This window comes from Myxococcales bacterium (assembly GCA_022563535.1).
Classification (GTDB): Bacteria; Myxococcota_A; UBA9160; order UBA9160; family UBA4427; genus DUBZ01.
This window is the reverse complement of record JADFNE010000035.1, coordinates 1-46,247: the sequence shown is the minus strand read 5'-3', so window position 1 is coordinate 46,247 and position 46,247 is coordinate 1. Positions and strand designations below refer to the sequence as shown.

The 46,247-nt window shown below is 60.1% G+C and carries 43 protein-coding genes; 12 read left to right on the top strand and 31 right to left on the bottom strand.

All coding sequences use genetic code 11. From position 1 onward, the window contains the following. Positions 1-2: 2 nt before the first annotated feature. The 4 genes from IH881_12255 (at position 3) to IH881_12240 (ending at position 2,529) form a co-directional block, all read left to right on the top strand. Positions 3-308, top strand: coding sequence for a hypothetical protein (locus IH881_12255; protein ID MCH7868462.1), 306 nt, complete (start codon positions 3-5; stop codon positions 306-308). A 157-nt stretch (positions 309-465) separates the two neighbouring features. Then, on the top strand, positions 466-999 hold the full coding sequence (locus tag IH881_12250) for a hypothetical protein (GenBank protein ID MCH7868461.1): 534 nt from the start codon (positions 466-468) through the stop codon (positions 997-999). A 108-nt stretch (positions 1,000-1,107) separates the two neighbouring features. Then, entirely contained in the window at positions 1,108-1,956 is an 849-nt protein-coding gene (locus IH881_12245) for a hypothetical protein (GenBank protein ID MCH7868460.1), read from the top strand. Positions 1,957-2,169: 213 nt separating this feature from the next. Beyond that, complete coding sequence (locus tag IH881_12240) at positions 2,170-2,529, top strand: hypothetical protein (GenBank protein MCH7868459.1); 360 nt, start codon at positions 2,170-2,172, stop codon at positions 2,527-2,529. Positions 2,530-2,907: 378 nt separating this feature from the next. On the opposite strand, the gene IH881_12235 is transcribed toward IH881_12240, so the two are convergent. From IH881_12235 to IH881_12155, 17 genes are all read right to left on the bottom strand, one after another. After that, positions 2,908-4,143, bottom strand: coding sequence for a CoA transferase (locus tag IH881_12235; protein ID MCH7868458.1), 1,236 nt, complete (start codon positions 4,141-4,143; stop codon positions 2,908-2,910). A 61-nt stretch (positions 4,144-4,204) separates the two neighbouring features. Beyond that, positions 4,205-5,584 carry a TldD/PmbA family protein gene (locus IH881_12230; protein ID MCH7868457.1) on the bottom strand — a complete coding sequence of 460 codons (1,380 nt, stop codon included), beginning with the start codon at positions 5,582-5,584 and terminating at the stop codon, positions 4,205-4,207. Further along, complete coding sequence (gene tldD, locus IH881_12225; GenBank protein ID MCH7868456.1) at positions 5,581-7,080, bottom strand: metalloprotease TldD; 1,500 nt, start codon at positions 7,078-7,080, stop codon at positions 5,581-5,583. Before tldD ends, IH881_12230 begins: the two co-directional genes overlap by 4 nt. Positions 7,081-7,118: 38 nt before the next feature. Then, complete coding sequence (locus IH881_12220) at positions 7,119-7,886, bottom strand: HAD-IA family hydrolase (protein MCH7868455.1); 768 nt, start codon at positions 7,884-7,886, stop codon at positions 7,119-7,121. Continuing rightward, the gene (locus tag IH881_12215) at positions 7,883-8,848 is read right to left on the bottom strand and encodes a metalloregulator ArsR/SmtB family transcription factor (protein ID MCH7868454.1); all 966 of its coding nucleotides are present in this window, start codon (positions 8,846-8,848) and stop codon (positions 7,883-7,885) included. Before IH881_12215 ends, IH881_12220 begins: the two co-directional genes overlap by 4 nt. A 97-nt stretch (positions 8,849-8,945) precedes the next feature. Further along, the gene (gspN, locus tag IH881_12210) at positions 8,946-9,809 is read right to left on the bottom strand and encodes a type II secretion system protein GspN (protein ID MCH7868453.1); all 864 of its coding nucleotides are present in this window, start codon (positions 9,807-9,809) and stop codon (positions 8,946-8,948) included. Positions 9,810-9,841: 32 nt separating this feature from the next. Next, complete coding sequence (gene pilO, locus IH881_12205) at positions 9,842-10,393, bottom strand: type 4a pilus biogenesis protein PilO (protein MCH7868452.1); 552 nt, start codon at positions 10,391-10,393, stop codon at positions 9,842-9,844. After that, positions 10,390-11,958, bottom strand: a complete 1,569-nt coding sequence (gene pilM / locus IH881_12200; GenBank protein MCH7868451.1) for a pilus assembly protein PilM — start codon at positions 11,956-11,958, stop codon at positions 10,390-10,392. Before pilM ends, pilO begins: the two co-directional genes overlap by 4 nt. 16 nt (positions 11,959-11,974) lie before the next feature. Then, a complete protein-coding gene (locus IH881_12195; GenBank protein ID MCH7868450.1) occupies positions 11,975-13,237 on the bottom strand; it encodes a general secretion pathway protein GspK in 1,263 nt (420 codons plus the stop codon). Further along, positions 13,234-14,292 (bottom strand): prepilin-type N-terminal cleavage/methylation domain-containing protein, encoded by a 1,059-nt coding sequence (locus IH881_12190; protein ID MCH7868449.1) that lies wholly within the window; start codon positions 14,290-14,292, stop codon positions 13,234-13,236. The genes IH881_12195 and IH881_12190 overlap by 4 nt, the downstream gene beginning before the upstream one ends. Continuing rightward, positions 14,289-14,876, bottom strand: a complete 588-nt coding sequence (locus IH881_12185) for a prepilin-type N-terminal cleavage/methylation domain-containing protein (GenBank protein MCH7868448.1) — start codon at positions 14,874-14,876, stop codon at positions 14,289-14,291. Before IH881_12185 ends, IH881_12190 begins: the two co-directional genes overlap by 4 nt. Continuing rightward, entirely contained in the window at positions 14,869-15,414 is a 546-nt protein-coding gene (locus IH881_12180) for a hypothetical protein (protein MCH7868447.1), read from the bottom strand. Before IH881_12180 ends, IH881_12185 begins: the two co-directional genes overlap by 8 nt. A gap of 122 nt (positions 15,415-15,536) precedes the next feature. Further along, positions 15,537-16,025: a type II secretion system major pseudopilin GspG gene (gene gspG, locus IH881_12175; protein ID MCH7868446.1), complete on the bottom strand. Its 489-nt coding sequence runs from the start codon at positions 16,023-16,025 to the stop codon at positions 15,537-15,539. Between the two features lie 74 nt (positions 16,026-16,099). Beyond that, on the bottom strand, positions 16,100-17,335 hold the full coding sequence (gene gspF, locus IH881_12170; protein MCH7868445.1) for a type II secretion system inner membrane protein GspF: 1,236 nt from the start codon (positions 17,333-17,335) through the stop codon (positions 16,100-16,102). Between the two features lie 104 nt (positions 17,336-17,439). After that, positions 17,440-19,167 carry a type II secretion system ATPase GspE gene (gene gspE, locus IH881_12165; GenBank protein ID MCH7868444.1) on the bottom strand — a complete coding sequence of 576 codons (1,728 nt, stop codon included), beginning with the start codon at positions 19,165-19,167 and terminating at the stop codon, positions 17,440-17,442. Continuing rightward, positions 19,164-21,659 carry a type II secretion system secretin GspD gene (gspD, locus tag IH881_12160; GenBank protein ID MCH7868443.1) on the bottom strand — a complete coding sequence of 832 codons (2,496 nt, stop codon included), beginning with the start codon at positions 21,657-21,659 and terminating at the stop codon, positions 19,164-19,166. The genes gspE and gspD overlap by 4 nt, the downstream gene beginning before the upstream one ends. Before the next feature lie 79 nt (positions 21,660-21,738). Beyond that, positions 21,739-22,665 carry a hypothetical protein gene (locus IH881_12155; protein MCH7868442.1) on the bottom strand — a complete coding sequence of 309 codons (927 nt, stop codon included), beginning with the start codon at positions 22,663-22,665 and terminating at the stop codon, positions 21,739-21,741. Between the two features lie 598 nt (positions 22,666-23,263). On the opposite strand from IH881_12155, the gene dnaK reads away from it, so the two are divergent. The 6 genes from dnaK to IH881_12125 all read left to right on the top strand — a co-directional run bounded on the left by dnaK (position 23,264) and on the right by IH881_12125 (position 30,981). Beyond that, positions 23,264-25,174 carry a molecular chaperone DnaK gene (gene dnaK / locus IH881_12150; protein MCH7868441.1) on the top strand — a complete coding sequence of 637 codons (1,911 nt, stop codon included), beginning with the start codon at positions 23,264-23,266 and terminating at the stop codon, positions 25,172-25,174. A gap of 98 nt (positions 25,175-25,272) precedes the next feature. Continuing rightward, positions 25,273-27,732 (top strand): endopeptidase La, encoded by a 2,460-nt coding sequence (lon, locus tag IH881_12145; GenBank protein MCH7868440.1) that lies wholly within the window; start codon positions 25,273-25,275, stop codon positions 27,730-27,732. Continuing rightward, on the top strand, positions 27,698-28,588 hold the full coding sequence (locus tag IH881_12140) for an OmpA family protein (protein MCH7868439.1): 891 nt from the start codon (positions 27,698-27,700) through the stop codon (positions 28,586-28,588). Before lon ends, IH881_12140 begins: the two co-directional genes overlap by 35 nt. Then, the gene (locus IH881_12135; GenBank protein ID MCH7868438.1) at positions 28,585-29,931 is read left to right on the top strand and encodes a DUF4147 domain-containing protein; all 1,347 of its coding nucleotides are present in this window, start codon (positions 28,585-28,587) and stop codon (positions 29,929-29,931) included. Before IH881_12140 ends, IH881_12135 begins: the two co-directional genes overlap by 4 nt. A 100-nt stretch (positions 29,932-30,031) precedes the next feature. After that, the gene (locus tag IH881_12130; GenBank protein MCH7868437.1) at positions 30,032-30,436 is read left to right on the top strand and encodes a hypothetical protein; all 405 of its coding nucleotides are present in this window, start codon (positions 30,032-30,034) and stop codon (positions 30,434-30,436) included. 56 nt (positions 30,437-30,492) lie between these two features. Continuing rightward, positions 30,493-30,981 (top strand): flavin reductase, encoded by a 489-nt coding sequence (locus IH881_12125; protein MCH7868436.1) that lies wholly within the window; start codon positions 30,493-30,495, stop codon positions 30,979-30,981. Positions 30,982-31,006: 25 nt separating this feature from the next. On the opposite strand, the gene IH881_12120 is transcribed toward IH881_12125, so the two are convergent. The 3 genes from IH881_12120 to IH881_12110 all read right to left on the bottom strand — a co-directional run bounded on the left by IH881_12120 (position 31,007) and on the right by IH881_12110 (position 33,306). Continuing rightward, on the bottom strand, positions 31,007-31,498 hold the full coding sequence (locus IH881_12120) for a YfiR family protein (protein MCH7868435.1): 492 nt from the start codon (positions 31,496-31,498) through the stop codon (positions 31,007-31,009). Positions 31,499-31,561: 63 nt separating this feature from the next. Next, on the bottom strand, positions 31,562-32,632 hold the full coding sequence (locus IH881_12115) for a transporter (protein MCH7868434.1): 1,071 nt from the start codon (positions 32,630-32,632) through the stop codon (positions 31,562-31,564). Positions 32,633-32,796: 164 nt separating this feature from the next. After that, positions 32,797-33,306 (bottom strand): HDOD domain-containing protein, encoded by a 510-nt coding sequence (locus tag IH881_12110; GenBank protein MCH7868433.1) that lies wholly within the window; start codon positions 33,304-33,306, stop codon positions 32,797-32,799. Between the two features lie 681 nt (positions 33,307-33,987). Between IH881_12110 and IH881_12105 the strand changes: the two genes are divergently transcribed. Then, entirely contained in the window at positions 33,988-34,692 is a 705-nt protein-coding gene (locus IH881_12105) for a hypothetical protein (protein ID MCH7868432.1), read from the top strand. Between the two features lie 100 nt (positions 34,693-34,792). Here IH881_12105 and IH881_12100 read toward each other — a convergent pair whose 3' ends face one another. From IH881_12100 to IH881_12050, 11 genes are all read right to left on the bottom strand, one after another. Continuing rightward, complete coding sequence (locus IH881_12100; protein ID MCH7868431.1) at positions 34,793-35,029, bottom strand: hypothetical protein; 237 nt, start codon at positions 35,027-35,029, stop codon at positions 34,793-34,795. A gap of 382 nt (positions 35,030-35,411) precedes the next feature. Beyond that, positions 35,412-35,714, bottom strand: coding sequence for a hypothetical protein (locus IH881_12095; GenBank protein ID MCH7868430.1), 303 nt, complete (start codon positions 35,712-35,714; stop codon positions 35,412-35,414). Positions 35,715-36,582: 868 nt separating this feature from the next. Next, the gene (locus IH881_12090; GenBank protein ID MCH7868429.1) at positions 36,583-37,326 is read right to left on the bottom strand and encodes a hypothetical protein; all 744 of its coding nucleotides are present in this window, start codon (positions 37,324-37,326) and stop codon (positions 36,583-36,585) included. Positions 37,327-37,370: 44 nt separating this feature from the next. Next, positions 37,371-39,581: a polysaccharide biosynthesis tyrosine autokinase gene (locus tag IH881_12085; GenBank protein MCH7868428.1), complete on the bottom strand. Its 2,211-nt coding sequence runs from the start codon at positions 39,579-39,581 to the stop codon at positions 37,371-37,373. Between the two features lie 63 nt (positions 39,582-39,644). Then, positions 39,645-40,910 carry an outer membrane beta-barrel protein gene (locus IH881_12080; GenBank protein MCH7868427.1) on the bottom strand — a complete coding sequence of 422 codons (1,266 nt, stop codon included), beginning with the start codon at positions 40,908-40,910 and terminating at the stop codon, positions 39,645-39,647. 124 nt (positions 40,911-41,034) lie between these two features. Further along, positions 41,035-41,577, bottom strand: a complete 543-nt coding sequence (locus tag IH881_12075; GenBank protein MCH7868426.1) for a hypothetical protein — start codon at positions 41,575-41,577, stop codon at positions 41,035-41,037. A 152-nt stretch (positions 41,578-41,729) separates the two neighbouring features. Then, the gene (locus IH881_12070) at positions 41,730-42,413 is read right to left on the bottom strand and encodes a polysaccharide export protein (GenBank protein ID MCH7868425.1); all 684 of its coding nucleotides are present in this window, start codon (positions 42,411-42,413) and stop codon (positions 41,730-41,732) included. A gap of 125 nt (positions 42,414-42,538) precedes the next feature. Continuing rightward, a complete protein-coding gene (locus tag IH881_12065; GenBank protein ID MCH7868424.1) occupies positions 42,539-43,210 on the bottom strand; it encodes a NeuD/PglB/VioB family sugar acetyltransferase in 672 nt (223 codons plus the stop codon). A gap of 76 nt (positions 43,211-43,286) precedes the next feature. Next, complete coding sequence (locus IH881_12060) at positions 43,287-44,414, bottom strand: aminotransferase class I/II-fold pyridoxal phosphate-dependent enzyme (protein ID MCH7868423.1); 1,128 nt, start codon at positions 44,412-44,414, stop codon at positions 43,287-43,289. A gap of 116 nt (positions 44,415-44,530) precedes the next feature. After that, positions 44,531-45,121 carry a sugar transferase gene (locus IH881_12055; GenBank protein MCH7868422.1) on the bottom strand — a complete coding sequence of 197 codons (591 nt, stop codon included), beginning with the start codon at positions 45,119-45,121 and terminating at the stop codon, positions 44,531-44,533. Further along, the gene (locus tag IH881_12050; protein ID MCH7868421.1) at positions 45,121-45,624 is read right to left on the bottom strand and encodes an NAD-dependent epimerase/dehydratase family protein; all 504 of its coding nucleotides are present in this window, start codon (positions 45,622-45,624) and stop codon (positions 45,121-45,123) included. The genes IH881_12055 and IH881_12050 overlap by 1 nt, the downstream gene beginning before the upstream one ends. Before the next feature lie 56 nt (positions 45,625-45,680). Here IH881_12050 and IH881_12045 point away from each other — a divergent pair. Beyond that, positions 45,681-46,247: PQQ-binding-like beta-propeller repeat protein (locus IH881_12045; protein ID MCH7868420.1), on the top strand; the 567-nt coding region annotated here is incomplete at its 3' end.

Sequence of the window (46,247 nt, the reverse complement as noted above, 5' to 3'; positions counted from 1 at the left end):
ATATCGGACAGATTCCACAGCTGTCCCCGGGGGCCGTGGTCGAGACGCGCGGCTTGCTGGACGCGACCGGCTACCGGCCGCTGGCCAGTCCCATGCCCAGGCAGATCGAGGCCATCGTGGCACCGCACGTGGCCCGCCAGGAGCTGCTGGTAGAGGCGGGAGTGGAAGGCGACTACAACAAGGCGGTGGCGGCCCTGACCAGCGATCCGCTGGTGGGACGGGCGGACGCGGCCCGGGACATGTTGCAGGAGATGGTCGAGGGAACGAGAGCGTGGCTGCCGGATTCAATAAATAGCGCTCGGAGGTAAGCCCGCCGAGTTTTCGACAGAAACGTGAGGATGTCACCCATGAAATACGGAAAGACGGAAGTGGTCCTCTGCGAGGACTACGAAGATCTGGGCGTGAAAGCTGCAGCCGAGGTGGCGGCCAGGATGGGGGCAATGCTGGCGGCACAGGATGAATTGCGTGTCGTCTTTGCCGCCGGAGAGAGCCAGGGATCGTTTTGCCGCGCCCTGGCGGCAGGAGGGCATCGACTGGGGGCGCGTCACCTGCTTCAACATCGACGATTTCTGGGACAGGCGCCTGCCCAGGGAATTCACCTGCGGTTATCAGACCGAACGCGATCTCTATGCGCAGGTGCCCTGCAAAGCCTACCACCTCGTCGACTACAAGGCCGCCGATCCCGAGGCGGAAGCGCGGCGCTTTGAAGCACTGGTGCGGGAGGGACCTATCGACGTGGTGTGCCAGGGGATCGGCACCTCGGGGCACCTGGCGCTCAACGAGCCCGGCGATACCGACTTTGGCGCGGAGCGCTGGGTGCGCCGGGTCGAATTGGTCGCTGCGCAGGCGGATGCTGCGCAGTGGAGCGTCGCTCAGTTCGGTCCAGTTCAACAACAGGTCGATGACGACGACGGGTTTGCTCGATACATCGCGCACGGCGGCGACGGCCAGGGCTTGAATCTCCGGATAACGGACCTTTGCTTTGCGGCCATCGTCTAGTCGAAAATACAAAACCTCGTTGGTCAGTCGGGTGGGGACGGCGGCGACGGGTTGAATGCCGTCGAATCGCGGCAGCGATGACAGATCCGGCTGAGCCACGAGCTCCCGTTGTTCAACACCGTGCTCAACACCAGGAACGTTATCCGTCACTTCATCAGGAAAGAGAATTTCGGGCTCGAGCATGATCTCGGGTTCGCATGCAATTTCTGTATCGAGTTCAAGTTCTGGCGTGGGAAGCTCTGGCAGGGTGGCTTCCGCTGGATCGAGTTCGCGAACCAAGGCGACAATGCGGGTTCGTTTGGTTTCGTGCAGGTCGGGAAGCTCGAGCACGCGCCGCGCCGCAAGCAGGGCGGTGAAGGGATCCAATGTCTCGGCCAGATCGAGGAGCTTCAGCGCGAGTTCGATGCTCAGCTCGCCCGTCGGTGCATCGACACAGTGTCGCAGCGCAGTTACAGCGAACTCTATTCGCTGGCTCGCGAGCAAGATCGGAACAATGAGCACCAGATCGTCAGGAGACAGCCGCTGGTTCGGCATCTCTTTGACCAGTTCGCACCAAAAATCGACGGCATCCAGGAAGTCGCCCCGGTGAATCAGACGTTGAATCTGGAGTACCACGACGGGGGCGGCGGCTTCGGTCTTTCCGCTGGAGAGGGCGAGGTTCCACAGCAAGCGGGTTACCTCGGGATCGCCGGGGGTGCGTTTGGCCTCGGCGCATACCAGCCCGTAAGCGCGGTCGACGTCGCCAATGTCTCGCGCGACGAGGGCTTTGTCGACGCCGGATCGCTCACGGCCCGAACGAATCTCGCTGTAGAGTTCGGGGCCGAGATAGGCGGGTTCGAAATCAAACCTGCGCAACGCCATCCCCGCCAACAGTCCGAAGCCGAGCCCACCGGCCACAGCCGAGATCGAAAGATCGTTGCGCACGCCGATCGCGTCGAGCCAGAGCGTGAGAGCTAGATTGATCACAAGCCAATAAATGGGGAGCGCGATCGCCGAAAGTGCGAAAGGAACCAACCGCAGACCGTAACCGTCACCGTCGCCATTGCGAGGAGCCAGTGCGACCACGCGCACCGGCTGCATCCGGTGCCGCAGAGAAAAAATCGCCAGCAGTGCGGCGGTCGGACCCGCTGCTCCGATCAGGGACATCGGCGAGTTGGGTTCGAGCAGCAGATGAGTCGCCGTGGAGACGATGCAGGCAAACAGCGTAAACAGCGCAAACCCCAGTTTCCCGAAGCGGTCCTCGGCACTCGCTCCGAGAAAGAACCAAAGCGGCGCAATGGCCAAGAAATGGATCCACCCCGCATAGAGAAAGAGGTGGGTCGCGGCGGTCAGGGCGGTCGGGCTAGCCGGAGTAAAGCCGTAGACCCGCAACGCATGATTCGGCGCAAGTGGGTTGGCCGAGTCTGGCACGGGGCGCGCGGCAAGCGCGAGTCCGTCGAGGGTCGCCTGTTCCAAACCTCGTTGGGTCTCGTCGTCGGGCATCCCGCGCCGCCCGAGTTCCTGGATCACCGCAATCGCGACACTCGCTGAGCCTGGGTCGAAGTGCACGCGCGCCGTTTCGATGGTCTGATGGTCTGCATTGAGATAACCGTGGGCCTGCCAATAGCGGAAGGCGGCCTGGAGCGCGGCCTTGGGGTCGCGCTCTTCGAAGGACAGGGGTGCCGGGATCGCCAGCAGTACCCAGAAGCTGACGAGCACCAGGCCAGCACTCAGCCAGGGCAAGCGCGTCGCTCGGAATTCGACTTGAGAGCTGGGGAAGACCATGGCCCGGAATCTGGATCCCTTGCGGCCGCATCCGGACGCTGGGGCGCGCCCATGGCGGTAGTGACTTCAAATCTTTGGGGGGATCGATTAGGCGAAGTGTAGCACCACAGCGCGGCGTCCGTTGATCCGAGTTGGCCAACCCTGCTAGATCACTCCGGCGGCGTGCAGTTCTCGACGTTGCTCGGCGTCAATTCCCAACTCCTCGAGAATCTCGTCGTTGTCCGCACCCAACTCCGGTGCGGGGGTACGCACGCGGGTTGGGGTACGCGAAAACTTGGCCGCCGGGCCCGTGATCGGCACAGCCTCCGCATCCCCGGCTCCGGCGGGCAGCCGTTGCAGCATGTCCCGAGCCATCACATGAGCATTACCCGCTGCCTCGGCGTAGGTGCGGACGGCTGCGGCCGGAATGCCGACAGCGTTGAAGCGGCGGAGTACCTCGGCGACGGTGTATTGACAGATCCAGTCTCCCAAGATCTGGTCGACTTGTTTGCGCCGGGCAATACGTTCGGGGGCGGTTGCAAAGTCCGGATGATCCGCCAACTCAGGCCGCTCGATGAGTGCGGCCAGGGTCTTCCAATGGCTGTCGAGCAAGACCCCCGCCATCACCGATCCGTCACGGCAGCGAAAGGCGCGGGCTGGGGCGGCGATGCGAAATTCGTTGCCGAGCCGCGGCAGTTCTACCCCCATCGCGCCGAGGGTCAAGTAACCGGTCGATTGAAACAGCAGGCTGTCGAGCAACGCCACGTCGATGTGCTGGCCCTCGCCCGTGGCTTCGCGGTGACGCAGGGCGGCGAGAGCGGCAAGGGCGGCGTGAAGACCGGCCAGGTCGTCGGCCAGGAAGGTCGGCGCTTTGACCGGTTCGCCCTCCGGATCCCCGTTCAAGGAAAGAAAACCGCTTTCCGCCTGGGCCATCGGATCGTATCCGACCCGCTCGGCGTCGGGCCCAAATTGTCCGTAGCCGCTGATCGAGACATAGACAATGTCTGGCTTTTGCTTTCGTACTTCTTCGAAGCCTACACCCCAGCGCGACATGGTCCCGGGCTTGAAGTTTTCGATCACGATGTCCGACGTGCACGCCAGCTGCAAGAAGATCTCGCGTCCGCGTGAAAAGCTCAGATCGAGACTCAGGCTTCGCTTGTTGCGATTGACCGTGGCGTGCATGAACGACTGCGGGGGGTCGGTCCCGGGCAGGAAGGGCGGCAAGCGTCGCGAAATTTCGCCCTGGGGAAGCTCGACTTTGGTGACCTCGGCGCCGAAATCTGCGAGCACGCAGCCGCACATCGGTCCCGCCCAGGTGGTGGTTGCCTCGAGCACCCGAACGCCAGCCAGTGGGCCCGGCAGATCGTGACGCGCATCCCGATAAAAGTCAGACTTCTGCATTCATCTCAGGTTGCTACTCGGATGGGTTCGTAGCGTTTTTCTCGAAACTCGATGGCCAGATCTATTCGCCCGCCACAGTCATTGATGCGATTCGCAGTGGGGGTGCGGCGACGGACCCCAACCAGAGTAGATCTTTGCCGATGGCGTCGATCTCCTTGAGCATTTTGCCGAAGTGACCCGCGATGGTGATTTCTTCAACAGGATACGCAATCTCCCCGTTCTCGATCCATAGGCCAGCGGCCCCCTGCGAGTAGTCCCCGGTGACGGGATTGAAGCCCATGCCCATCAGTTCGGTGACGAGTAGCCCGCGATCGGTGCGCGCAATGATCTCCTCGAGGGTTTCGGTTCCGGGTTCGAGCCAGAGGTTTGTCGTGCTGACTCCGGGAGGTCCCCCCGCACCACGGGATGCATTGCCGGTCGAGGGAAAGCCGAGCTTGCGGCCCGAGTAGCTGTCGAGCAGAAACGTTTCGAGCTTGCCATCCTTGATGATCGTGTTGCGGCGCGTCGGCAGGCCTTCGCCATCAAAGGGCTTGCTGCCGAGGCCACCTTGCAGGCGGCCGTCGTCGATGATCGTGACCGACGGCGCGGCGATGATTTTGCCGAGTTTCTTGGCGAGGAACGAAGACTCGCGGTAGACCGCGTAGCCGCTGACCAATGAGGCGAGTTGTCGCACCAGTCCCGCTGCCTGCATGCTCTCGAAGATGACCGGGACCTCGGTTGTGGGGATGCGGCGGGCATTGAGACGCCGCAGCGCTCGTTCAGCCGCAACCCGACCTACCGAAGCCGGCGACTGGAGGTCCGCCAGCGTACGGGACGCCGTCATCCAATGGTCGCGTCGCATGTTCTCTCCGCTGCCGGCAATCGGTTCACTGAAAAGCGAATGCGAGGCGCGTTCGTATTCGCCGAGGAAGCCGGCCGTGTTTCCGTACGCCACGGTCGAAAAGTCGGATCCGACCTGGCTGCCCTCGGAATTGGTAATGCGCGGATCGAAGGACATCGCCGCCTCTTCGGCACTGCGCGCGTCATCAATGCGCGCATCGGCGCTGGTACTCTTGTCGTCTGGATCCAGCAGCGCCAAGTCGGGCCAGTCGGTAGCGAACCCGTCTTCGGGCAAGCCGGCCGACGGGTCAGGCTCCGTCGCGCGTGCCAGGGCCACGGCATCTTGCGCCATTTGTTTGATTGCTTCGGGCGCAAGATCGCTGGTCGAAGTGACGGCCGAACTGACACCGCCATCTCTCGTCATCAATACGCGTATACTGAGGACCTGCTCCTGGGCTTGCTTGACGAAGTCGACGACGTCGCCGCGAACCCGGGCCTCGAGCGAGCGGCCGCGAACCAGAACAATGTCAGCAGCATCTGCGCCAGCACTCGTGACCACGCCCAGTGCTTGCTCCACCAGCGCCGATCCACTCCGGACCGCAATTTCGCTTGCGCTACTCATGCCCCGGTTCCCCCCACGGTAATTGCGTCGAGGCGAATTGTGGGCAGACCCACGCCTACCGGAACGCTTTGGCCGTCTTTGCCGCAAGTTCCGACACCGCGATCCAGTTCGAGATCGCTTCCGATGCGGCTCACTCGGGTCAGGACGTCCGGGCCGTTCCCGATCAAGGTGGCGCCCTTTACCGGGGCGCCCACTTGTCCGTTCTCGATCTTGTAGGCCTCGCTCACGCTGAAGACGAATTTTCCGCTGGTGATGTCGACCTGTCCGCCGCCGAAGGAAACGGCGTAGAGGCCGTTTTGCACGGACTTCAATACATCTCGAGGGTCTTCCTGGCCGGCCAACATGAAGGTGTTGGTCATGCGCGGCATCGGGAGATCGGCGTAGCTCTCACGACGACCGTTGCCGCTGGGTTCGCTGCCCAACAGTCGCGCGTTCAAGCGATCGGTCAGGTACCCCACCAGGATCCCGTCCTCGATCAGGACATTGCGCTTCGAGGGTGTTCCCTCGTCATCGACGTTGATCGAGCCGCGTCGGTTGGGAAGGGTGCCGTCGTCGACCACCGTGACGCCCTCGTTCGCGACCCGCTTCCCCATCATTTCGGAGAACGCCGATGTGCCCTTGCGGTTGAAGTCGCCCTCGAGTCCGTGTCCGATGGCCTCGTGAAGCAAGATGCCGGGCCAGCCCGGGCCGAGCACCACGTCCATGGTGCCGGCGGGACAATCGACGGCCGAGAGGTTGAGCAGCGCGACCCGCGCCGCTTCGTCTACCAGATGTTTCCACGACGCTGTGTCGGTGAGTTGTTCGAATGGATAGCGACCGCCCATCCCCTGGTAACCAACTTCGTGGAGACCTTTCTCCGCGTCTTCGACGATCAACTGAATGTTGAGTCGCACCAGCGGTTGCACGTCCCCGACCAAACGTCCGTCACTGGTGGCGATCAAGATGCTGCGTTGTTGGGTAATGACGCTTGCGCTGACTTGTTTGATGCGCGGATCGAGACTCCGCGCGTAGATATCCATCTGCGAGATCAGGTCGATCTTTTCTTCTATTGCGACGTCGGTGGGAGACTCCGTCATGGGATAGAGATTGCGGCCAGCCGCGCCGCTCGTTCCAACCGCTACCGCATCGTGTTGGCCGCTACTCTGAGAAATGGATCTCGCGGTATTGGCGGCCAGTCTCATACTTTCTGGATTGATCTCATCCGAGTGCGCATAGCCCTGTCGCTCACCACACAGTGCCCGGATGCCAACGCCTTGCTCGAGGTGTCGGCTGCCACTTTTGACGATGCCCTCCTCGAGCACAACGGAGTCCTGGGAAGTGTATTCGAAGTAGATGTCGGCGTAGTCGACCTCGCGTTCGAGAGTGGCGTCGAGAATGCCTGCGAGCAGCTGCTCGTCGAGTTCGAACCGATCCTGGAAGAAGGCCAACGCGGTATCGGGTGATGTGTTCTGCGCTTCGCTGGCATTGGTCGAGGAGTCGTTCAGGTCGTCGGGCATGGAGCATCCTTTCGCTGTCCGCGTGTCCGCGCGCGAGGCTAGCGCGATTCTCCTGGGGCCGAGTCCGGTTCATCGCCAATCGCGCGCCCGGGTCCGGCTTTCATTTGTTCGACGTGGTCGATGAACTCGGCAAAGGCTTCGAATGCATCGGGATCCAGGCACTGCATGCCGACGCGCGCGCCGGCAGCGCGATCTTTTTCGGCGTCGTCGCCGACGTAGACGACCGCTGCGGCGGGGAGTTCCAGGGCCTTTAGTGCGGCCTCGAAAATGCGCGCGTCGGGCTTCTGTGCGCGGCACATGGCCGGGATCATCACGATGTCGAGAAACTCATCAATTTCAAGTGCTTGCAGAATAACTCGGAGGCGTTGGTCGAAGTTTGAAACGACTCCGGTGCGGAACCCCCGGCGCTTGAGTTCGGACAGAACATGGCGGGCTCCCGGGCGCAGTGCCCAGGCGTCCGCGGTCACGTAGTAGGCGTAGAGTTCCGAGAAGAACGTCGCGAAGTCGTCGAACTCGACTTTGTCGTCAGCCGCGAGAAAACTGCTTTGCACCACCGCGCGCCACCACTCTTGTTCCAGATCTTCAATCTCGCAAGCTTCGCAATCGGGGAAGACGCGCGGGGGAGCGGCGGCGAGAATCCGCGCAAAGGCATCGTCGAGACGCTGGGTTGACAGGTCGACGCCGTGAGGGGCCGCGCGTCGCGCGTAGACCGCGCCGATCCTTTCCCGGGTCTCGAACAGGGTTCCAGTGGCGTCGAACAGCACACCTTGGATCCGGTCGGACTTCGCCCCGGAGCCGGGGCTCATTCGGCGCTTCGCCGCGCCGTTGCGATGAACGTAGAGGGAAGGTCGCGGCCCTTGGCCGCCGGAGCTTCGACGTGAATGCGAATGTCGACCATTTCGGCCTCGTCGATCCAGCGGCGAATCTTTTTGACCTCGAAGCCCAGGGCCTGGACCCCGAGTTCGTCACGCATCCACTCGAGTTCGTGCTGAACGAAATCGACTACCACGATCGAGCCGCCCGGACGCACGATTCGGCACATCTCGATCAGGGCCTCTTCCGGTCGAGCGAGATACTGCAACACCATGTGGGCAAAGGCCGCGTCGACTTCGCCGTCTTCAAGGGGCAGCGCGTGAGCGTCACCCGTGCGAAATTCCACGAGGCCCTCCGCCACCCTGTCGTCGGCGGCGAGATTTTTGCGTGCGGCGTCGAGCATCCGATTGGAGCCGTCGATGCCGATGACCTGAATGCCTTGCCGAGCCAACTCGATGGCCAGAATGCCGGTGCCCGTTCCGATGTCCGCCACCTTCTGATTTGGATCGATCAGTCGGTTGATCGCGTGGGCGCGCACGAGATCGTCGTTGAATACTTTGCGCAGGGCGTCCCACTCCGGGCCGACGATGTCGAAGAATCCCCGGGATGTCTCGCCTCTGGCGGCGACGACCCGCGCCATGGCTGCATCGTCTCGTTCGGCTGTCGAATCGCCCTTGAGATTCTCGCGCACGAGTTTCCATGCATCCCGCCACCAGGGATCGGTGGGTGGACTCATGCGATACGAGACAAAGGTGCGATCGCGGCGGTCGCTGACCAGGCCGGCTTCGCGCAGGATCGCGAGATGCCGGGAAACCCGGGACTGCGCCATCCCGAGGACCTCCATCAATTCCTGCACGACCAACTGTTCATTTTCGAGTAGGCGCAAAATACGAATGCGCGTGGGGTCGGAGAGGGTTTTGAAGACTTTTTGCAGTTCGTCCGCGGATGCAGGCATCGAGCCGAACTCTAGCAGGTTGCGGAAAGAGCTCCGGACCGAGCCAGCACCAGGCTGGTCTGTCGAAAGGGGGAGGGCCAGGATTGTCGGGGGACGATCACATTTCGGGTTGACTGATGCTGCCGCCGATATGGAGTTTTGCCCTGCCATCGCGTTTGACCGAGACACCCAGCAGCTCGATCATGCTCCGCATCTGGGGGGCCACGTCCTTGAATTCGATGTCGAGATCGAGGGCGCGGTCGCCGATCGCCTCGCCGTGTCCGACCGTTCCGCTGGCGCTGAAATTGAGCACTGGCCCGAGCAGATCGAACGCTTCGACGCTGAGAAATTGCTCGCCGCCAAAGACGAACAGGCCGTGGATGGTTTCGAACGGAACCTCGATGGGCATGCCGGGGTGGCTGATCGAGCCGTCCTTCAAGTCGAAGCTGAGCCCGCCCTGGGCCACGTCGTCGGTTGTCTCGATGTTGCCCTCGGCGTCGAGCGTGCCGGTGATCTCGACTGGCAGCAGCTCATCCAAAAAACTCAGCTCGCCGATCCTGGCTCCGGCGATCGAACCCGACCCACTCGCATCTGCGTCCATGCGAATGGTTCCTCGGGCGTGGCCGAATGAAGAATCGACCTCGAAGAAAACTGTGGGAGTGGCAAAAAACCAGCTGGTCGACCAGCCGGCGCCGAAGCGTGCGAAATCTAAATCGTAGACGTCGCCGATTGGCGTTTCGACGCGGACATCTTCGAAGCGAAAACCAATGCCGTCGAGCCCGAAGGTCAGGCCAGAGTTCGCCGCCTCGATCTCCACTCCCAGCGCCTGGCCGGCGCCAGCGGTGATTCGGTTCGTCAAGTGGTGATAGGGGAAGTCCAAGAGAATGAAAAAGGTCGTGAGCAGAAATGCTGCGATCGGGATGCCAAACTTGGCCAAGGACTTGGGCAGCGGAGCGATGAGAATCGATTCGGTTTTGGCCATGTTGCTCGCGGTCACTTCCTGAATAATGCGGGCTAGAGGGTGTCGAAGGTCGAAACGTGGAAGCTGACGTCGAGCAGGTCGCTCTTGTCTGTGCGGTTCTTGATGCGCAGACTCTTCACGGTGAGCAACCGGTCTGAGGACTCGATCGCGTGAAGGTACTTGACGGTGTCCCGCAGGCTAACGCGCTTGAGTTTGACCTCTACCCGAGTTTCTCTGAATTTTGCGTCGTCCTGGGCCTTGCGTTCTTCCATGGAGTCGACCCGGATGGATGACGAGGATGCGAGGGACTCCAGCAAGGTCAATAGATTCCGCTTTTCGTGGTTGGCGAGGATTCGCTCTTCCACTTTTGTCAGGCTGGCGTTTACGGCGTCGTACTGATGTCGTAGCCGATTCATGACCAACAACTGCTGCTCAGCGGCTTCGACTCGGTTCTCGATACTGCTAGACAGCGCGACGAGCGGCTGGACAATGCCAACGACCAGAATCGCAGAGACGAGACAACCCCCGGCAATCCCACAGAGGATTCGTTCCCTGGCCGAAAGGCCGGTCCAGGCATCACTGAGCCAAGCGAGGAATTTGTTCATGACGACTCACCGTCCGAAACCAATTTGAGGGTGAGGTTGAAACGCTTGCTGCTCCCGCCTCGCGTGGACTTGACCTTGTCAACCTCAGCGCTGGCAAATGGGGCTGACTTGGCGAGCAGGCTCTTGAGCCGGTCGGCGGTCTCGTACGATTCCCCCAGCACCTTTATCTTGACGACCCGACGATTGATGTTGATGTCCTCGAACTGCACCTTGACGTCGGCAGGGATGCGCCTCGAAAGTTCGGCGAGCAGATCTACGGCAGAAAGATCGGTGCTGTAAATGCCCAAGAAGTCCGAGCGATCCTGAGCCTCTCGCAGTGCCTGGCTCAGGGCCGGCACGGGGTTCTTGACCGGGCCACCGGGCATGACTTCGGCATAGAGTTGTTGGGCGCGGAGTTCGAGCGAGTGGGCTCGGCTGGACTCGAGTGCGAGCGAAGTGCCGAAGGAGATCGTCGCCAGGGCTGCCGCGATGGCCGCAAGAATTGCGGTGGGTCGCAGGTCCTGGGAAAGAATCTGGAGGAAGTTGGTGCGGTAGGCGAACTCATCTTGACGGAAGTTCAACTGGGTCAAAGCGAGGGAACTCGCGCGCAACGCCAGGGCGATAGACGGGGCAAACAGCACTGGATCGCCGTTCGCAATCATCTCGGCCTGTTCGTCGTCTTCGGGCTCGCTGAGTGGGTAGGCACCGATGCCGATCTGATCGTAAATCAGATCGGCGATTCCAATCAGTTTGGAGGTGCCGCCCATCATCGTGATTTCCGTGATCCCCGCAGGTTCCGCCTCGGACACGGTGTGGCCGCGATTGGATTCGAGGAAGCGAACAATCTCGCGGCAGATCCGCGAGAGCACGGCTGCCGCCTCGGGTACTGGAGGGAGGCCGACGCCTTCGGCGCACTTGATCTGTTCCGCTTCTTCGAGCGAGCAACCCCGGGCTTCGGCCAGCGCCCGCGTAAATGCGAGGCCTCCGAGTGGAATGGTGCAGGCATTGATCGCACGGTCGTCGACCATCAGGCACATGGTGGTTTTGGTGTGTCCCAGGTCCAGCAACAGGCGATTGCCCGAGAGGTCGAACAAGCCCGCCAGATTGCCGAGCACCAGGCCCTCGGCTTCGAGGATCCGCGGTTCGATTCCAGCCGCCTGAAACAGGGAGAGGTGACTCGAAACGTTGTCGCGATGGGTCAGCGCAGCGAGGACATCGCTCTTTCCCGCGTCGCCGCCGATTGGCGTCCAGTCGATGACCACGTCGTCCAATTCGAAGGGGATTTCGCCCTCGACGGCAAAGGGCACTGCCGCGGCGAGTTTCTTTTTTTCGCGAAATGGAAACTCGAGTCTGCGGAGCGAGATTTGCTCTCCGGAGATTGCCGAGACCACATGCTCGGTTTCGAGATGATGGAATTGCACGAAGTGCTGCAGGTCTTGGGATAGTTCGTCCGTGTTTGTGTAGTCGGCTCGGGGATGCAGGCGCATCTGGCCGCCCTGCAGTCCGCGCATGGACTGATGCAGTTCAACGGCCTTGATCGAATGAGAGCCGACGTCCAGGCCCAGGATGCTCTTCATCAATGGCATCGGTGTTCTCGTAACCTCATTGCATTCGCCAGTATAGTAGAAACGGCATGTCTTTCCCGGTCTGGGTCATGTTGATCACCGCTTCGACGTTGCGCTCGATGTCGTCATAAGTCACCTGGCTGAGAACAGTGTACACCCAGGATCTGGCTGGCAAGCTGGTAGGCGGAAAGATGTCACCAACGATGCCGACGTCTGCCAATGTGATACATCGGTCGGGATCGACCTCCGCATCATCACAGAAATACGAACCTTCATCTCGCGCTGCCAGGATGCCGACCACGTCGTCCTTGCTCAACAGACGACGGCTTCCCCCGCCCCCATGCCAGATACTTCCGAGAACGTGGCCTGGTGCGGTATTGACGTTGACCCCCTCGGCGGCGAATAGCGGGTAGACCGTCAAGTACTGTTCCAACCTTTTCACCAGCTTGTAATCGAAACCCTCGACCAAGCCGAGTTCTAGAACGCTGAGCAACGGCCGATTGGCCGGCAAATAGGGCGGGTACTGCTGCTGGTAGTAGACGTCTTCGTCACCCCCGCCAATGCGATCGTGGTCGTGATCCATGTAGTCGATCAGATTGCGCGCGAGTTCCCGCTTGTCATATTCCTTATCGGCCGCAGTGCCATCCATTTCCTCGATCACACGATCGAGAAAATCCACCAGAAATTCTTCGGCGTCGGGGATGGGCTTACCCTCCTGGTCTCCGAGCACCGAGGGTTTCCCCAGCGCATTCCCCTCGCTGGGGTTCGATTGCTTGTTGTCACCGACGTCCGTGTCCGCATCATCGAGCCCTTCGAAAATCATTGAACGGAGCTCGGAAGGGAGTTCGTCGAGTAGCATTGCCTTGTCGAGTTCGTCGACGCCGTGGGCCTTCTCGGCCGAGGCGTAGCGAACCAGAGAATTGAGATTGAGACGCGCCCGATTGTCGAAGATGCTGATCCGCAGAATTGCACCTTCCGGGGTGAGCAATTCATACTGGCCCAGGCGGGCGGTTAGATCGTACTCGGTGTTCCCCATGACCTCGGCGCCCTCGACGCGTCGGCTCCCCGCGTCGATTTTGCGCTGAAGTTGTTCGTGCAGTACGGCTCGCGCAATCTGAACACCCGATCTCGCGAGTGCCTCGGCCACCGCAACTTTGTCGCGATTGCGGACGATCTTGGTGTCGATTACCGCGCGCTTCACAAACGTCGCGACCGAGGCCGCCAGGACCAGGGACAGAATCAGCACGAGAGGCAACACCACTCCTCGTTGCTGCTTGGCCTGGCGATGCTGCGTACTCATGATGCCGCTCGTCGATCGGATCCGAAGACGTCACGTCGTACGCCGCCGAAAACCTGAATGGGTGCTGGGTTGTAGTTCAGGTGGAAACTTTCGGAGGGCGATAGCGGGTCGAACGCTGGATTTTTGTCCTCGATCTTGCGCTTCTTCTTGCCGTTCTTTTTGCCCTCGATCTTGCCCTCGTCAGCGGCGTCATCCGGTGTTTCTTCGGTGTTTGCGGTTTTCGTCTCGGCTTCGAGAAAGGACCAGTCGAGGGGTCGCAACGGAATGATGACGAGCTTCGAATACGTTTTCCGATTCGAGCCGCGCTCATCATCGGTCTCGAGGTCGTCATCTTCAAAGGCTTCGTCATCTTCGTAGTTGCCATCCGGTTCGAAGTCGTCGGGATCGAATTCGGGGTCGGTCTCCCTGGAGGTGAGCATTGAAATTTCGATCCAGACGGCCATCGGCAGCACATTGTTGCGTTGGTTTCGCGAGGAATCCCAAGCGGGGACCTCCAAGCCGTTGCGATCGATCATACTGACGGTGAAGGACGCGATGTTCTCTCCGATGACGTCGGCATGCGGATTGTCTTCGGCGGGAAAGCTCGGGTCGTACTGCATGGGCATGTGGGTTTCGCGCCAGCGCATGAGCTTGTATCCCGGCCGGTCTGTCTCTTCAGCCAGGTAGTAGGCCACAACCGCAAGATCCGAAGCGTGTCCATCCAAGCGCTGGGGCTTGTAATTGCGGGTGATGAATTTGATTTTGTCGGACTTGCCTTCGGAGACGAAATCTCGACCGGTCAAAAAGATCCAAGGATTGACCCCGGGCTTGACCTTCGCACTGGGGGCGATGAAATAAGTGGAGGCGAGGTCACGCGAAATGCGGTCCAGCAGGGCGACCGCCTGGCGTTGGGTGCGCAGTCGCTCGCGCGCGGACTCCATCGCGGAGCCCAGGTTGATTTGAAAACCAACGGCGATCGTGATCACGATTGCGGACAGCAGCACTGCGGCCATGACCTCGATCAACGTGAAGCCGGGGCGGTTTCTTTTTGCGCGACAGGGATTCGATTCTTTCACGGGCCATCCCCCGGGCTCTCACTCGGATCGCCGGAATTGGCATTTTTCTGTTCGCCTTGATTCAGCTGAGTTTCCATCCAAGCCCGTTGGTCGTAGATATAGGCCGTGCGGGAAACGGTGATCTCCTTCGCACCCTCCTGCCATTGGACGCTGATGTGGACTTCTCGCAGATAGCCAAGCAGCCAGTTCGAATCGCGAAACTCTGAAAATGGGCCATTCGCCTCTGCGGCGAGGAATTCCAGCAGATCTTTGGATTCAACGTCACTGCTGCTGCCCGCAAATTCTTCAGCAAGGTCGAGAATCTCCACGACGATAGTGAACGGCTCCTCCTCCAGTTCATCAAAGCCAACGTAGATGGGTTGGCCGATCTCGGCCATGAGCTCAATGTCCGCCAGCAGGCTATCGGCGAGCAGAGAAGCGTCGGAGCGTCGCGTGCTCTCGCCGATCAAGCGCAGGCCATCAATCGAGCTGGTGGCCAGCATCGTGTACGAAATGCCCAGAATTGCGATGGCCCCCAGCACTTCCATCAACGTAAAGCCGATCTGCTGATGGTGCGTAGCTAGGCGTGTGTGCGAATCATTCACGGCCGTCCTCGTGGCGAATTCGAACCGCGTCGAGAATGGGGAGGATGTCGAGGGTGGCCGCGAAACCGTCGGGATCGGAAATCACGATCTGGGCCTCGTCGGTGCTTCCATCGGAGTCAAATACGATTCCGACCAGCCCCTCGTTGAGCCAACCCTCGGAGGTGTCGATCCCGTCGAAGTAAAATGGATTCGAGAGGCTGCTGGCATTTCCGAATCTGTTTGGAATGGGCTCGTAGTCGAACCCGGTGTCCGGGGGCCGCAGTACGTTTTCGATGTTTCCCTCCCACAAGGCACGCTGCCGCACGGCAAGACTGTCGGAGTCGTCGCTACCGGTCACGCGAACCCACCATTCGACGCGGTAGGAACCGTTGTCGATGTCGATCAACAACCGGTGCGTTTTGCCGGTCATGATCGCACGCTGACGTGCGAGTTCGAGATGAGAGGCAACATTCAATGCTTCGTCATGGCGGCTGGAGCCCCCCGATAGCCGCAGACCCGGCAAGATCATGGCAGACATGAAGCCGATGATCAGTATCACGGCCAGCATCTCGATCAGAGTAAAACCGTAATCCGAATGAATCGGACGGCCGATTTGCCGGGGTGCAGAGCCGGGTACATGGCTGTGCAATGAATTCATGGAGCGGTGCCGCTGCATCGCGATCAAGGCTCGCCGGAGATTTCAGCTTCCCAGTTGACGATGTCGTCCTCGTTTCCAGACACGCGGTCGGGGCCGGCCGAGGAGATGTCGAAGCTGTACTGATTTTTGCTGCCCGGATTCACGTAGACGTACTGGACGTTCCAGGGGTCGAGCAATGCATCCTTCTTCTTGAGGTAGCCGCCTCGGGGATAGTCCCTGGCTCCCGGAGGTTTACTGATGAGACCGTCGAGGGTCGGCGGGTACTTCGAATTGTCCATGTAATAAAACTCGAGGGCGCTTTCGAGCTGGGTGATTTTGGCTTTGGCGGTCGTCCGTTTCGCCTTTTCGAGCTGGTTCAATACGCCGACTCCTACGAGCCCCATCAACATGCCCATGATGATGACTACGGCCATGATCTCGATCAGCGTAAAGCCGAGGCGCCAGGGTGGGGCGCTCCGAGTATTCGACGCCGGGAAGCCGAGATGCAAGGAGGCGTTGGTTGTGTTTGGCATGGTTTGTTCCTTTTCCAGGGTGTTGCTGCCGCGCTGGTCGGATCATCGATCCGTCAATACATCCAGTTCATCGATCAGTTCATGGAATTCGTGATTTCGAGCAGCGGCATCAGGGTAGCGAGGATGATGACGAGGACGACTCCCACCATCAACAAGAGCATGAGAGGCTCGAGCAGTGATGTGAGCTTCGTGATTGAGTTTTCAACTTGCTCGTCGTAATTCTCGGCAACACGGTTCAGCATGGCGCCGACCTCGCTGCCTCGTTCGCCAACTTCGATCATGGTGATGACCATGGGCGGAAACTGGCCGCTCGCCTTGAGCGGCGCGGCCAGGCTCGCACCCTCGAGCACACTCGTGCGGGCGCTGCGAATGGCGTCGCGGATTACGACGTTCTGAGCCACGTGCTGAGAGATTTCGAGGGCCTGCACGATTCCGACTCCGCTGGACAGCAAGGTCGAGAGGGTGCGGCTGAACCGCGCGATCGATACGGTGCGGACGATGCGCCCGATCACGGGCAAACGCAGATTGAATTGGTCGAAGATGGCGCGGCCACGATCGGTTGCGATCGCGGAACGAAGCAAAATGACGCCGATCGCAATCGCGATCAGAACCGCCCACCACCACGAACGCGCGAAATTGGAAATTCCGATGATCCATACCGTGTAGATCGGCAGGTCTTGGTCCAGGGAGAGCAGCAAGCCCGTAATTTGCGGCAGGACCACCGTCACGAGAGCGGTTACGACAAGACCGGCAAATACCAGCATGAAGGCCGGGTAGGCCAGAATCGAAGAGACCTTGTTGGTCAGCTTCACCTGGTTCTCGAGGTAATCGGCGATGCGTTCGAGCACGATTGCCAGCGCTCCGCCGGCTTCACCTGCCCGCACCATGCTGACGTAGAGCGTGTCGAACTGTCCAGTCGACTGCAGGGCGTCGCAGAGGGACGCACCTTCGTTGACGCGATCGCGAACCTTGCCGAGCAAAGCGCGCATGCCAGAGTGCTCGCACTGGGCAACCAGAGCAGACAGTGCTTCGACCAATGGGATGCCGGCGGACACCAGCGTGGCGAGCTGGCGGGTGGAGAGCGCTCGCTCGAGGGCGGGGATTCGGTTCAGGAAACTCAGATCGATTCTAAAGCGTTCGCTATTCGCGCGGGGGGCGAGGTCCTCCGATTCGCTGGACTGCGAAATCTCGGTGAGAAAAATCCCCTGGGCTCGCATTCGCGCCCGGGCGTCCGGCAGGCTCTCGGCGTTGAGCGAACCCTTGGTCGCCTTGCCCGCTCCAGTCATTCCCTTGTAGTTGTAAATTGGCACGGGGCCAAGCGCTCCAGTTCCTGCGTCTAAGACAGTTGCGACCGACTACATACTCACGACGCGTCCGGTTCGAGACCGAACCGGCGATTCAGGAGGATCGGCGGCTAAATCTGTACGATCGTTTCCTCTTCCTCGGTGGCGCGCATCACCTCCGCGACCGACGAGATTCCCCGCAAGGCCTTGCGCGCACCATCCTGCCGCAGCGTCCCCATTCCCTTGGCCACCGCTGCCTTCTTGATGGTCTTTGAATCCACGTTTGTAGAGACCATTCCGCGAATTTCGTCGTCCACCAGCATGATCTCGAAGATTCCAACCCGGCCGTGGTATCCGGTCTGGTTGCAGGCCGCGCATCCCACAGCTCGATACAGCGTGATGGCTCCTTGCCCCGGCCGCACACCGAGTTCGCGAAGTTCGTTGTCGGGTGCGGTGTAGGACTCGCGACAGTGTGGACAGAGGACGCGGACCAGACGCTGGGCCAGAACTGCGACGAGCGACGATCCAACCAAAAAGGGTTCGATCCCCATGTCGACGAGACGAGTAATCGCGCTGGGGGCGTCGTTGGTGTGCAAGGTCGAAAGAACCAGATGGCCGGTAAGGGAAGCCTGGATCGCGATGTCTGCGGTTTCTTTGTCGCGGATCTCGCCGACGAGAACCACGTTGGGATCCTGACGCAAGATCGAACGAAGTCCCCTTGCGAAGGTCAGATTGATTTTTGGATTGACCTCGATCTGGCCGACGCCCGGCTGTTGGATTTCGACCGGGTCTTCGATCGTGATGATGTTGATGCCGGTGGTATTGATGCTCGCGATTGCCGCGTGCAGGGTCGTGGTCTTGCCACTTCCGGTCGGGCCCGTCACGAGGAAAATGCCGTTCGGCCGTTTCATGATCCGCGCGAGGACTTCGAGTTGAGATTTCGAGAAACCCACTTTTTCGAGGTCGACGAGTTCCTGACTGTCCGGGAGAAGTCGCAGCACCAGTCGCTCCCCGTACTGAACTGGGATCGTCGAAAGCCGAACATCGTAGTCGCGGCCTGCAATCTTCAGACGGATGCGGCCGTCCTGGGGCAGTCGCTTCTCGGCGATATCGAGGGAACCCATGATCTTGATGCGTGACGCGATGCTGGCTTGTAGCGAGCGCGGAAGGGGTTTCATCGGTTCGTAGAGGACGTCGTCGATGCGGAAGCGCACGCGGATTTCTCTCTCGAACGGTTCGATGTGGATATCGCTTGCTCGCTCTTTGACCGCGTGGTGCAACATCGAGTTGACCAGACGGATGATCGGAGCGTCGTCGGTGGCGTCGAGCAGATCCCGGGGCTCTCCGCTGATCTCCATCGCGAGTTCGTCGAGATCGTCGGTGGCTTCTTCTGCCAGTTGATCGGTGGCGGTTACGCCGCGGTCGAACACGCTGTTGATGGCGGCGAGGATGAGGCGATCGCTGGCCAGTTCGAGTTGAATCTCTGCGCCGTCAAAGAGAATGCGCAGATCGTCCAGTGGCGACATCGCCAGTGGGTCCGAGGCGACGACGTTGACGATTCCGAGGTCGCGGTTTCCACCGATCGGCAATAAGCGATGCTGCTTCGCATAGCCGATCGGGATTCGCAGCGCGTACTCGTCGTCGATGTCTTCGAGCGAGAGTTCCGCGCGAAGGGGCAGGTCGAGTTGGCGGGCCAGGGCCGCAAGGACTTCGTCTGCGTTCAGCATCCCTTCTTCGACGAGAATGTCCGAAAGCCGCTGGTGACTGTCGACTTGTCGCAGTCGCGCCCGCTCGAGTTCTTGCGGTTCGAGACGCGTGGTTCGCAACAGGATCTCGCCGAGTTCAAGAGTCTCGCTCATGGCGCTCCCTCGCTGTCCGGAGCGAGGCTGTCGTAGGACTCGATGCGCTCCGGTTCGGCGACGACCATGTAGGGATCGAGGTGCATGCTTCGGTGAAGGATCGTCAGGGCCGATTCGGCTTCATGCAGCGTTCCGAACGGGCCTACCTGGAGTTCGAGTACGACTCCGTCAACGCCCGAACTAGAGACAAGCTTCGCTTCGTACCCCAGGTCGAGGATCTCCGTCAACTTCGGGGCTGCACGATCATGCTGGCTCACCACGGCGTGAATCATGTACCGCGGACCTCGCAGTTCGTCGGCGCGCCGCTGCAGTTCAGCGGCCCGGGCTTGGCGTTGCTCCTGCTCGATCTCTTCGAGCCGCTCGAACGGGTAGCGCAGCGTGTGGTCGAGCAGGTGCTCTTCAACCTGACTGCGCGGAACGATGTGGTCACTGCCCTCGATGACATCTTGCGCCATGCGCTCGATCTCTTCGGTGACATTGATTGCGTGAGTAAAGTCGCCTCGCCGGTAGATGGACTCGGATTCCAGGTCGGCGGGGTTGCGAATGATATGCACCGTCAACATGATGATCAGATTGGTCCGCCGGACCTTTTCGGTGGTGGATTTGAACAACCATCCCAACACGGGAATGTCGCCGAGAAACGGAACCTTGTTGACCTGCGATCCGGAGACCTCGCCGATCAACCCGCCGATGACGACGGTGTCTCCATCCGCGATCACGACGGTGTTTTGAACACGTCGATTGCTCAGGGCGACGCCTACATCGGTAGTGCCGTCTTCAGTATTACCCGCGACCGTTGCTGAGAGCGCGTCATTCACTTCGGTGATTTCTTGGAAAATCTGCAGACGGAGTGTGTTGCCATCGCTGATTTGTGGCGTGACGCGCAAGGTCACGCCGATGTCGCGACGTTCGATGTTCACCGAACTCGACAGGCCGCTGATGTTGGAGCCCGCTGCAGAAGAGACGCGGCTCGTGATGATGGGGATGTTGTCACCAATGATGATTTCGGCCTCCTCGTTATCGGAGGTCAGGATATGAGGGGATGACAGAATCTTTATGCGATTGGCTTTGGCTGCGGCCTGCATGCTCGCTCTGAACGATTTGCCTTTGCTCTCAGTGCCATCCTCGTTGGTCGTGATCGTCGACTTGAGGAGCAATGCCAGCGGGTTGGCAAGCGTTGAAATCGCGTCCTGGCCCGAAAACTCCACATCAATGTCGCTGTTGAGAATTCGGTAACCGAAATTGAATCCGAGTTCGAAATCGTCGGTGATGTCGACCTCCATGATCAAGGCTTCCACCAGAACCTGGGGCCGAGGGATGTCGAGTTTCTCGATCACCTGGATGAGTGTCTCGTAGGCTTCCTTGCTCGCCTGGATGACCAACGAATTGGTGGCCGGATCGGCGCTGAGTCGGATTTGCCCTTCTGCCAGGGGAGTGACAACCGAACGCAACGCCTGGGGTGCGGCGCCGGCCTTCCCGGTTCGTCCGCCGCCGCTTCTCCCGCCGCCGCTCCCGGACACCAGGTCGTTCAGGGTCTTGGCCATCTCCTGGGCGTCGGCGTGCTTCAAGTAGTAGACGTGGATCTTGCCTCCGCCCACCACCGGGACGTCGAGTTTGTGAATCAGGTCCCGGATCTCGCCAATCTGACTGCGCGACGCCAGCACCAGCAGGGAGTTGGTGCGGCTTTCGGTGATGATGCGGATTTCGCCGCGCTGCGCGGTTTGCAATCCTACGGTGCCCGACGTTTTGCTGCTGCTCTTGCGCCGACTCGATCGTTCCGAGCGCGCAGACGACGCGGTTGAACTGCCCCCGGTTGTCTGCCCTCCGTAGATGTCCGTGATCTGGCGTCCAAGGGTGTCGGCATCGGCATAGAGTACTCGGATGACCGCGAGTTCCTGCTTGTGGGTTTCGACGTCGAGTGCTTCGAGAATTCCGAGGATGCGGCGAATGTTCGCTTTCGTGTCGGTCAGTATGATGGTGTTGGTCGGCCCGAAAACGACCACGGCGGCGTCTTTTGAGATCAGCGGTTTGAGCGTGTTCGTGATCGCAGTGGCGTCGATGAAGTAGAGCGGGATCATTCGCGTTACGTACTGATCGCGGTTGGCGCTCTCGCCGCCATCTATGATGGTCTCGATATTTGATTCTTTGGCGTCGCGCACCGGAACGATTTTGAATACGCCAGCGGGTCCTGGGATCGCGGTAAAACCCTTGATCTTGAGAACGGATTCGAAGACCGCCCAGGCCTCTGCAAGCGTGACCGCACTCGGGGAAATGATTGTGACCTTGCCTCGGACACGATCGTCATAGATGAAATTCTTTCCGGTGAGTCGCGAGATTGCATCGATGATCACGGTGATGGAGACGTTGTCAAAATCGATGCGAACCTTGCCTGTCTCATCATCGAACAGGAGTCGTTCGCCGCCGTTATCGACCTGAGCCCGTGCGTCGCGATGGACGCCCGGCGCCCACGCAAGGGCGCATAGGACGACCACTGCGGCCAGTCTCCTGCTCGAATATTGGCCGGTTCTCATTTTCCGATGGTTCCTTCGCTCCACCCAAAGTCTCCGCAGGTCAATTTATGCAGTTCAATTCAGCGAGTAGTGATTCCGTGATATTGAGCTCGCGCGTTCCGGATGCGCCCAGGACCGAGCCCGTCATCGGCTTGCATTTTGCCAATTCACGCAGCACGCGAGCCGCTGCCCCCGCGCTGTCGATCTTGATTCCATTGAGGCTCAGAATGATGTCGTTTTTCTCCAGGCCAGCTCGCGCCAGGATTGCGTCGTCTGCAAGGTCTCCGACGAGTACGCCATCAATCTCGCCGTTTTCGCCGAACGAGGGCTCTAGATCCCGGATCAGACTCTGTGTCATCGCGGCGGGGATCTTCTTCAGCTGTTCTTCGAGCTCTTCCGCATTGGTGGATCGACCCTCGAGCTCCTTGATTTTCGCTGCCCGTTTTTCCTTGTTGCGATTTCTGCGCTCTCTCATCCGATCGTGTGCGCTCAGCCGCTCCGGGCGCTTGGCTGCAGAGGTTTTCGCGCTCGGCTTTGAATCGGTCTTGGAGAGAAGAAGTTCTTCGATGATGTCTCGGTTCTTTACCACGATTCGTCCCGGTTCGATCGCTATCACCGTGACGTAATCGAAGTCTTTGAGGGTGTCGCCAACGCGAACCACCTGGTGCTTCTTTCTTCGGGTGTTGTCGATGACTGCCGTAGAAAGAGAAGCGGGCACTCCGGCCATGGTTCCGAGCAACTTGATGGGAAGCTTGGTCGCCTTGGCATCTTCTTTCGGTGCCACCGGTTCCGGGGCGCCATCGCCCGCCCCGACCTTGGCTCCGAATAAATTCCGGTCGAGAATCTCTTTTCGCTCGTTCCAGCTGGGTTGTGGTGTCTCGGGCCGGACGGTGGGCTGAAAGGCTGCGACGTAGTCCGGAGCCAATTGGCTGTCGGCAACATGATTGAACACACCCGCCGCAAAGAAACAGCTCGCAGTGAAGAGCATGATATTGATTATCCGAACGCCCAACTGGCCCATATCGGAGGTGGTTCCCTTCCCGATTCCGTCAACAATCGCGTTTCGAGTTCACTGAAACGGTCCCCCGGGTTGCGACCGCAGCCCCAGCAAGATTCGGAATCATACTCGCGCCTGAAACTGAACCCATTTCTGCACCATTTCTGCACCCAAATCCGCAACTACAGCATGGGAGCCCATGACATTCCAATCGATTTTGCCTCTGGTTTCAGGTACCCGGACAAAGCCGGCCGATTATAGCCCCCGATGGGGGCCGCTCAATTCAAAACGTCGGAATTTCAGGGGCTTAGTGAATCTCTTTCTTCCCGGCCTGCGTATCGGCAAGTTGCCTCACTAGCTTGTGGACCCCGTGACCGGTGACCGCGTTCCGGTGCGTGACTCCGCTGGGGACGGAAGCTTCGAGCGGGGGAGTGGGGAAAATCTCCGTCCGGGCGTTGACATGCCCGGTCTCGGCGCCAGATTTCGGCCGGTGATCGGATTTAGACGGATTTCGGCAAGCAGAAGAGCACGGAACCGGCTGTAAACATTAGGAAACTTGGGTACAGATCCAAAGTCCAAGGGGGATAGAATGGCGGCATCAGGCAAAGTAATCGGAATTGATCTCGGGACCACCAACTCTGTGGTTTCGGTGATGGAAGGTGGACAGCCCACGGTCATCCCCAACGAAGAAGGGGGGCGGACGACACCCTCGGTGATCGGATTTGCGGACGATGGAGAGCGACTGGTGGGTACCGTTGCCAAGCGTCAGGCGGTGACGAACCCCGAGAAGACGATCTACTCGATCAAGCGCTTCATGGGGCGTCGCCTCGACGAAGTCCCGGAAGAGACTCGCCTGGTTCCCTACAAGGTGGTCAAAGGCAAAGACGACGCTGTTGCGGTGGAGGTCGACGGCACGAATTACGCGCCACCCGAACTCTCGGCCATGATCTTGTCCAAGCTCAAGGCCGCAGCCGAAGCCTATCTTGGTGCCGAAGTAACAGAAGCGGTGATTACCGTTCCGGCGTACTTCAACGACGCTCAGCGACAAGCGACGACCGATGCAGGCCGGATCGCCGGCCTCGACGTAAAGCGCATCATCAACGAACCGACCGCGGCAGCGCTGGCCTACGGCCTGGACAAGAAAGAGGATGAGAAGATTGCCGTCTTCGATTTCGGAGGAGGCACCTTTGACGTCTCGATTCTCGAGGTCGGCGAGAACGTGGTCGAGGTTCTGGCGACCAACGGCGACACCCATCTCGGTGGCGACAATCTCGATCATCGCCTGATCGAATATCTCGCGGCGGAGTTCAAGAAGGACAACGGCATCGATCTGATGAACGATCCGATGGCCGTGCAGCGACTTCGCGAAGCGGCGGAAAAGGCAAAGATCGAGCTGTCGAGCGCGCAGTCCACAGATATCAATCTTCCCTACATCACGGCAGACCAGTCGGGTCCCAAGCACCTGGTGCTGAAACTCTCCCGCTCGAAGTTTGAGCAACTGGTCGAAGATCTCCTCGAGCGGGCCCTCGAACCCTGCAGAAAGGCGCTGACTGACGCGGGAGTGAGTGCGAGCGAAATCGACGAGGTCGTCCTGGTTGGAGGCTCGACGCGAATTCCGCTGGTACAAAAGAAGGTGACCGAGCTGTTTGGCAAGGAGCCAAATCAGTCGGTCAATCCGGACGAAGTGGTGGCGATCGGTGCTGCAATTCAGGGCGGTGTTCTGGCCGGGGAAGTCAAAGATGTGCTCCTGCTCGACGTGACCCCACTGTCCCTGGGAATCGAAACCCTCGGCAGCGTGATGACCAGGCTGATCGAGCGCAACACCACGATTCCGACCCGGGCCCAGCAGACGTTTTCGACCGCGAGCGACAATCAACCCCAGGTGGAGATTCGTGTAATGCAGGGTGAGCGCGATCTGGCAGCGGACAACCGCGAAGTCGGGAAGTTCATTCTCGACGGTCTTCCCCCGGCGGCTCGCGGAGTTCCCCAGATCGAAGTTATCTTCGACATTGACGCCAACGGCATTTTGTCGGTTTCGGCCGCAGACAAGGCGACCAATCGGGAGCAGTCGATTCGCATCGAAAACACCGGCGGGCTTTCAACCGAAGAGATCGATCGCATGATGGCCGAAGCCGAGGCCAACGCAACCGAGGACAAGGCTCGCCGTGAGACTATCGAGAAGAAGAACAACCTCGACTCCATGATCTATCAAGCGGAGAAGACGCTGGGCGAGAGCAAAGACGCCCTCGACCCGGAAGAAAAGTCGAGTCTCGAGTCTGTGCTCGCCGAAGCCAAGACCGATCTCGAGTCGGGCGACAGCGACAAGATCGATGCCGCCTATCAGCGGGTCGAAGCTGAGCTGCACAAGGTTGCGGAGAAGCTCTACAAGGCCCAGGCCGAGGGTACAGCTGAAACTGGAGATGCATCGGATGCCGCCGTTCCGCCCCCGGACGACGATGTCATCGACGCGGAGTTCACCGAGGAGAAGTCCGATTCTTGATGCCGATGGCCCGTCGCCAGCGGTAGGTTCTACCGTTGTGCAGGTGGGTGCGGCGGTGTACCCGTCTTGATCCTCAGTCCAGACTGTTCGGGCAACCCATGGAAGGGAAGTCAGTGAGCGACGAGCGCGAAAAAGAGGCTCCCGAAGAAGACAATTGGGACGAAGCAGACGACATCGACAACGCTGGGGCTGATGTCCTGATCGATTCGACTGCCGATCTGGCTGACGTCGATCTGGGCGGGTTGCCGGAAACGCTGCCAGTGCTTCCACTCAAGAACACCGTGTTGTTTCCGCATCTGGACTCGCCACTGCTGGTCAACACCACTCGTTCGAAGCGATTGATCGACGAAGTGATCGAGAGTTCCAATCGGCTGATGGTCTGCAGCGCTGTCCGGCATCCGGTCGAGGGCAGCCCCGGTCCCGACGATGTCTATGGGGTGGGGACGTTGCTGCGCATCGTCAAGATGATCCGGTTCCCCGACGAGTCGTACCGATTGCTGGTGCAGGGAGTCGCACGCGTATCGATCGACGAATTCGAAAACGGCGACGATTATTTGCGCGGCAAGATCAGCCTGCTCAAGGAGTTCGGTGATCGTGACTCGGTCGAAATGACGGCACTGGTTCGCAATGTCAGCCAACAATTCGCGTCCCTGGTCGGCGAGAGTCACAGACTTTCGGATGAGCTCCACTTGCTGGCCATGAGTCTCGATGACCCCTCGCGTCTGGCGGATCTGGTGGCTTCAAATCTCGATCTGGACGTCGCTGGAAAACAAGAAGTGCTCGAAATGGCCGGGATCGAGGACCGGCTCAAGGAAGTACTCGCGAGAATCATTCGGCAGCGCGACGCGCACGAAATCGAGACCGAGATTCGCGAGAAGGTCCAGACCGAAATGGGCCAGACCCAGCGTGACTACATGCTGCGTCAGCAACTGGAGGCGATTCGCCGCGAACTTGGCGAGGTCGAAGATGATCAGGCGGAACTCGACCGCATGCGCGAACGAATCGAAGTCGCGGGGATGCCCGAAGAGACCCTGAAGCACGCGATGCGAGAACTGGAGAGGCTCGGACAGGCGCCGCCGGCGGCGGCCGAGCACAGTGTGATCCGAACCTATCTCGAATGGATGACCGATCTGCCTTGGAGCAAGCAGTCGGAGGATCGCCTCGACGTTCGCGCCGCACGAGAGATGCTCGACGAAGATCACTACGGCCTGGACAAGGTCAAAGACCGGATCGTCGAGTACATAGCGGTCCTCAGCCTGAAGCGAGATCTCAAGGGGCCGATCCTTTGCTTCGTGGGCCCGCCCGGAACGGGCAAGACGTCCCTGGGACGCTCGATCGCCCGAGCCTTGGGACGCCAATTTGGACGCATTTCCCTGGGTGGTGTGCGCGACGAAGCCGAGATTCGGGGCCATCGCAGAACCTATGTCGGCGCATTACCGGGTCGCTTCATTCAGTGCTTGCGCAAGGCGAAGACCCGCAATCCTGTGCTGGTGCTCGACGAGATCGACAAAGTCGGTTCCGACACCCGTGGAGATCCGTCTTCCGCGCTGCTCGAGGTGCTCGATCCCGAGCAGAATTTCGAGTTCAGCGATCACTATCTCGAAGTGCCCTTCGATCTTTCGGGCGTGCTCTTCATCGCCACGGCGAACATCATGGATCCCATTCCGCCCGCGTTACGGGACCGGATGGAAGTGATCGAGTTGCCGGGATACACCGTCGAAGAAAAGGTCGAGATCGCGAAGCGGTTTCTGGTCCCGCGGCAAATCGAACAGAACGGCATCGACCAGATCGAGTTTGAAATTGCGGATGAGACCCTGCTCGTTCTCTGCGAGCGCTACACCCGGGAGGCCGGAGTGCGCAACCTCGAGAGAGAAGTTGGGGCCGTGTGTCGCAAGATTGCGCGGCGGGTCGCAGAAGGCGAAGTGAGCGGTCCCGTGCGGGTTGAACCCGGGGATCTGTTCGACTTGTTGGGGCCGGAAAAATACGAACCCGACCTGGCCGAGCAGGGCTCACAGCCCGGGGTGGCTGTAGGACTCGCCTGGACACCGGCGGGCGGCGACATCCTGTTCATCGAATCGACGAAGATGCCAGGCAAGGGTGAACTCAAGCTGACCGGATCGCTGGGTGAGGTCATGCGTGAATCGGTCGAAGCGGCTCGTTCCTGGTTGCGAAGTGAAGCCGAGCAGTTTGGCCTGAATCCGGAATGCTTCCTGACGAGCGATATTCATCTGCATGTTCCGTCGGGCGCAGTCCCGAAAGACGGTCCATCGGCGGGAATCGGAATGGTGACGTCCCTGGCATCGCTCTACACCGGTCGCGCAGTACTTCCCAAGGTGGCGATGACCGGCGAGATTACGCTGCGGGGAAAGATTCTTCCTGTGGGCGGAATCAAGGAAAAGGTGCTGGCCGCGAGGAGGGCGGGAATCGAGTGCGTAGTGCTGCCGGAAAAGAACCGCCAAGATATCGACGAGATCCCCGACGAACTGCTAAAAGGTCTGACTCTGGAATATGTCGAGACAATCGATGAAGCACTCAGCCGAACTCTGTCACCTGCCTGAAATCAAAGCTGCAATGGGTGCGGTCCTGATCGCGGTCCTGCTGGTCTTTCAGGCGACTGCATGCGTGAGCACTTTGGCGTACAACGAAGTCGTGGCCGAACGCGACGCGGTCGCCGCCACGGCCGCAAATCTCGGTCAGCGAGCTGGCAAGCTCGAAGTCTCCAACGCCTCCCTCGAAGCGGAGCGAGCGCAGATCTACGATGAACTCGAAGATCTGCGCGTCGAAGGTGAGGCCCTCTCGATCGAGCGGGCAGCGCTCGAAGAGGATGTCGCCCGCCTCACCGAAAGCAAAGCCCAACTCAGTGAACAACTCGAATCGACTAACCTCGCACTGACGACAGCCAGCGATAACGTGCGGGATCTGCAGTCGACCTTTGAGGGTCTGGTCGACGATCTCGAGTCGGAACTGCAGAAGGGCGCGATCGAGATCGAGCAATTGAGATCCGGTCTGCGCGTAGCCGTGTCGGACGACATTCTGTTTCATTCCGGTTCCGCGAATCTCGATCCTGACGGGGTAAAAGTTCTCGAGACGGTCGCTGCTCATATCAAGAAGCTCGATTACGAGGTTGATGTCGAGGGACATACCGACAACCAGCAGATCCGCGGCGCACTCAAAGAGCGCTATCCGACCAACTGGGAACTGGCGGGTGCCCGCGCTTCGAGTGTCGTGCGCTTGTTCGAGTCCGCTGGAATCGAAGGCGCGCGTCTGCAGGCGATTTCGCGCGCCGAATTCGCTCCGGTGGCGGCAAATGACGACACTGAGGGTCGCAGCCAGAATCGGCGAATCGAGATTCGCCTGCGTCCTCGAGAGTCGAGCAAAATCATTCGAGCCGAGTCCGCTCCCGACGAGTCGTGAGCCGGTCCAGCGACCCGCGCGATCAGCTTCAGAAAATTTTGCGAGCAGCCCTTGCTGCGGTCGACGCGAGGGCCGCGGTCTCAAAGGAACTCGCGGTCGAAGCCAGCGGTCTTTCCGTCTGCGGATACAAACTCTCCGGTAGCGCCAAGCTCATTGTGGTTGCGATCGGCAAAGCCGCCGCGCCGATGGCGGCCGGCGTCGCCGCACTGGTTCCCGAGCACATCCGCACGGGCCTGGTCGTGACGAAAGACGGGCATTGCGAAGGACACGATCTCTCGCTCTTCGAAGTGATTGAGGCGGGGCATCCCGTGCCCGACGCCCGGGGAGAGGCGGCGGCCACCAGGGTTCTCGATCTGGTGGCTTCAGCCGACCCGGAAGACCTGTTGCTGGTGCTGCTATCCGGGGGAGCTTCGGCCCTGGCTTCGCTTCCTCCGAAAGGGATCAGCTGCGAAGAACTGGCGGTGACCAATCGGCTGTTGTTGGAATCGGGCGCGGACATCGGCGAATTAAACGCGGTTCGCAAGCATCTATCGCAAATCTCCGGAGGTCGGCTCGCGATGTCGGCCGCGGCATCGCAGATCGCGGTGTTGGCCGTTTCGGACGTTTTGGGAGACCGGCTCGATGTGATCGGGTCGGGTCCCTGTGCACCCGACCCGTCCCGGTTCCAGGACGCGCTCGAGGTTCTCGAGCGCAGAGGCCTCACCCAACGCGTGCCCGCGAGGGTGTTGCGTTACTTGAACAGCGGGCGAGACGGCGAGGAACCGGAAAGTCCAAAGCCCGGAGAGCGAGCCTTTGCCCGGGTTCGACATCGCATCGTGGCGAGCAATGCGGATGCAAGACATGCTGCCGCGGCTGCGGCGACCGCATTGGGTGCGCGCGCGGTTTCGTTGGGCGGGTGCATCCACGACGAAGCGGCACGAGTTGGGCGGCGTATCGCGGCACTCTCGGCGGCGGTGGTCTGTGTGGACCCTGTGTGTCTGATCGCCGGCGGCGAATCCGTGGTAGAGGTTCGTGGCAAAGGACTCGGGGGTCGCAATCAAGAACTCGCTCTTGCGGCCGCAATCGAATTCGACGGATCGGTAGTGCAGGGCGCCGTTCTGCTCGCCGTGGGAACCGATGGCAGTGACGGATCTACCGCGGCAGCCGGTGCCTGGGCTGACGTCGAGACGGTAGAACGCGGACGACGCTGCGAAGTCGATGCTCATCGCGCGCTCGCCGACAACGATTCCCATGGCTTCTTTCGCGCAGTATCGGACACGATCACCACGGGTCCTACGGGGACCAACGTGATGGATCTGGTGCTGGTCTGGGTGCCGGCGCAGAACGACCTCGCGGCTCGCTAGTGTCGGTGTCGAGAAAGCAAAAACAGCACAGCCGATGACGCCCACGCTCAAAAACGGTTAGTGTTGCGACTCGAATGGTCCGGAATAGCGGAGAGAACTCATGATGCAGAAATTCACCAAGCAATCGGTCGGTCGCCTAGTCGGTTGCGTAGTGGCAGCGGCTGTGGCTGTCCTGTTTACGCTGACCGCCGGGACCGCCGACGCCGACAAGAAGATGAGGAGCAAGCTGTCAAAAGAGGTCCGGCTGATCGCCTTCGATACCGAGGCGGGCACGATGACGGTCAAGGAAAAAGGCAAGACGATCGTCTACAACGTCAAGTTCGAGGGGTCGGTCATGACCCGAACGACCGCCACCATCAACGCCAGGCCCATGAAGCTCAGCGAGATTCCGCTCAAAGCGAGAGTGAATATTTACTGGATCAAGGATGAGAACGATCCCAAGAAGCGCTTCGCGCGCAAGGTCGATGCCCTCAGGATTCCGAAAGAGTTCCTCGAAGACCATTGATTGCGAGAAGAGATCGCCCCACGAGAGTTTTCTAGGGCAAATAGAGGAATCTAGCGTTGGCTGTAAGTCCAGAAGAATTCAAAGCATGCCTCGGTTGCCGAGTCTCGGGCGTCGCGATCGTGACATCATGCGACGGCGAACATGTCCACGGAATGACGGTCTCTGATTTCACCAGCGTTTCGCTCGACCCCCCGCTCGTGGTCGTCAGCGTGTCTGAAACCGCCAATACCCTGGATGTCATTCGCGCGGGAAAGTGCTTTGCGGTCAACGTTCTCTCGACGGATCAGTTGGATCTCTCGAATTTGTTCGCATCCGAAGAACGCGAGGACACTCGCTTCGAGGGGCTCAGTTGGTCCAAGGCCGTAACGGGTGCGCCGTTGATTCCGGGATCCAAGGTCATGTTGGACTGCACCGTGGTAGCGATGCACGTCGCCGGGGATCACGTTCTTTGTATTGGACAGGTCGAGCACCTCGAAATTCACGACGTCGAGCCGTTGGTCTACTACCAGGGTGGGTTTCGCGACCTCCGCGGTACGGAAGCATGATGAGTTGAAGCCGCAAGGCTTTCACTCAGTCAATTACTTCTTTTGCGAATCGAAGCAGCTTGGAACTCAGGCGCAAGTTCGCTCGCTTTGCCTCCTGGCGGTTGGCTGAGAACTTGAACTTGTTCCCCTCACGAAACAAGTAGATCATACCGCCACGTTCGAGAAACGAGTCCGCAGTACCGACGGTCAAAATCGGGTCGGGCATTGCCCCTGGTGAGATTCTATTGGATGCCGTGTTTCCGAAGTACACAACCTGACAATGGTGTCGTGTCTTGCGACGCGAAAGGCTCACGACCTCGATCGCTCGTCCATGGAGTCGTTTTGTCTTGACGATCTCTCGCAGTGCATCGGCCAGTGCCGAATCCCCGACTATGGCAAAACAAGCGGGTTCGGATTTGTCGCCAAACGCCGACTCCGGCCAGGTGGTGAAGGTCGCAAAGCGATAGAGGAGGGCGGCGCGAATTTTCAATGCGTCTGCAGCGACGGGGCCGCTGATTGCGAACGCCGCAAAAAACACGGCGCTGGCAAGCCATCTAGTACACGACCGCCGCGATGGCGGAGATGCCCCGGTGCCAAGCATCTACAGAATCCAGTCGATGCTCAGCCCGACGATCCAGTCGGTTTCGAGTTGAGGGCCATCCAGCGATTGGTACACGGGGAGTCCCGCTTCCAGGCCAATCCGCAGGCCCTCGTATTGGCCCTCTCCGGCGAAGGCATTCACTCCGAAGAGCAGGTCGAGTCGACGACCGGCGCGGAGATCGGGATCCGCGGTTGGGACCATCGTTGGCATCAACGCTGGATCGGCGCCCTTGATGTTGAGCCACTGATTCCACTTCAGCCGCAGTGAGACACTGCTCCAGTTGGTCGTCTGTCTTGCCGCCCAGGTCGTGATTTCGTAGCGATCGCCCAGGCGGTAGTCGTGCTTGTTCTTACCCGAATGGATCTTGCCGGAAGCGTGAGTACCCCAGGTCCAGTTTTCGATCTGGCCGAGATAGGTAGCGCCCAATTTGAAGTCGTAGGTTCCTGAGCCGAGTTGCATCGGGTAGGGGAGACGCGCGAAGCTTGCCGGGGCCATCATCATGCCGGGTAGGAGATCGGTCTCGTCGATCGACCCGCTTGGAAAGCTCATGCCTGCAATTGCGATCAGTCGGTGGTGTTTGACGCGATACAAGCTGTACAGCGCGCTGATGCCGATGTCGCCAATGCCACGGCTGTCAGTGGTAAACTTCTTGCCATCCATTCGCACGTGGTCCATCGACTTGCGAAGATACGGCATCATCAGCATGAGCGTGACGTCGTCGGAAACTCCATACATGAGGTTGAACATGTGCATTTCCATGTACATGCTGACCGGAGTGACGGCGAACCCCTGGGCGAAGACCTCACTCTTGCTCTGACTGCTCGTGCCATCGAGGTTGCCGTCCATGCCCATGGACATGAAGCTGTACCCAACCATCCATTCGCCCTTTTCGTGAGTGTGATGAATTCCAGTAATGGCCATCTGGTCGAGTTGCAGCTCCAGGAGATCTTCAAGACTGAAGTCGCCGAGATCCTCCGTCGACGCCGCAATGGCGGGTAAAGCGAATACAAGAACGAGGAAGGCGACCCAACAAACAGACCGCCGCATGAAATGAGTTGTGCCGATGAACATTGGAAAAAGTCCCCCTATTAGAGGCAAGCTGGCTCATTGGCAGCCCCCCCCCCGTATCGTCAAGAACGCGTAATTCCAATAGGAATCATTCTTGAATGGGCGCACCATGTGGCGAGAGTTGCTTGATTTTTACAGTACTCGTGTGATTGATCTTGGGTTGGGGTTCAGCCGATAAAAAACTTCGCGTCCGCCAACGCTTTTTTGCACGTCTCGATTACAGACGGCAGATCCTCTTTGTCGAGCTCGAGCGATTTCCATGCCGGCTGGCTCGCGATGTCGATGTTCGGGATCGGCGCGTCTCTCCCAATTCCGAGACTTGTCATGCACACTGTCGCGAGTGCGACGATCGCTACGAAACGGCCCTGCAATTCGGGCAGCATTGCCAAGGTCTCGGCGTTGCCATGGTGAAAGCGAATTGCTTCTGACAGCGCAGTCGGTAATCGCCAGCGCAGTGCCAGGCGACCGCCGAGCGCTGCGTGATCGAATCCAAATGCGGCTTGTTCCGCTTCCATGAACGATGTACCCCGTCTGTCTACCTCGTCGAGCACCTTGGCAAAGAGCGCGGAGTGGCTGTTGACCATCGCGGTTTTGCCGAAGTCGTGGAGCATGCCCGCTGTGAAAGCATCGTCGTTGTCGATCTGCGGCTCGATCAGCCTGGCAAGTGCAGCCGTCACGGGCCCCGCCATCACGAAATGTTCGAGTCCAGCTGGTGGCAGGAGAGTGGGCAGTGGGAGTAGCCAGCAGCCAAAAGTTTTTGAACTAGGTTATTGAAGAAATTGCAAGGAAGAATAGTGCGGCGAAGAGGACTCGAACCTCTGATCGGGTTTGCAACCGATTGATATCGAGAAGGAAATTTGCCTGATTTTCGCCCAGCACCAAGCCAGCACCAATGATCAGTCTCAGCTCTTCGCCTTGTCCACCAATTCTGTGAGCACGGAGCCCACCGTGTCCCGGCAGCAGTCCAACTCCGTTGTCTGGTACGCGAGCGCGTGAAATTGCGATCCGTGAGGGGCGGTTTTCAATAGTTCAGTTACTTCCGCATCTTGTCGCGCCGCTGGGTCTCACGAGTGCGGATCTGGGCATTTACTGCGGTGGCGAGACCGACACGGCCATTTAGTAGTCCCATCCGGCGTGTCATTGATTCGCCGCGACGAGAAACCCGGTGCGGTATCAGCCTGGGGGTGTGCGATTACACCCAGGCCGTTCGTCGAACTCCAGTCGACGCGATGATCAGGGATCTGTGTCAAATAGGTGTCTTCCCAGTTCTGAGAATGTTTGACACGGCTCTTCAAGTCGCACTGATGATTCACCGATAGTCCGCACAGGTCAACCGTGCGTTACCTGGAGGAATCGCTGTGCACATTCATTCGCGTCTCTTGATCCCAATCCTGGTCGTCCTGATGACGATTACCTGGGCCGTCGCTGCGACCGCGCAACCGGGAGGCAAGGCAGCTCGCGCAGACCACCACCGGGCGGAACACGGGGCCACGCACGTCGGCAAACCAGACGCTTCGGCTCGGAATCGCGAAGAGGGCAGGAATGTGGACCGCGATCGGGACCGCCCACTCAATCGGCGCGAACGGTCCCGTCGGGCCTGCCGCCACAAGTCTCGGCGCGGGATCCCGGGCGGCTGTTATTTCGTCAACGACGAATGGGTCGAGGACTACTACCCCGACGGTGCACCTCCCGCAGCGCAGCAGAAATCAGGTAACACGACCAGCTTGGCGCCGATCACTCCAGTGCCGGCCGAGAGTGGCCTCCACATTATCGCCCCGTCCAGCAACAAACCGCTGAAAGAAGAGTTGATTGCGGCGCGGCGGAACTGGCTCGAGAAGAAGCGCCAATCGGAGGAGGCCTCCGCCGCGCGAGCACGTGCCGAGTATCAGGCCAGGCAAAACGGCGGAGAGGTCGATCCCGCGCTGATCGCGTCGCAAAATCAGGCACAAAGTGAAGCAACGGATGCCCATGCGGCAATCGGCCGGCTTGTCGAGCGCGCGCGCAAAGCTGGGTTTTCGTCCGAGACTCTGGATCTCTACGAGAAAGCAAATCGGGGATACTGATCGGACGGCCTTGAGGATCACGCAGGGCGTGTATTAGCGTCGATCCCGTGACCGGGATTCGACACATCCAATGCTCTACTCGACCGTATTCGAACTCGATTCAGCGCAAACGTGCTGGACCCATGAGATCTGCTGATGCACCCTGGATCGTTCTCAAGGGGCAAGTCACCACGATGGTGCCCTTTGCCCATTTTGGTACGTCGGGCTCCCCTATCGAGTAGTAGAGAATCAGAGCTTTCTCAATTACCTCGCGTCCGGCAGCGAGAGCGAAGTTCTTCACCTTGATCCAGAAGGAGTCTTCTGAGTACGATTTTTGATACGGGGATTCGTCCGACACAGGAAACCTCCGTTGCAATAACGGATCAGCGACAACCTGCGTGTGTAGCCCGTCAGCAAGATTCGGAGATTTGAACGGTCTAATCTAAGAGACACTTTACGGGGTTTGGAACCTCGAGGAGAGTCTCGACACGAGCAAGGAACGAAATCAATCTACTGAAGCCGCGGTACGCGAGATTCGACGGCTCCGTGAGAAGTTCGACCAATCCTTGAGCAATACGCGCTTCACAGTAAGCAACAGGAACGAACTCGTGTCATTGAGCCGACCCTAGAATGTTATCCGGCGCGTTTTCGCTTGAATAACAACTGGGAAGCGATCGCTGAATAATCGCGTAAGTCGCGGCAAACACGATATATTTGACGTGGTTTTCGAAACTACTGTTTCATTTCCCAAATTTGTCTGCAGCTTTGTCAAAAGCTATACCTAGGGCCTTGATCGCTAGGTTTGCACCATGCCTTATTTCTTCATTCGCTTCTTCAGATGAATTCTTGAGCTCATCAATTTTTTGTGTTGTTTTTTTGATCTCTCTTTCAACGTTATCGATGAGGGGTTGGAAGGCTTCTCTGGCTTCGGCTTGGCCCAGTTTAGCTTGAACTTCAGCCCGGCCTTTTAGTTCTTCGAACTTTGCTTGAATCTCGCCCACTTGTGATTGGATCGCATTGAAAACTTCGTCTTTGGTGCTCATTCGTTCTCCTTTGTACAGATGTTACGTGTACGTCGTCAGACTATTTCGGATTGCAGATGGTCTCAGAGCTAAGAGACGGTTTTCAGTATTTACCTAGGCGGCCTGCGCAGATCGGTAGAGCCGCCTTCGCTCGTGCATCGTACGTCGTTTGATCCTTCCATGCATCCCGTCAGCGATCGGAACTGATTGACGGCTTCTCGAATTCCTACTTCGAATGGAGCGGGCGTTGATCCGGTCCCGAACCAGCTCAGCTTCATTCGTGAAGCCCCTGCCCGTGAATGAATAGAGGAACCGGCCCTTGCCTTTGATGACGGGATAGAAGTCGATGAAGGAGTTCTTGCGGCTCGGGACCCTCAGAACTTTTTCGTGGCTCGGCATAGCCAGGAGAGAATCGCGCTGCGCGTTCGTGTCAAGTTCGAGGTCTGGGCGGTTGGAGTCCACCCTTTGTCTTTAGTATAGCGATGCGTAACAACTGAGATGATTACACTTCACACGACATGTAATTGTAAATGCTGCCGACAGGGGCTCTAGGGGCCCTAAGAGGGACTTTTCGATTTGGCTCGGAGTTCGGCGTCGCTGAAAACAACACCGCCATGCGTAATCCAGCAGGCTCATCGGCAAGTTTATTGCTGGCTTGTTGCTGGAAGTTCTTTCTGATTTATCTTACGCATAATTGCGTTATTAGCGAGAAGGGACACTTCGGCGCCGGGTTCCGGGGCACGCGATCGGATCGCAGCTCCCGGCGCAGACGACGGAGAGGTTTACAACTGGAACCTCCGGCGCGTCTTGCGCCGGAGCTCACGCACTGCCGCTTCGCTTGACTGCTTCTAGTCCCTGGTCGTGAACGGTGGGCGGCATCAGCCCAGAATCAGCGCTGCTTCGGGCGGCGCGCCAGGCGCTGTTCAAAGTCGGCCTTCTGTTGCGGAGCGGCGGCAAGTTCTTCGTCGATGACTGCGGGGTGAGGCGAAGCCAGGTAGAGATCCACCAGAGCGTCCATACCCCGGGCTCCGTAGCGGGTCAGCTCGAGGACTTCGGCCCGGGCTGCGGTACGGAGCCAGGGCCGAAGCATCGCCCATTGATCCAACGCGGCAGCGAGTCGGAAACGCACCAGCGAGAAGCTGAGGTCGCGGGTCAGGAACGCCATCTCGAGGGCACCAAGTGAGCCCGCATCGTTGCTCGTGGCTCGACCTGCCGCGGGGTCGCCACGCTCCCGGGCCCGGAGCTTTTGGGCCCGGAGCTTCTGGGCATAGACGAGCCGCGCCCACCCGCTGCCGTCCGCCGGTGCCAGGGCCAGGGCGGCCCGCTGGGCCGCGACCCCAGCGTTGATTCGCGGGACGAACCGCCCCGGGTTTGCTTCTTCGCGCCGGGCGAGTTCGAATTGCAGCAAGGCCAGGTCGCCGTATCTGCGAGCAGGCGTCCCCCACCACTCGGCCGAGCGCTCCAGGGCCGCGACGCCTCGAGCCAGGGATGCATCATCGGGTGCCTGGCCCAGGCCCAGCGCATGAACAACGGGATGGGCGGCGCGAGCGGCCAGCGCGCTCATGCCCCGCGTCCCCCCTCCAACGGCCAGGGCCAGCCCAACGACGAGTGCGAATCCTGCCCGCCCCTTCATATTAGCCCGTCCCGCTCCGTGTCCGCCTTGGATTTCGCGCCCGATCAATTGACGTAATAATCCGAAGCGCTGCGGTAATAGCTGTCCCCGTAGTAGTGTTCGGCATCGCGCTTCAGGTCGACCCGGTTCAAGACCACACCGGCCACGTCAATTTCGAACTGGTGCAGCCGGTGGATAGCCTCCAGGGCCGCTTGCCGCGGGGTCTGCTCCCACCTGACCACAAAGACCAACTTGTCGCAGATCTCGCCCAGCACCGTGGCATCCGAAACCAGAAGCAATGGCGGCGAATCCACCAGCACGAGATCGTAATCCGTCTTCAGTTTTTCGAGCAGGATCCGCATGCTCTCGGAGCCCAGCAGATCTGGGGCGTTGGCGGCCCCTTGAATGACCGGAAGCACGTCCATCTCCGAGCTTTTGTCGGTGACGATCACTTCATCGAGGGAAGCCTGGCCGGCCAGGTACTCGATCAGCCCCGCTTCGGGACTAAGCCCGAGTCTCCGGGCCACAGCGGGGCGGCGCAAATCTGCGTCGACCACGACCACACGCTTGCCCGACTGGGCGATGGACCGGGCCAGACTGAGCGCGATGGAGGTCTTGCCCTCCGAAGCCATCGCGGAACTGAAGAGCACGGCCCGGGGTGGCACATCGACGTTGGATAGCATCAGAGCTGTGCGCAGACCCCGAATCGCCTCGCCATAGATCGAAAGCGGCCGGGCGAGCACGTAATCGTGGGGCGAGAGCAGCTCTTCCTCCACCCGGGCGTCGGCCTCGGACAGCTCCGGGATGGATGCCAACAGCGGGAGGCCCAGCGCGTCCTCCAGCTCGCGGCTGTTGTGAAAGCCGTTGTCCAAGCGCTCGAGGAGAAACACCACGCCGGCGCCCACGATCAGGGACGCCAGAAAACCCGCTGCAGCAAAGAGTCCCTTCCTGGGGTAGCTGGGCTCGACCGGCACGGTGGCAGCGGAGATGATCCGGGCATCGGCCTCTTGGATTCCTTGTTGCTCGCGAGTCTCGTTGAAGCGGCCCAGGAAGGATTCGTAGAGCGTTCGGTTGGCAATGGCGTGGCGGTTCAGCTCGCGCAGCCGGATGCGCGCGGTTTCGCCCACCGAGCGCTGGTGCTGCGCCTCGGTGAGGCTTCGCTCGAGGGATTGGGCTCGCGAACGAGCCACGACGACTTCGTTCTCGAGGTTGGCCACGATGCGCTGCAGTTCGGCGGCCACTCCGAGTTCAAGATCTTTGCGCTGGGCGCGGATGTTGATCATGCGCGGATGTCGGTCGCCATAGCGCGACTCGAGTTCAGCCTGCTCCCGGGCCAGCTCGGCCTGCCTCTGACGCAGATCGTGGACCACGGTGGAGGCCAGCACCTCGGCCACCGATTCGACCCCCGCGCCCGAATCGAGCAGCTCGGTCACGTGGCGAAAGCGCGCCCGCTTCTCGGCCAGATCGGCGCGGGCGAGGATCAACTGGGTGTTGATCTCCACGAGCTGCTGCTCGTCGACCGTGGTGCCCCGGGAATTCACCAGACCATGCTCCGATCGGTAGGCCTCCACCAGGCGCTCCGATTTCTCGACCTCTGCCGCCAGGGCGCCCAGGCGTTCATGCAGCCAATCCGTGGCCCGTTCGGTCGCGTTGAACTTGGCCTCGAGTTGATCCACGAGATAGAACTCCGCCAGGGTGTTGGCCAGCTGGGTCGCCTTGGCTGCGCGTTCGGAAGTGAAAGCGATGGAGATGACGTACGAGCTTCGCCCCACCCGGGAAACCTTCCGCGCCTCGGAGAAGGCTTCAATCAGCCGGGTCTGCTCCAGGGCCAGGCGCTCCTCCTGGCTGGCTTCTTCGGCTTCGCCGGGTGCCAGACCCCGGAGCCAAGCCTGCAGCACAGCCCCCATGCCGGGCTCGCGCAGGGCTTCGTTGAACTCGGGATCGCGATCCAGGCGGAGGGTCTCGATCACTCGGATGGCGAGAGAGTGCGAGCGGATCACCTGGATCTGACTCTCGATGGTCGAAGCATCGGAGGAAATGCCCGCGAGCACAGAATCGAGATCGACCACATTGTGATCGCGCAGGTCGATGAGCACCTCGGCGGTGGCGGTATAGAGCGGGGTCAGTTGGAAGGTGACGAGCAGGACCACCGAGGTGATCAGCAGCACGCAGCCGCCCAGCGCCCAACGCCGGCGCCGAAGCGCACGGAAGATCTCGCCGATATCGATCTCGACTTCGTTCGGCCCCGCGACAGAAAAATGCTCGGCTTGTTTCAAAAGAGGTGCTTGCTCCGTTACCTGGCTCGGGCGCTGCGCGTCCCGTGTGATCCCTGGTGCCTCCTAGTACTGGAGTCGAACGCCAAAGTTGACCTGATGCCGGGTGAAGTCCTGACCGGCCACATTCGAGTCGCGGTCTTCGAAGCTGTAGAGCAGATCGAGGTGAACGAATCGCGACATCCGATAGTCGGCCCCCAGCGAGACGCGAAAGCCGTCGTCCTCCCGGTCAATCCCCTTGTAATCGCCGTTGTAGAACCCGAAATCGAACTTCAGGTGGGCTTCCGGGGTCAGTTCGTGGTCCACCCCGAAGCCTGCATTGGTATAGAGGATGCCGCCTGAGCCCGCAGTCGTGGAATCTACCACGTCCTGGGAAGCCGTGAGCCGAAGCGAGGTCATCTTCGTGACCTCCCACTCGAGATCCACGCGGAAAGAGACGCCGCTGACATCCTTGAGGGCGGAGCTGTCGTAGTTCTGATCGAAGTAGCCGATGGAGGCCTCTCCCGAGATCAAGTTCGTGATCTCGGAGGCCACACCCACCACCAAGTCGTAGCCCTGGGAATCCTGGGAGACACGGGTGTTGGGGGGGGCGGGGAGGGGGAGGGGGTTGGATAGATTCTGGAAGTTACGATCGCTGAACTCCGCGCGAAAAAACCCGCTGTAACCGGGCGAAAAGGTGTACCCCCCCTGGCCGGTGGCGGTCCAGAGATCGCGGTCGCGGAATTTCTGGCTCGAGGGGTCATAGTCGAATCTCTGGAAGTCGGCTCCCCCTGAGAGAGTGAGCTGATTGATGCGATGGTTGACCACCAGACCCGCTTGCAGATGACCGTAGTCGACCGGCTTTGGAACGTCGACCGCATCGATGCCGCCGCGGTCTTCGGTGAGATCCTGATAGCCGAGCATGGCTTTTACATTGCTGCCTTCCAGCACGTCGAGCCGACCCGAGGTGCCGAATCCCCACTCGAGTTTATCCTCCGTGGTGTTGTCCGCTAAGAGGGACGAGGAGAGAAAACCGCCCAGCGAAAGTTCGTTGCTCGACCAATTGGACTCGACGGCGAACGAGGGATCGATCACGAAGCGGGCATCGCTCTTCACTTGGGAGTCGATGGCGAAGATGTTGCTGTCGTACGCGGTCGAAAACCCCAGCTTCGGGTAGCCGGTAAAACCGCCGAGCCCGATCCCCAAGGCGTCGCTCTCTGGGGCGACTCGATCTGGGACGCCGGCGGGCGGGTCCATCTCCTGGGCGCCCGCCATCGGGGCGGCGAGCAAAATAATCAGCAGGAAGAGGCCCGCCAGCTCAACCGAAGTCGAAAAGAGTGAACCAATCTTCACAGTGTGTCTTCCTTTCGAATGTCAAATCGAATGCCAAATGGGATCGAGGATTGGTCGGAGCCAGCCATCGCCCGTTGCCCCGTTGCATTGAGGGTCCCCGCCCGCATTTTGGGATGATTCCGCGCTAACAATTCTCGCTAACGCAGACGACCGTGGTCTGCGGTGGGGGCGGCAGCGGCACCTGGGAGGAATACTGCCGACCGGGCTTGGCTGTCTGAAGGGCAAGTCTCACTTCATGCATCTGGTCAATCAGGCGGCTGACACTCCTGAAATCCCTCCCCTTACCCAACTGCATCGCCTTCTCCTCCAGTGCGGCTCTAATCGTCTCCCAAGCTTCAAAGCTGAGATCGCCAGGCAAGGCATCGAGTATCTGCTGGGTGCGGAGTACTGCATCGTTGCCTTGCACATTGCCAAGGATTTTCGTGATCGCGTCCTTCACCCCAGCCGGATTTCCCGCGTTGTCATCCAGAATCTTCTGGATCGCCTTCTGGTGTTTGACCTGAACCGAATCCTCGCCGTAGGCGCTACCGGCCACCGCTAGCGTCAACGCCAAGGGCAACGCAAAGGTCAACGCAAAGGTCAACGCAAAGCTCAACAACACAGCCACCGCCCGCCCACAGAGTCGTGTATGGAGTCGTGCATGAAGAAGCGTCTCGAATCGTCGCATGTTGATTCTCTCCTAAAGGGATCGCGCGCAATCGATGCGCGGCCAACAATATCATGTTTCGAGCCGAGCGCGGGTGCCGAAGACGAATTTGGTGGGATTCAGTAATTCAAGCTGGATGCCTGTACTCTAAATCAATCTGGGTGCCCGTACCCTCAGAAGAAACGCTCAGGAATGCGAATCACATCGCCCGGTTCGAGGCGAAGTTCGGGGGTGACAGCAAACTCGAGTTCCCGATTGCCGCGCGTGATAAAGACCTTGGAAGTATTGGCCCGGTAGGTAAATCCCCCCGCCACGGCCACCGCGTTCAGCAAATGCATACCACTCACGAAGGGATACTCCCCTCCTTTTTCAACTTCGCCGATGATGTAAAACGGCCGGTAGTTGATCACCTGCACGCTGACTCGCGGATCCTTGAGATAGCCGTCGCTGAGCTGCTCGCGGACCGCCGCCTCAAAACTCCGCAGCGTGCGCCCGCCCGCACCGACCTCGCCCACCAACGGAAGCGAAACCGCCCCGGTATCGTCGACTTCGAACTCGCCCGAAAGATCCTCTTCGCCAAAGACGATGACGCGAAGTTTGTCGCCGCTGCCGAGTTGATAGGCGGCCCGGGGAGGCGTCGAGGTGGTGGAATCCACCGATGCGTCGGGTTGCGGGGCGCCATCAGCGGGGGCTGAGACGGGCGTGGTGCACGCGCTACCCGCGGCCTGGACGACGAGCGCGGCCAGAAGCAGGGCAACGACCTGAAGAAAGGACGGCGGGTTGTGACGCGGAAGTGGACGTCGCGTCTCGGGGTTTGTCCCGGGCGCCCCAAGCCCTGGATCGATTCGGGTGTGCATGGGCGGGAGCTTACCGGAGTCGGGCGGGAGGGGAAGCGGTGGGGTGGAGGTGCGCGGGCCTCATGAGTGCCGGGCGTGACTGCTGGCCGGTTTGGAGGAAGCGCAGAGTCGATCGGCGACGACGCTCAGCCTTCTTTGTAACCTTGGGATTCGAGGGGCTGGGCGGGGTTTCCGACGACGGTACTTCCTGGGGCCACGTCGCGGACTACCACGGCGCCCATGCCCACGACGGCCCCCTTCCCTACTCGGAGCGGCCGGCCCGGCGTGCCCTGTTTCAGGACCGCACCTGTTCCGACGTACGCACCGTCTTCGATAATGATATTTCCGTTGCACGAAACCCGCGGCGCGAAGGTCACGAAGTCGCCGATTAGGCAGTCGTGCTCTACGTAGGAGTAGATGTTGCAGTGAAAATGGGCGCCGATCCTTACGTTCGCGGTCACCATCGTACTCGCGCAGAAAATCGCCCCAGAGGCAATCTCGACCTCGTCATAGCGAACGTGATCCGCGGCGGCGACCTCAAAGAACTCAAGTCCCGCCGCCTGACATTTTTCCACGAGCGCTCTGCGTACATTCGGCTCGGCCACGGCTACGCAAATCCGAGTCGAAGTCAGATCTGCAGAAATCAACTCGCCAAAGGGGATGCACCGCACTCCATTCACCTCGCCCCCCTGCCGCGAGGGATCGTCGTCCACAAAGACAAAGTCCGCATCTCCATCGCGGAGGGCTACCTGCTCGCGAATCAGTGGCATCACACCTCGGCCACATCCCGCTGAACCATAGACGGCGTATCGGATCATGGGATCAAGCTCCGAACCAGGCAGTCTCGTCGACCAACGGCCCTTGAGGACGGGCTATAAACCGTCAAGCACACCTCTACGAAGCACACTCGAGAACCCCTCCCACAACCCGCCTCAAGTCCGAATCCGACAGGCTGGAACCGCTGGGAAGGCAGAGTCCCCGGGCGAAGAGCCCGCTCGAAACCTGCCCCCCGACGCACCGATGGTGCCGGAAGACCGGCTGTAGATGCATGGGCTTCCAGAGAGGACGGGCCTCGATCCGTCGCGTGGCCAGATGCTTCCTGATTGTTTCGGGCGCAGCACCAAAATCTTCCTCGTCGATCAATATACAGGTCAGCCAGGCGTTACTGCCGCCATAGGGAGCTGCGGGTGCAATCCGGATCCCATCCACGCTACCCAGGCGAGCGCGGTAGAACTCCATATTGCACCTGCGCGCGGCCACGCGCTCGTCTAGAACGCGCAGCTGGGCGCGCCCCACTGCCGCCAAAAGGTTGGAGAGACGGTAGTTGTGGCCGATCCTGGAATGCTCGTAGTGGGGCGCAGGATCCCGCGCCTGGGTGGCGAGAAAGCGGGCCGTCTCGACATACTCGGTGTTGTCCGACAACAAACTCCCGCCGCCGCTGCAGGTGATGATCTTGTTGCCATTGAAGGAGAAGACCGAGATGTCACCGAGACTCCCCGCAGCGCGCCCCTTGTAGCTCGCACCCAGGGATTCGGCGGCATCGGCGATAACGGGCACCCCGTACTCGCGGCAGCACGTCACAATGGGATCGTAGTCCGCGCATTGCCCGTAGAGGTCCACCACGATGACGGCCTTGGGGAGCTTGCCGCGGCTCGCCGCCGCACGCATTTCCTGTTCCAGGAGACCGGGGTCGATGTTCCAGGTATCTGGAGATGAGTCAATGAAGACCGGTATCGCCCCGCAGTAGCGGATCGCGTTCGCGGGGGCGGCGAAGGTGAACGTGGAGCAGAAGACTTCGTCCCCTGCCTCCACGCCGAGTGTGAGGAGCGCAAGGTGGAGCGCCGCGGTCCCACTCGAAAGGCCAGCCGCCGCCGCCACACCGACCTTGGCGGCCACCTCTTCCTCGAACGCATCCAAGTCGGGGCCGGCCGGCGCGATCCAGTTGGATGCAAACGCTGCGGAAACTAGTTCGATCTCCTCGCCGGAGAGGTGAGGGGGCGAGAGGAGAATCGGCGGCAAAATGGTTTCTGAATCCGTTGCCTCCACGGTCCGACTCCCTTGGTTCACTGGATCTCCGGCCCTGAACGGCCGACCGGACCGATGCGCTCAGCCGAATCTCCGCCGTCCGGGCAGCCCTCTTACGACCCGGGGAATTCCCTCATAGTCGCCTCACCCTGAGCGTGGATGCCCTTGCGCCTGGCCACATGCCAGAGCGTGCGGAACAGGATCTTGACGTCCAACCAGAGCGACCAGTTATCCACGTACCAGACGTCGAGTTCAAACTTTTCGTCCCAGGAGAGCAGATTCCGTCCACTGACCTGGACAAGGCCGGTTATTCCGGGCTTCACGTTGTGCCGCCTAGCCTGCTCTGGAGAATACCGTTCCAGATAGCGCGTGGGGAGAGGTCTTGGACCCACCAGGCTCATCTCTCCGCGTAACACGTTGAACAGCTCCGGGAGTTCGTCCAGGCTGGTGGACCGCAGCCACTTCCCAACCGTGGTCAGCCGCTCGCCGTCCGGACCCGTCCCCTCGCGCATCGTCCGGAATTTGACGATCCAAAACGGCTTCCCGTGTCTGCCCGGCCGCTGTTGTCGGAAGAGGATCAGCGGCCCGTGGGCCGCCCTGAGGAGCAACGACACCACCAGCAGGACCGGAGCGAACACCACCAGGCCGGCCGCACTTCCAATCACGTCGAGACATCGCTTCGCGACGGCCGTGCGCAGACGCATCATTCACCGTCGGCGCGAAAATATTCCACCGTATGCTCGAGCCCCTTATCCAGAAGGACTTCCGGAACGTATCCCAGCAGCAGCCGCGATTTCTCCAGGCACGCGAGGGAGTCGCGCACCTCGGCTGGGCGGGCCTCGTCATAGCGGGCTTCCGTCGTCGTGCCCGTCATCTCCTGAATTCGATGCCACAGCGCTTTGATGCTCACCCCTTCCCCACAGCCTACGTTGAATACCTCCGCGGCGACTGCCTCTGCCGAGGCTGTGCAGGCCGCCAAATTTGCCGCAACGGCATTCCGGACATAGGTGAGGTCCCTCGTTTGCTCTCCGTCCCCAAAGATTGTCGGAGATTCCCCACGCAACGCCGCGACGATGAACTTCGGAACCACCGCTGCATATTGCGATGCGGGGTCCTGCCTCGGGCCAAAAATGTTGAAATACCTGAGACACACGGTCTCGAGATGATACGTATTAAAGAACGTTCGACAATACTGCTCACCCGCCAATTTGGACGCTGCATACGGGGACAGGGCATTCGACGCCGATTGTCTGGGGCGACCGCGTGTTCGTCACCACGGCCGTATCATTCGGTGAAGCTCTGAAACCAAAGTACAGCGGCTTCCCCAATGCTCATGACGAACTTCCCGTAACACAGCGCCACAAGTTTGTCGTCCTGGCCGTCAGCCGCAGCGACGGAGAGATTCTCTGGGAACAGACCGTGCGAGAGGCACTGCCGCACGCCGGGGGACATTACACCGCGAGCCTGGCGTCCAACTCCGCGATTACCGACGGCGAACGCTTGTTCGCCTACTTCGGCTCCTATGGGCTCTACTGTCTGGATCTGGACGGTGAGCTGCTGTGGGAAGCGGACCTCGGTCAGATGCGGACACTGCACGGGCATGGCGAGGGCAGTTCGCCGGCGCTTTACGGCGAGACGCTCGTCGTCAACTGGGACCACGAAGGCCAGTCGTTTGTCGTTGCTTTCGACAAGCGGACCGGCACAGAGCGCTGGAAGGTAGCCCGAGATGGGGTGTCGTCGTGGACCACTCCCATCATCGTCGAGCACGGCGGAGAGCCACAGGTCATCATCAGTGGCTCGAAGTATCTGCGGGGCTACGACCTGGCCACG

What these genes read in the sequence shown, in the direction of transcription:
- IH881_12240 (MCH7868459.1), top strand. Translation starts at nt 2,170, where the DNA reads ATGAGTCGCCGTGGAGACGATGCAGGCAAACAGCGTAAACAGCGCAAA.
- IH881_12235 (MCH7868458.1), bottom strand. Translation starts at nt 4,143, where the DNA reads ATGCAGAAGTCTGACTTTTATCGGGATGCGCGTCACGATCTGCCGGGC.
- IH881_12230 (MCH7868457.1), bottom strand. Translation starts at nt 5,584, where the DNA reads ATGAGTAGCGCAAGCGAAATTGCGGTCCGGAGTGGATCGGCGCTGGTG.
- tldD (MCH7868456.1), bottom strand. Translation starts at nt 7,080, where the DNA reads ATGCCCGACGACCTGAACGACTCCTCGACCAATGCCAGCGAAGCGCAG.
- IH881_12220 (MCH7868455.1), bottom strand. Translation starts at nt 7,886, where the DNA reads ATGAGCCCCGGCTCCGGGGCGAAGTCCGACCGGATCCAAGGTGTGCTG.
- IH881_12215 (MCH7868454.1), bottom strand. Translation starts at nt 8,848, where the DNA reads ATGCCTGCATCCGCGGACGAACTGCAAAAAGTCTTCAAAACCCTCTCC.
- gspN (MCH7868453.1), bottom strand. Translation starts at nt 9,809, where the DNA reads ATGGCCAAAACCGAATCGATTCTCATCGCTCCGCTGCCCAAGTCCTTG.
- pilO (MCH7868452.1), bottom strand. Translation starts at nt 10,393, where the DNA reads ATGAACAAATTCCTCGCTTGGCTCAGTGATGCCTGGACCGGCCTTTCG.
- pilM (MCH7868451.1), bottom strand. Translation starts at nt 11,958, where the DNA reads ATGCCATTGATGAAGAGCATCCTGGGCCTGGACGTCGGCTCTCATTCG.
- IH881_12195 (MCH7868450.1), bottom strand. Translation starts at nt 13,237, where the DNA reads ATGAGTACGCAGCATCGCCAGGCCAAGCAGCAACGAGGAGTGGTGTTG.
- gspG (MCH7868446.1), bottom strand. Translation starts at nt 16,025, where the DNA reads ATGCCAAACACAACCAACGCCTCCTTGCATCTCGGCTTCCCGGCGTCG.
- gspE (MCH7868444.1), bottom strand. Translation starts at nt 19,167, where the DNA reads ATGAGCGAGACTCTTGAACTCGGCGAGATCCTGTTGCGAACCACGCGT.
- IH881_12155 (MCH7868442.1), bottom strand. Translation starts at nt 22,665, where the DNA reads ATGCTCTTCACTGCGAGCTGTTTCTTTGCGGCGGGTGTGTTCAATCAT.
- dnaK (MCH7868441.1), top strand. Translation starts at nt 23,264, where the DNA reads ATGGCGGCATCAGGCAAAGTAATCGGAATTGATCTCGGGACCACCAAC.
- lon (MCH7868440.1), top strand. Translation starts at nt 25,273, where the DNA reads ATGGAAGGGAAGTCAGTGAGCGACGAGCGCGAAAAAGAGGCTCCCGAA.
- IH881_12140 (MCH7868439.1), top strand. Translation starts at nt 27,698, where the DNA reads ATGAAGCACTCAGCCGAACTCTGTCACCTGCCTGAAATCAAAGCTGCA.
- IH881_12130 (MCH7868437.1), top strand. Translation starts at nt 30,032, where the DNA reads ATGATGCAGAAATTCACCAAGCAATCGGTCGGTCGCCTAGTCGGTTGC.
- IH881_12115 (MCH7868434.1), bottom strand. Translation starts at nt 32,632, where the DNA reads ATGTTCATCGGCACAACTCATTTCATGCGGCGGTCTGTTTGTTGGGTC.
- IH881_12095 (MCH7868430.1), bottom strand. Translation starts at nt 35,714, where the DNA reads ATGAGCACCAAAGACGAAGTTTTCAATGCGATCCAATCACAAGTGGGC.
- IH881_12090 (MCH7868429.1), bottom strand. Translation starts at nt 37,326, where the DNA reads ATGAAGGGGCGGGCAGGATTCGCACTCGTCGTTGGGCTGGCCCTGGCC.
- IH881_12075 (MCH7868426.1), bottom strand. Translation starts at nt 41,577, where the DNA reads ATGCGACGATTCGAGACGCTTCTTCATGCACGACTCCATACACGACTC.
- IH881_12070 (MCH7868425.1), bottom strand. Translation starts at nt 42,413, where the DNA reads ATGCACACCCGAATCGATCCAGGGCTTGGGGCGCCCGGGACAAACCCC.
- IH881_12065 (MCH7868424.1), bottom strand. Translation starts at nt 43,210, where the DNA reads ATGATCCGATACGCCGTCTATGGTTCAGCGGGATGTGGCCGAGGTGTG.
- IH881_12055 (MCH7868422.1), bottom strand. Translation starts at nt 45,121, where the DNA reads ATGCGTCTGCGCACGGCCGTCGCGAAGCGATGTCTCGACGTGATTGGA.